Source organism: Ruegeria sp. BI11 (assembly GCF_056538005.1).
Window position 1 is genome coordinate 1 of the sequence record NZ_JBQFSM010000019.1, and the last position, 44,358, is coordinate 44,358.

Below are 44,358 nucleotides of genomic sequence, written 5' to 3' on the forward strand. Positions count from 1 at the left end.
TCGGCTTGATGATCTTTTCCTGAATGCTTGTCATTGATCGACACTCCTAACTTGTGCTCCAGAAGAGCAGAAAGGTCAGATCAAGTCTCGTGCTTTACACTTCACATATCGCAGCCGTGGCTGGCTTAGCGTTTTCTGTCCGCGAATGTGTTCCAGCCGTTGTTTCCGCGCCCGTTCTTACGATATCCATTGCGATCGCTTTCTGGTTTGAACGTGGTTTTGATCGGGCCTCTTTCCTGTTCTTCCTTGATGTGTGCAAGGACAGCGCCGAGGCGCTTGTTCTCCGTGATTGCGGCATGCGTGACGCGCTGCTGGTACAGATCGAAGATGCTGCAGGGCAGGGCCACGCCTTTTGCGCGCACTTGGATCCGGCCATCTGCGAACTCGTAGGTATCGACGTATTTGCCTTCCAGGCGGCGCGAGAGATCATTGACCTTCAATCTGATGCGCTTGCGGTCGTACTTCAGCGTCAAGTCTCTGGTCACATAGCGCTTGTCGCGCAGACAGAAGACTTCGGCGAGGCGATCCGGTTCAATGTTCAAAGCGCGGTGTAGGTTGTCTGGCTTAGCCGGAGCTTTAGCGAACCCGGCATTTTCCGAGACAAGTCCAGCGCGCGACCGAATTGTATCATACCAGTCATATGTTTGTTGGGCTTGGGAACTCGAAAGACGGTGTGTTTGGCACTGTAGAAAGCGACGGGACGGCCATGCTTAAGCAGGTAGCGCTCCAAGGCTTCGAAGTAGCTGAACGTGCTTTCAGAAGCCACAAACCGCAACTCCATCAACGTGCTGGTAGCGTCATCAATGAAGACGAGCAGGGTGCAGGGGTCGCTTCGACCCTCGAACCATCGGTGATCCGAACCATCAATCTGGATCAACTCGCCATAGCATTCACGGCGTAGACACGGCTGATGGAAAGTCCGTCGCTGTTTGCGCGACAGCCAAATCCCGACTTCGACCATCCATTTGCGCAATGTCTCGCGTGAGACCTAGAACCTGTGATGTTCAACCAATTTCTCAGCGGCCAAAGTCGGCCCGAAATCCGCATAGCCTTCTTTGATCAACGCCAAGGCATAGTCGCGCTTTGCCTTGTGAATCCGGTTGTTCGGAGGTTTGCCGCGCGCCTTGTGCCGGATCGCTGTTGCTCCATCCACGCGGTATCGCTTCAACAGCCAAAACACCTGGTGCCGCGTCAGATCCAGGAGGTTCGCCGCATTGTCGACTGTCAATCGGCCATCATCGACCTGCGCCAACACCTCTACGCGGTTCAACTCGCGCTCGCTCATCATCACCCAACCCATGTCCGCTCGTCCTCAATGATTTTTGAGGGCAGAGTGACATTCCTGAATTGCTCATGGGTGACATTTTAGCTTTGCGGCTACATGAGATTTAGACTGTAAGAGAAATTATGGTAATTTTTATAGCGTTTTGGCTTCAAGCTGCCGCCACACCCCTGAACCAACCACCAGATTCTGATTTACCTAAGTGGCAGGCAGGGTGGTTCGGTCAGTATCTCGCTCATCTACGACGACTTCTTCAACAATCCTGCCAAACAATGACTGTAGTTGTTTCGACGTCTGGAAGTCTGCTTCGTCGCTAAAGTCCATCCAGATTGTCCGGTTCGCAGGTTGGCCACTGGCATCCAATAACTGCACGCTCATCGAGAGATGACCGGTGGGAGCTTCAATTAATTCCGTCTTAAATCTGTCAGCCATGGTAATTCTCTGCTTTCGCAGACTCATCTCTAGCTGAAGGTTCACGATGGAATACACCCCAAAGTGGACAAGGGTACCGACTGAGACAGATTGGGGATTGAGCGCTACGTCATATCACTCCGAGGCCTGCTTCCCTTTCCGCTCACTAAGGCCAATCAGGCTGCCAATGATGTTGAGTTTGTTTTGCTCGGCCGCGCGCACCATCCCGGTCAGGTACTTTCCGGGACTTATGACAGGCAGTCCAGGGCGATCCCTGTTGGCGTCGAGGATCAACATACACATCGTCGTTTTTTCTTCGCCCATCAACCGAACAGCTTCATCCCAGAGGGAAGGACGAATACCAAGCTCCGGAAGCATATTTTGAGCGGCGACTACAAAATCATGATCCTCCAATGAACCGTTCCGATGACGGCGGATATCCAGGTACATCTGCATGTCCTCAGATGCCAAATCATAAAGCCGCTCGGGCCCTAATTTTTTGATAAATTCGGACTTGTGCGCATCGCTGCCGGCCGCATCATCTTTTTCTAAGCAATTCACGCCACCGTCAGGTGGTGTGTCAGAATTTTTTGGTTCTGCCTGCTTGCAGGCAGGCGATATAGAGATGCTGGCATTACATTTTACATTATTAGATCTTATGGTTGTATCTTGTATATAGGACCGCTCGTTTTCGACTGGTTGACCGTGCGTTTCTTCATACTTTCTTAGTAAGTCCAACGCCTCTCTACAGAGGTTATCCGCATCCGTTTCGTGGAGTGAAAGAGCTTGCAAGGACATGCTGTGTAGTCGGTCCGCGCGAGGCCAGCCTGAGGCTGCCTCGGACAGCCGCGCCACGTCCTCGTGCTCGGGCCCAAGCAAGTGGGACAGTTCCGCGATTACGGAGTTAAGATGGCGTTTGTGTGTGGACCGCAAGCCACGTAGGCGCGCCGCGGACTTGTCCTGTTCGTCCAGAAAGGCTTCGATCTGCCTGAACTCTTCCAGGCGTTCTATGGCGGGCGTAAAGAATATCCCGCGATCCTGCCAACCTGAGCGCCGGCCATTGCCCATGGTACGTTTTTCAATCAGCCCAGCTGTGACCAACTCATTCAGGTGAGCCCTGATGCGGCTGTCGGTGCAATCCGCGCGTTTCGCGAGTTCTGTCTGCGCTGCGTAGCAAATCGGTTCAGCGCCAGGTTTGACCCAATCAGAGGGGCGGGTGATTTCAAACATCTCTTCAAGAGTGCGCAATGCTGCCTTACCAGGAGGGCAGGGGAGGTGTGCTGCGACGCGTTTGATTAGTCGAAAAAAGCCGTCTCGTGTGATACCTGAGAGTACCGGCGGTTCAAAATCCCGTGGTCGGGAGTAGGCGGCCTGATGCGCCCGTTTATTAGCTGTCATGCTCTGCGTCCTCGTTCGATTTTGTCGTTGAGCGAGGCGGCGTTACGGGCAAAAATTTCCTGTTCGCACGAATGCGTTTTTTTCTTGCCTGCGATGTCAGGGAGTTCTACAAATGTAGTCGATGTGAGATCGACTTTTGGGAAGTTGGCGCTTCCTAGATTTGTTTGTAGAGCCCCCTCGTTAGGCCGCCGCCTTGCGGGGGTTCTTTAATTCTGGCGGTGACATTTCTCCTTCGATGTTCATTGATTTTGTTGGCTGGTGCCCGCAAGCGCATTCTTTGGACTGCGCCTTAGCGGTCTGTGAGCGCGGTGCTGAAGCCGTCGACGTAGGCCAGATCCCGTACCAGTTGAGGCGGGAATCCGGCCGAACATTGCGACGGCAACGGAAGGCAGTTGGTTGGACGTGTTTAAATTCAGTATCGGACAACTTCGTACCCGTGGTTGCCCTCATAGTCGTTCCACTCGACGCCAACGCCTCGGTAGAAGACGGATGGTTCGCAAGAAGCCCGTCGCGGAATTCCCACCCAGCTGGGAACTGCGCCCAGGGATGCTTCCTCCCATTTAAAATCGCCCTGCGTGCCATACGTGCCGAGTTGAATATGGAAGCTGAGATAGCAATCGTCGTCCCGGCCACGTTTCTCATAGCTGTAGAACTGGACATCCCAGACGCGGACCGACCTGACAAAATCAAATGCAGAGGTTGAAATATCTACATCTGCCTGCTGTGCGAGGATGATGCGATCGGCAATGTGCTGTGCGTCGGAAGCCGATTGAACCGGAAGGGCAGGGGGCGCGAATGGCTGTGCTGCAGCTACTTTCCAGATCCGATCCGTCAGAGTTTCGGGGACATCATAGCTCACGCCCAACGGGCAGCGCCAGATTTGAAGGGGCGGCTCCACAGGGTAGGGGGTGATCCGTCTAATGAACTCGGCCTTTGCTGCCGTGCACTCAGCAGACGATGGCCAACCACCTGCCAAACACAGCAGGATCGCGCAATCTATGGGGTATCCAGAAGATTGAGCCTGAGCGCCGAAACTTATCACCTGTGTCCCGGTGAGGGCGAGTGATGCCAGTATTAGCTTGATGCTGTTTCTCATGTATTTCAGCGACTTATAATGGTCGAATTTCGAATCTCTCTTACCGTTCTCCATATTCACTCCCCAGTTTCCAGCTTCAATCCAGACGTGCATGCGAAAAAGAACGCGTTGCGACACCTACGGAACCTAGTGATGCCGCGCACATCTGGTTCTCAGATCTGCAGATGATAGAAATTTGTCGATTGCGTCGTCCTGAACGACCGGTCCTACACCCTCCCACTTTATCACGTTTGATACCTAACATAGCATTTAGTAGTTGACATGGTATTAGATAGGAGGCATGACTCGCAATGTGTTTATTTTAAAGAACCATGTCATAAGCCCCGTAGCCATTCGTAGCGGTTGGGGCCGATCATGCAGAGAGATGAAGAAAGACCGGTGTTTCTGCTGAGAGACTTACCGAAATGGGTGAAGGATGGTGGTGAGATTCACATTAGGTGTCTTGAAACACCCACTCGAATTGGGCCGAACTTATCTGGATTGTGGCGGATCTATGCTGTCGCCGATGGCAGAGTGGAACGCGTTCTCTGTGCCGTCAATTCGGTTGCACCTAGGGATTTCCGAACATTCGCTGTGTTGTATAAGCTTGCGTACAATGTTGGTTTCAAGCGCTTTGAGATCCCCATGCGAAAAGGGGATCAAGTCTGCTTCAAGCGAGCGGACTTTTTGCCAGAAATACTTGAAGGCGCAGGATCCAAAAAGAATAACTCTGACTAGTTTTCACGCTCAGGGACAGCAGGACACATCAGACAATCTAACAGTCATAGGAACTGGCAATCAGCCAGTCCTGGCGGCTCAAATTTACACTCACGGCGCCGGGTGCGAGGTAGGGGAGGCGTCCCCCTGTCTTCCTTATCCCGCACATCTGTTGGTTGCGCTGCTTGGGTTTCGGAAAGCGGGGCGGGCAGCATGAACAAGCTCGTCTTCATAGGGCTGGCGGCAGCTGTAATGTTGGCCTACGACCTAAGCAGTAGGTTTTTTGCCAACAATCTGCACGTCCCAGCATCAGAGGTGGAGATCGTTGATGGCGACACGATTGATCATGGTGATGACAGTTACCGGCTGGTCGGCTTCGACACTCCGGAAACATACCGGGCCAAATGTGACGCGGAGCGTGCATTGGGCCTCAAAGCCAAAAACAGGCTCGAACAAATCGTAAACGCGGCTGGCGGGATCGATCTGGCAAAGCAGAATTACCACGACAAGCATGGCCGTCTTTTGGCTATCGGATACGCGGATGGTCAGGATGTCGGTGACATTCTGATATCCGAGGGACTGGCACGATCCTATGAGGGAGGCAAGCGCCAGCCCTGGTGTGATTGATCCAAGATGAACAGTGAAATGAACCGGGAGAGAACGAGACGTTAAGACCAAAGCACTCTGCTCAACAGAGGCTCAAAAATCCGAAAAAAACCACTCACCGGGAAACCGGCCCTGACGCTCCGTGTCTGCAAACTCAAAGCATCAGGGCCCCATTCCCGTAAAAACGAGGAACACGACGTGACTAGCATGACTCACGCGCCGTTGAAAACGGCTTTCGTCGCGGCACTTGCTGCCATCGGCGCTGGTTTGCCCATTGCAGCCAGCGCATTCCAGATCCCTGACGGCGCAGTGACCGATTTGTCGGGCAACCCAAACCTCGGGGCGTCGCTGACGATCACAGATGGGATCGACCCGGTTGCTACTTTTGCCGGACCCAGCTCATACAACGGCACATCTGATATTTCTGTGGCCCTGACATTTGATGAAGATGTCACCGGATTGGACACATCCGACCTGGCAGCGACCAATGCCAGCATTGTCAGCGTGACCGGCAGCGGGACAGATTACACCGTGACAGTCGCACCGAACGGTTCGGGCGATATTGATGTGGTTCTTGCGGCGCAGGCCGCAACGGACGCTGCAGGCAACGGCAACGCCCAAACATCTCTGTCAGCCGACACCGGGACCACCATTGTTGATGGCATTGGACCGGTCGCAACCTTCAATGCACCTGCGAGCTACACCGGCACTGATGACATCACCGTTGGTCTGACCTTCGATGAGGATGTGACCGGGCTCGATGTTAGCGATCTGGTTCCGACCAACGCATCTGTTGCAAGCGTGAGCGGCAGCGGAACCGACTACGCCGTTATCCTGACACCGAACGGTTCGGGCGGCATTGATTTGCTGCTGTCCGCAAATGCCGTCACGGATGCAGCTGGCAACGGCAATGCCGAAACCTCGATCTCGTCCAGCCTGGGCACCGTCATTGCGGACGCAATCGGTCCAATGGCGACACTCGATGCACCGTCTGAATACACCGACACCTCGGCGTTGACGGTCACCGTGACCTTCGATGAAGGCGTGAATGGCTTCGGAAACAGTGCGGATGACGTTGCAGTGACCAACGGGACCTGGACGCTGGTTGGTGGCTCTGATAGCGACAGCACCTATCAGATCGAAGTTGCACCTGACGGTTCCGGAGCATTGGGCTTCCGAATTCCTGAGCGAGCAGGAGCGGCACTGGCGGCGAACTGACCGCATGCGTGACGCTCATCGGCCCGGAGACTTGCTCCGGGCCGATCCCCTCTCAGAATTCTCAGGACCCAGATTATGTCTTTCTTTGCTATCAAAAGGGTGGCGCTCCCTGATCTGCGCCGAATTGCAATCGCGTCCGCTGTATTAGCGACGACGACGGTATTGCCTGATCCTGCGATGGCGTTTGAAACCATCTCGGACAGTGTAATCAATGGAGAACTGAACCCGACCCATTGGCCCAGTACCACGACAACGGTAACCACCACGTTCACTGCCGATGGCGAATGGTCAGATATTACAGTCGTGAATCTCTTCGAAGGTTTTTACCATCTCGAAAGCTGGTCGGCGGAAGTCATTAATGACCAGACAATCTTCACACTCATTGGAGACTGCTTCCGCGCAGGGTTGCTCGGATGCGATCGTGGTGAAACTGTTATTAACATTTTAGTTGAGGGAACGAGGGCGAACAGCATTGAGACTGAATTGCGCCTCCGAGGGGATTACGAAGTCGAACGCATTGGTGTGACGATTGACACTCCAGATGTCTTTAACGGTACCGACCCGATCGCTGTAAACATAACGTTCGATGAGCCTGTAACCGGTTTTGGATTGGATGATCTCGCATCGGATATATCAACCTTTTCAAACCTAAGCGGCAGCGGCGCAAATTACCAAATAGAATTATCGCCATCTGGCCAATCCGACAGTGTTGGGTTTAGGCTTATAGCGGATTCCGCGGCAAATGCGAACGGGCTGGGCGTTGAGGCTGACGTCTTTGCTGTGTTTCGGGGTCCATCGCCGACAGTAACCTTTAGCGCTGCACCGGCTGAATACACCGATACGTCACCAGTAACATTCAACGTAACGGCTTCAGAAACCTGGGATGATCTCGGCAATGTGCCGGCGGCTGTTCTTGAGGCGCAAGGTGTCTCGGATCTTCAGTTTGCGCAGGTCGATGAATTTACCTTTGCGGTCTCAGCGACGCCAATTGGGACCGGCCCGATGGCGCTCCTCATTCCGGATGGAGCTGCAGCCGATCTGGACGGAAACCCCACCAATCAGATCAGCGCGTCGATTGCCGACGCCAAACAACCGGTGGGCACACTCGTAGCACCAGCCGACTTTGCTGGAACATCGGTGGTTGAGATAACGGCCACTTTTGACGAGGCGATAATCCTGAACGATAGCAGCGCGGTTGTTCTTCAGAATGCGTCGCTGGACTCTATTGCCGCCAGCGGATCGGTCGTGACATTCGCGATCCTGCCGGATGGATCAGACGATGTGACAATTGCAATAGGTGAGGGGCTTGTAACCGACGCGGACGGCAACCTCTCAACCACCATCGCCGCACAGTCGATCACGGCGCCGCCCTCGGACCAGGAAGCGCCGGTCGCAACGATTTCGCCGGACAGCTACAGTTATACAGAGCCCTTCGAAGCAACAATCACGTTCAATGAATATCTCGATGACGCCCGCCCGCTTGTTTTGGCATCGCTGGCGGCAAACCACGCGCGTCTCTCCGGCCTGAGACGGATCAACAGCAAGCAGTTCAGCTTCATGGTCGCGCCGGACGGTATCAATGATGTGGTGATCACGTTGGCGGCAGACGCCGTTCGGGATCTGGCTGGCAACGGCAACGAACAGGCCGACCTCACCATCACCAACAGCGGGTATGTCGAAGAAACCGTTAAGGCCATCGCTGAGTTCATGGTTGGTCGCGGAACCCAAATGCTGGGCAATCGTCCGAACTACACAAGACTGGCGGCCTGTGACCGAGACCCGTCAGGTGGTTTCAATGTTGCCTCTGGTGACTCCGGGCTGAATGGCTCATTCGACGCCAGCCATTGTACACCGCTGACAGAACATTGGTCGGCATGGATCAATGTCGCAGGCAGCATCGCAGACTATAACGGCAACAGGCTTCGCTTCGGTGTCGGCCAGATCGGTATTCAGAACCGGACCAGAGAAAACCTGGTGCTCGGCATGATGGCGCAGTTGGACTATGCCCATCAGAAGAACGATGCGGCAGGGTCCGATGTTGAAGGCACAGGCTTCATGGTCGGCCCATATGCGGTCTGGCAGGTTCCGGAAACCAACAGCACTCTGGAAGTCGAAGCCAGCTGGGGCCGGTCCTACAATACGGTGAACCCCGTCGGGCTCTATTCCGATGACTTTGACACCACGCGGTTCCTTGTTGCCGGGACATACAGTGCCGATTTCGACGTGCAGAGCTGGCGGATCTCGCCCAGCATTGGCGCGCGCTACTACCGCGACAAGCAGGGCGCATATGTCGACACCGTTGGATACACGATCCCGGAACAGACCATAGCCATTGGTGAGGCGGAGTTTGCGGCCGAAGTCGGCCGGGAATGGTTGGCCAATAATGGCGCGTATATGGGGCTCAGCGCTAAGCTTGGCGGCATCTACATGTTCCAAATGCAAGCCAATGCGCTGGAGGATAACCCTGTTGTTGATCAGGGCTCGCTGCGGCCACGCCTCGATCTTGCGTTCACAGCGCGCCGGGGTCTTGGCTTCGTAACGCTTACGGGGTTCCACGATGGTTTGGGAACAGGCGGTTCCGGCGACTTCAAATCATATGGTGTCGGCGCTGAATTGGGCTGGGAGTTCTGACCATGCGTCGCGTCATCCCAACGCTCTGCCTGCTATGCTCGATGCACCTCTCACCGGCTTTGGCCGGTGACAGGGTGGAACAGGTGCAGGAGGTATTCAGCACCACGGAATTTGGTTCCGGTTTTGATATCCTGTCCTTCAAGGTCCGGATTGACGAACTGGTCGATCCTGACACCGACCGCAGCGTGATAATTGCAGAAATTGATGCGCTTGAGAAAAGCCTGTGGACCACTATTCCCGCAGATGCTGACGCGGATGCGCGTCTGCTTGCGCTGCGGCGATTTCTCTACCGGGCAGGGGACTGGAACGGCCAGCACGCCTTTGAATACGACACTGATGACCCATACGGACAGCAGGTCGAGAACAAACTCCTTTCGGACTATCTTGAGGACCGGACAGGCAATTGCGTGACCATGCCTGTCCTGTTTGCGGTCCTCGGCCAACGTATCGGATTGGATCTCGGGCTGGCGCTCGCACCGCGGCACGTCGTTGTAAAATACGAAAATGGGGCAGGGGACAGCCTCAATCTCGAAGCAACGTCGAGCGGCGGATCTCTCAGCGTTGACGACTATCGCGCCTATCTACCCATCAGCGGCACCGCTCTGGAACAGCAGGTCTATTTTCAGCGCCTCGATGAGCGCGAGATGGCCGCCTTGCTGGCGTCATCAGTGATTGAGAAATTGATGGCAGACGGGCAGTTCGCAGAGGCGATCCGTGTTGCAGACTTCCTGATCGAACAGCATCCGAAATTTGTCTGGGCGATGTCGGTCAAGGCTCTGGCAGTTCAGAAGCTCTGGACGCGCGATTTCGTAAATGTCTACGCGGTTCCCGAGGACATTCCTGCCGAAGACTGGCCGCGATTTTCTCAGCTTGTTGACGAGCACAAAAAGACACTGGACGCGGCAAAGGCTTTGGGCTGGCAGCCTGTTGATCTGCCTGATTACGGGGAGGTAGGCCAATGAAACCCGCCCTGATCCAAGCGCGCCATAATGACTGTTATGTTAAATATGACAGTAAAGCTGACCTAAATCGGGAGGCTTTTCTATGACTGCAGCGATTGAAATCACCCCACTTGAAACGGACTATAATTTCAACTGCCCGTCCTGTGCGGCCAGACTTGGCTGGGTGACGCCCGAGGGCGTGTTGAATTTCTCGACCGGCGCGAAACCCTGGGTCACCAGCGAGACCCACAGCATTCAGCAACAGTTGATTCATGATCGTGGGTTGTTTGCGGCCTACGATCCGGATCGGCACGGAACAACTATCATATACGAGCTGCTGGATGGTACCTGTCACCAGTGCGCGGACCAGGTTTACACCGCCATTGTTCCAATGCGGGAACGCGAGCCTCGTGGGCTATGTTCGCCGAAAAAGCCGCAGTTTTCCCGCGCTCTTTGGAAAGAGACTGGTGAGACCTGGCTTGTAATTACGCACAGTTCAGCCTTTGGGCCACGCCGAGAGCATATGTTCGGGCCGTTCACGCTCGATGCCAATAACGACCGACTTCAACCACGCAACAGTTTCCGGGGGCTGTGGCTCGCCGTAACCAAAGACCCTTTGGTTTGGTGGAACGAATTCATTGCGCAGCGGTGGGCAGAACTTTGGGCCGTCACGGTCAAGCCGCGCGTCAGCCGCGCTGGCGAAGGAGAGTGAAATGGTTCTTGGCGTCCCTGCTCACATGATCCCGCCCAAACAGCCCAGCGACGAAGAGCGCTTTGCAACCGTTTTCCATCCGCTTTGGTCGTCTGCAGATGACTATTACCTTCTTCAGGCAAAAAAGAAGGGTAAGGACTTCGTCCACATTGCCGGGGAATTGGAACGGTCACGGATTGCGGTCGAGCAGCGCTATCATCGGTTGCGCCGGATCAATGGGATCGAAGAACTCCTTGAGCAATACGGTCTCACCGATATGCGCTATTTTCTCGATGGCAGCGGCCTCTCTTCTGAAACCGAGACAGAAGAGAAACCGCGCCTCCACGACAGGAGGCCAAGCCCTTGAGTCTCCATCTGTGGAACAAAACGGTTAAGGCTGATACCGAAATCGGTCAAGTCGCGAAGGCACAAGCCTGGTTCAACGGCAATCGCGCCGATTGTCAGCCCGGCGTTGCAATGCTTTTACTCTCCCTACTGGTCTTCGGTGGCCGGGCGCATGCCCAGGTCATCGAATACGAGCCTGATGGCAGCGTGTTCCTGAATGGCGCACGCGCAGAAATCGTTGACGGCGTAGTTCAACCGCTCCGGATGCGCGAATACGAGCTGGACGACCAGACCAAACGCAGAAGGTCAAAGCGCAGGACAAGATCAAGATTGCGGGCAAGGCACCGCGGCCGCGCAATCCGTCCGGTGGCTGGTCGCAGAAACGGATCATCAAGGAAATCCACGCCGCAGCGGATCGCCATGACATACCGGCAGAGCTGTTCATGGCACTGGTCTGGCAGGAAAGCCGGTACCGCGCTGACGCCCTTTCACCGAAAGGTGCAATGGGGTTCGCTCAGCTCATGCCGGGAACCGCCAAAGACCTGGGCGTAAACCCCAAGAACCCAGCAGAAAACCTCGACGGTGGCGCGCGCTACCTGGCGACGCAATACCGCGAGTTTGGAAGCTGGAAACTGGCGCTCGCCGCCTACAACGCCGGTCCTCATCGCGTCGTTGAATATGGCGGCATCCCCCCCTTCACCGAAACCCGCAACTACGTGCGGACTATCCTCAGCAAAGTGAGCACAGACCTATGAAACGATCCCATTTTCAACAGCAAGTCGCCTTTTTCGCAGTGGCCCTGATCTTCGTTAGCGCGGCCCCCGCCTCTGCCGGTTGGCTGAACGATGCCATTGGTGATTTTATCCGCGAGACGCTGGAAGACTCTAAGAATGTTGGCGTGACCATTGCCGCAATTGGCTTCATCTGGGGCCTTCTGACTTACATCTTTGGCTGGGGTTCGCTCAAGATGCCGATTGCCGCCGTTCTGATTGGCGCGGTCATCGGCCTCTCTGACACCTTCATCGGAACCTGATTGATGGCGCGCAGCAACACGGTCTTTAAAGGGCTGAGCCGCCCCGCAGAATGGGGCGGTCTGCCCGTGATCTATCTGCTGGTGATTTCGGGTTTGATCTTGCTGGCGTTCTTCCTGTTTGGACTGACGCCGGCAATCATTGCGGGGTTCGCTTTCTATACCGGGCTGCGCCTCTTTTACGAATGGGAACCGGCATTCTTCCGCATCCTGTTCGTGACCCGTTCCATGACACCACGCACCAAGAACCGCCAACATCACGGGGGAGATTACTACAGTGCCTAAACCTGCCGCTCAGGATATGTGGACCATCGCGCGCTCATTGCTTGAACCGAGCTGGCGCAAGGATGAAATGCACCTGTTTCAGATGTTGCCCTATGGCTATGTCGTGGACGATGAGGTGATTTCCACTCGCAACGGCGGTTTGATCGGCGCTGCAGAAATCACCGGAATCAACGCAAGCACGTTGGACGACGACGAGTTCGAATTTCTGGCCCAACGCTTCGAGGGGGTGTTGCGGAACACACCAAATGAGTTCGCCTTTTACGTTCATCGGCTGACTGTTCCGTCCGAGACCGGTCACGTCGTTACGGACCCATCCGGATTTGCCGGTGCTGTAGCAGAAGCCATGCATTCGGCCTCGCTCAATGCAGAGCTGAAAGAACGCAGGATCGTCATCAGTGCCATTCTGCAGAAGCGTCAGGATGAACGGGCCAAGCAAATTCTCGGCATTTCGTCGGACACGATTGACGAGGAACGCAGCGAATTGATTGAACAGCTCGACGGCTTTTTCAAGACGCTGGCCGGCACGCTGGGTGAGGGCCGGGTGCGCCGACTGAAGCTTAGTGAAGGGCGATGGTTAGGCTATTATGGGATGCTGCTGAACGGGCGGTACCAGCCGATCATTCACACCAACATTGCAGAACCCATTGCCTTCAACATGCCGCAAGAGGATGTGTTGTTCCGGGGCAAGACCGGCAAGCTGGTGACTGGAGATGACCAGGAGCGCTCTATTCGCGTCTTTTCTCTGAAGAACTACCCAGACACCTCCTTTCCAGGCGTCTTCGACGGTCTGGATCTGCCGGTCGATATTGTGATTTCTCAATCCTTCCTGCCGATCAGCCGTGCGCAGGCGCAGGAAATGGAGCGGCGTAAGTCGGGGCAGATGCGCTCGGCTGGGGACAAGGCGCAATCACTGCAGGACGATTTGACCATTCTGGCGGACGGCATCGCCTCCGGCACAGTATCCATCGGCAAACACCACCTTTCGATCTGTGTGTTCGGAACCGAGGAAGTTCTTAGACTTGCCGAAAAACGCATTATCAGTGAACTCCAAATCAAGGGCGGCACGGTAAAGCGTGAAGCGATGTCGGCGCGGGCCGTATACTTCGCGCAGCACCCCGGCAATTTCGCGTTCCGTCCTCGTGAAGAACTGATCACCGACCAGAACTTTGCGGACATGGTTGCGTTCCATATGCGGCCAACAGGAACTCCAGCAAAGAAATTGCCCTGGCCGGGCCCGCTGGCAACCTTCCCCACCACGCAAGGCGACAGGTATGATCTGTCGTTGCACTCGCAAAAAACCAGCGATGATCCGGAAAACCTGCCCCCCGGTCACACCATTGTTCTGGCCCCCAATGGGTCAGGCAAAACCGTGATTGCGATGCTGCTGGCGACGTGCGCTGTTGCACAGGGCGCGCGGATCATCGCGTTTGACAAAGACCGGGCGATGGAAGCCCCGATGCGGGCGCTTGGGGCGCAGTATACCCGCGTCAGGGTTGGCGAGCCCACCGGCATGAACCCGTTTCAAACGGAAACGGATGAAGCCGGGCAAAGCTGGCTGGCGAATTGGGTTGTTGCTCTTTTGAGCCACGACGAAAAGCTGACAACAGAGCAAAAAGACGAAATCAACCGGGCGTGCCAAGCCAACGCCGCCCTGCCACCGGCGCTGCAGAACTTTGATTCATTGACGGAACGATTCAAAGCCTTTGCTGACGGCAAGAACCTGTTCAGACGGGCAAGCGAATGGTCCGGCAATGGGCGGTTGTCCTGGATGTTCGGAGAAGGAGGTACAGATCCGTTTGCCTCTGGCGACCGGCATCTGGTGTTCGATATCTCCGAGGTTTTGAATGATGAATTGGTCCGGCTAGCATGGATCAGCTACGTCATGCGCCAGATCGAACGCCGCTGCGCTGAAAGAGTGCCAACAGTCTTTGTCGTTGATGAAGCCTGGGTGATCGCCGGCAACGAATACGGCGCGAAAATCCTCGAAAACGCATTTACCACGTATCGAAAACTCGACGTCATGATGATGATGATGACGCAAAACCCCGATCACTTCCTGTCATCACCCGCCAGCAAGTCGATCCTGGCAAACACCAGCACTCAACTCCTGTTTCCCTCAAAGAAAGGAAACGAGGATGACTACCGGGCAATCGGCTTAAACGACTCTGAACTGGCCGCTCTGAGAGCGCATGCGGACCACCGCATGATGTTGATGAAGAAAGAAAACGACAGCGTTTGGCTCGATGTCGATATCGGCGCGCTCGGCCCCCTTCTTCGTGTTCTGAGCGGATCAGACGGCAAATCATTCCCTGATCCCGAATGGCGTCAAAACCCCAACTTCTGGAAGGAAATTCAATGAAACTTCGTCTTGCGCTCGCCCTCATCACTCTCGCCGTCATTGCAGGCTGCACCGGTACCTATTCCGGATATCGCAGCAAGTGCGCCTGCGACTTTCAGAAGATGGAACCTGTAAACCTGGAGTTTGTCTGATGCTGTGTTTCAAAGCCACGCGTTATGCCCTTGCCGCAAGTATTGCCCTAGCTCTGCCCGTCTCTGCGATCGCGCAGGGTGTTCCCACAGTCGACGCGGCGCAGATTACGCAGGATGCGACCAACTCCGCCCGTGAGATCGGAGAAATGGTTCGCCAGTATGAACAGCTGCTGGAGCAATATGAAATGCTCGAACAGCAACGGGCTCTGCTGGAAAACTCTTTCAAGGCGATCTCCGGTCTGACGGATCTTGATGACATTAACAGCCGCAGTTTTTTGAAATTGGCGACGGCGGCCGACACGTTGGGTTATGCGCTGGACTCGACAGAGGACAGCATCACCGGCCTGCCTGATGTCGCCGCGCAGGCAATGGAACGTCGATCCATCAGCCTTGGTCTCAACGGTGGCATCCTGTCGGAGTTTAATGGCTCGAACGTGCAAGCGCGTCGCATCCTGTCAGAGCGGGGTGGCGCAGGGTTGATGGCATCGGCTCTGGGCGAGAACGGATACGACATGGCCGGCCAGCTCTCTGAGGATGCGGAAGACCTGCGCAGCCAGGTCGGCCAGCAGGAAGAGCTCAAGGAAGCAATCGACTACAACACGGCGGTTCTTCTGAAACTGCTTCAGGTCGAAATAGAAATCCTGCGTGTGACCTCAGCCAATGCCCTGGCCTCGGGTTCCGGCCTTGCAGCTGACGCCGCGGATCACGCGATAACCGTCAACTATGCCCGAGGAGAATAATGATGAAAAAAGCTTTGGAATTGGAGCGGCACTTTTGTTGCTGGGGAATGTGGCGTCTGCGGATTTGGTTTGGATACCGCAGCCAGAGGTAAACTGGACTTTTGGACAATACGGGACCTGTCTTGGGGGGTGGGCCATAGTCGACTATCAGGATCCAGCCTATAGCTACGCCAAAGACCAACTTGACGAACACCGCAAAAGCGATCGCCGAGAATGGGACCACAATTATTGGGGCGATGCGATCTTAAATGAGCAGGTTTTGCATGCCACCGAAACAGCGCTTGAACAATGCAAGCTTCGGGCGGCAGGCGAAGATTACAGCTCCGAATGCCCGCTTGGTTCGTTGTCAGTGGAAGAAGCAACTCAAAAAGTTGGAGCCGATAACCCGGAGTTTTGGCAGCAAGACTATCAATTCCTGAAAGATCTGAAGGCTGAGCAAAAGGATCAGTTTAACGCCCTCAAACCTCTTCTTGAGGAGGCTTGCGGAAAATGATTCAGGGTTTTGTTGCTCAGATTGACGCCGCTCTGAATGGCTTTTCGCGCACCATCTTTAACAATCTGGCAAGCGACCTCGCTGCCGGCCTCTGGATGATCGCGGCGCTTATCTTTGTTGTCATGATGATCAACGCAGTTTTGCAAATAAAAGAAATCGGGCTGACGGCATATATTGGATGGTACATCCGCATTGCGATCATCATCGCCATGGCCAGCAGCTGGAGTTACTTCGAGCCAATATATGCGGGTGTTAATGGTCTCGGAGACAGTATCTCAGCCGCGATAAACGGCGGTGACAGTGTTTGGTCATCGCTTGATGAATTAGTCCTGAAATGTTTCACGCTCGCGAAAGAAGCCGGTGAAAACACGTGGAGCGGCGTGAGTTTAACGGGTGTCGTTCTTTGGGCTATTGGAGGAATTATTGCGGCTTTTGGAACGGGCATGGCTCTGATCGCCAAGGGTGGTCTTGCCTTGGCCCTGGGACTTGCACCTGTGTTTATTTCAACGCTGATCAGTTCCGGGACCGGGCAAATTTTTGCATCCTGGGCAAAGACGGTCATAGGTCTGCTTTTGATCACCGTGGTTCTCGCGGGCATGATGGCTCTCATTTCCTCGCTGTTCATCGACATTCTTTCAAAAACAAACAACGCCGGCAGCATGCAGCAAACTGGTCAATTCCTTGCGGTCTGCATCATCTCAATTGTCATGCTGACGCAGATCCCGTCTCTTGCCAGCGGCATGTCCGGTGCGATTGTTTCAGCAGCGTCCGGTCTTGCGGTCGCGAGCGGTATGGCGGGTGCCGCGAAAAACGCACTTAGCGCTGCGGGCAAGGGCGCAGGCAAGGCTGTAGCCGCAGGCAAAACAGGCGCAGCGATGGCTTCGGCAGCGCGCAGCGGCACAGGCATTCGAGACAGCGCAGCGCGTGCCATGCAAGCCCGTCGGGATATCGCCCACAGATCACGAAACCAAAGTGGCGCAGCGCGTCAGGGACGCGCCGCCGACAATTACCGGCGGGCGATCCAAGCGGCTCGCGCCAAAGCTTCAGATAACGAGGGATAGAGCAAATGTCACATGTGACAGATCACGAGAAAGAGCTTTTTCTGAGCGCGCGACGCGATGCCTTCAGATGGCAGATGTTCGGGGCGGTCGGTTTGGCAATAGGGGTCGCGTCCATGATCGGCTGGGCGTTGATCCTGCCGTTAAAGGAAATCCGTGCAGTACCTTTCTCCATTGATCCGGACACAAAATTGCCGGTGCTTCTGACCGAGAAGGTTGAAAAGCTGGAGCCATCAGAGGCGATGGCATTCCGTGAAGTGGCAAACTATGTCCGCGACCGGGAAACCTATGACGTTCAGGACAACAACGAACGCCTCAAATCGGTTTTGCGCCGTTCCGACGAGCTGGCGGAATCCTCCTATCGGGATCTGTGGGATGGATCGAACGAAAACCATCCCGACGAAATCTATACCCCAAGAACCAAGGTGCAGACCAATGTTCTGGGTGTGACGCCCGTGAACGCCGACACGGTTCAGGTCGATATTCGCAAGTCACTGATCGTGCCAAACCAACCAACAGCTTCCGCTCGCTATGTCGTCACAGTGACCTATGGGTTTGAAGAAAAAATCGTGACGTCGATGGATGAGCTGCTGGAAAACCCGTTCGGCTTCGTCGTCACCAACTACCGCGTAGACGCCATGGGAGACATCTGATGCTGCGTATCCTTCAGACACTTACGACTGCCACCGCCGCCGCTTTAGCCTTTACTTCACCAGTGCTGGCAGAAATCACACCCACACCAGACGGGGCCAAAGCCGACCATCGGGTAACGCATTTCCATTATGCTGAGAACCAGGTGTACCGCATTCCCGTTGGCGAACGCCTGATCACCTATGTTCATTTCCCGCAGGGTGAAACGGTGCGCAGTATCGGTGCCGGCGACACAGAAAGTTTTCAGATTACCCGCCTGCAGGAAGGGCGTGTAATCGCGTTCAAACCGGAAATCCTCAACTCGGATTCAAACCTGACGGTTCTGACCAACCGTGGCACATACAATTTCTACCTGGTGCCGGCCACAACCGAGGCGGAGCGCAAAAGCGTCCCATTCCGTGTGACATTCTACGCGGATCAAAGGCATACCAACGGCGAACCGGCGCACAGTCGTGGCAAGGTTGCACGCAGCGAGCCCAAGCCCACGGGCCGCTTTGTAAACCAGAACTACTCCAGATCGGGCAAAGCGGATTTCGCGCCAACGGCCGTCTGGGATGATGGGGTTCACACCTACATGCAGATCCCGCAAGATGCGGAGCTTCCCGGAATTTTCCGCGTTCTGCCTGATGGGCGCGAGCTGATGGTGAACACCACAGTGAAAGAGCGCGGGGTAATCCAGGTGCAGGGTCTCTCCGATCTGTGGACGCTGCGCATCGAGGACACCTCGATCTGTGTCCGGAATGACGGTGACGAGTTCAAGCAAGCCAGTGTATCAGGACAAAGCCCCAAGCCGATCACTGCCCATGACAGCATTCCAGCATCGGCGGGCAAGAAATGAACCGTGAAAGCAGCATTGCAGCGCGCGTGGCAGCTGAACAGCCGACATTGCGAACCCGGAAGAAATTCGACGGTAAGAAACTCGGCGTGATCGCTATAGCCAGTGCGGTGTTCATTGGCTTTGCGTGGTTTGTACTGAGCGATGACACTAACGAAACGCGCGCGGGGGTCCGTGTTGATGCTCTGCGACCAAGCGGCGGTGACCGGTACGGCTTGTTGACCGCGCGGGGTCCGGAGGTCGATGAACCACAACCCGAAGCGCTGCCTGAGACAATCGCCGTTGCAGCGCCTGTTGCAGCGCCAGTGCAGGTAGATTCTGATGGGCTGAAACAAGCCCTGAGAACGATCGAACAGCAAAACGGTCGGATCTCCGATCTGCAAGACGAGCTGACCGAGGCCAGGGTGTCTCTGTCTGAAAAGGACAACGAAATCGCGGTCATCAATCTGAACAATGAACGCCTGCAGGTCAGATACGATGAGCGCGAGAAGAAGTTTCAGTCGGAACTAACCCAAGCCGTTGCGGACGCCGAAGCCCGGGTGCTTGCCAGTATGAGCCACCTGCAGACGCAGGGCTTGACCGAAGATGAACGGCGCAGGCTCGAAGAACTCAAGAAGATGCGCCAGCGGCAAAACCAATCCGACGGCATTGTTTTCGATGAAAACCCATACCGCAGAAATTGAGAAGAGACAGAGATATGAACACTTTCGTAGAACGCACTTTTGGTGCCCTTGATCGCCGATGGTTGGCCCGATCATATCTGATTGGGGCGCTCTTTTTGGGCATTTGCGTTGCCCTTGTTGTAGCCATGGAACCAAACCCGAACGTGGGTAGCGGCGAACAATTGGCGATTAAGGCTATTATGCTGTCATTGCTTATCGTGAATACCTTGCTTTTCCCGTTTGCAAAGTTGGTTTGGAATAGCAGCAGAGACTTTGTTCTCGGTGACACCATATTGGTGAGCAACGCGATTTTTCTTCTCGGGGCAAAGCTGCTCGTAAACATGGTTTTATGGAATTTTGCATTTCTGATCGCCCCTGTTGGCATGGGCTATCTCTGGTTCAAAAACCGCTCCTGATTAACCACGAGACGTGAAGCCAAAGGAATGAACCCATGAACAGAACAGCACTCACCCTCGCCCTGATCGCGTTGGCTTCAAGCGCCGCATCGCAAGGCTCGGACGCGCCCGGTCAAAACTATCAGCCAATCAATAGCGGCTCCCAGCCGATCATTTTCCAGCCCTTCCCCACTGCCCCGCAGTCGGGTCAGTTCGAACCTGAGAATACGCGCCTGCCCGAAGAACAGCGCGGCTATCAGGAAAACCCAAACACGACATGGCAAAACAATCTGGTCGAAGAATATCCGCCCATCGTGGGTGCCTCGATTATTGATGATCCGTCCCGAACTTTGACACAAGGCACGGTCCTGACAGCTGTGTTCGGTGGGGCGGTAAGCTCAGAGCTGCCCGGCAGTGTCGTGGCAACCATCACGCGCGGCGTCTATTCGATGGACGGCACTCGACTGCTCTTGCCACGCGGATCGAAGCTCTATGGCGAATACCGTGCTGATACCAAGCTGGCACAAACGCGGATCATGATCGTTTGGAGCCGGGTTATCACACCGGATGGCCTGTCGGCGCAAATTGCTTCCGGTGGCACTGACGGCCAGGGCCGCGCAGGTGCGACCGGCCGGGTAGATACGCATTTTGGTGAACGCTTTGGTACGGCCGCTTTGCTGTCGGTTATCGGAATCGCGCCGGTCGCGCTGGTCTCGGACAACGAAAGCAACAATTCGGTACAAACGGATCTGGCAACGCAAGTTGGCTCGAACCTTCAGAACGCCACAGCAGCGGCCCTTGAGGATTATCTGCGGATCACACCAACCATCTACGTGGATCAGGGAAGTCGGATCAACGCCATCCTGCAGCGCGACGTTGTATTCGACACCTTCTGAGGCAACGCACTCCGAGTGGCTGCGGTGGCGGCCATTTTGACCCAACAACAAGGATAGCAATATGAGCGGGCGCAACGGCAACGGCCTTCTTGAATACTATACCGGCAAGATCGAGCATCTGTTGCACGACGAAAGCCTGAGCGAGATTTCCGTGAACCCGGATGGATCTGTCTGGGTTGAGGAGATGGGCACCACGCACATGACCAGGACGGACATTACTCTGACCAGAGACGATGTTGAGAATATCGGTCGCTGTGTGGCCGGATTCAGTGACGTAACATTCGGGGAAAACAAACCGATTGCGACGGCCAACGTGCCGACAGAACAGGGCAAGGCTCGGGTTCAGGTGGTCATACCGCCCGCGACAACCGGCGTGGGGTCCGTGGCGATCCGCCTGCTCCGCGTGAAATCCGTCAACCTGGGCGCATTCAGCTTCGCCGACAAAGAGGCTGCGTTGGCAGAAAGTAACGACCACAGCGCATTGGAAGAGGCACGAGCGGCGCTGGCAGCAGGCACGATGAGCTTTGAAGAGCTGGCCGACCTCGCGATGCAAAGAAAATGGAACGTGATCATTGCCGGCGGGACATCATCCGGCAAAACCACCGTCCTGAATGCGATACTGAAACGTGTCGATCCGTGCGAACGGATTGTGACGATTGAAGAAGTGGCGGAGCTGGACATCGAGCAGCCCAATGCCGTGGATCTGCTTGCCGATCGTTCGGAAGAAGACGGACCCCGATCACCGGTGAAGTTGCTGGAATCGGCGCTGCGTCTTCGGCCTGACCGGCTCGTCTGCGGTGAAATCAGGGGCGACGATGCGAACATGTTCCTGGAACTGGTGAACACGGGCCATGACGGTTCCGTCTGCACCATGCACGCCAACTCGCCTGTGGATGCTATCGGGCGGATGAGCAAAATGGTGCGGCGCGGATCTCCCACCGTCCAGAAATCCGAGGTGGTCGATGACATCAGAGCCACCATCCACATGATCGTTCACATGAAGAAAATCGGAGACGAACGGAAGGTCAGCGGCGTGATCTTCCCGCCTCTGATGGCTGCTGACCAACTGAATTGAAGGAGGTCTGACCAATGACAAGTTCTACTGATGCCATTCACCGCGTCCTGACCGAGAAAATCGAAGCGCAGGAGCAAAAAATAGAAGGGCTTCTAAAAGCTTTACAGGAGGCCAATGCAAAGCCGGCAAATCACGTTGTTAGGGAGCTGCGGGCTCGGGGAACAATCCTGCTTCATGTTGCGGGAGACTTCATTGGATATGCTTCTGACGTGGCCGATAGCTATCCAGCTGGAATGGGCGAGGATCTGGCGGCCATGACATTCGATCTCGGTACAGCGCCCCTTCCAGATGAAGTGCGCGATGCAATGAGAGACGCCTGTGACAATGGCCTATCAAAATGGTGAATGGCGGCGCGTCCTCCCCCTCTCGTCAATCCAACAACACCAGTAAAGGGACAGAAGATGAATGAGCGCGATCAACCAGGTTACATCCTGGGTATTGCCATCGGAGTTATGGTTATTGTTTGGGTCGCCCTGAAATACATTGCGGACGGAATTGGCGTGACTCCGGAAAGCTTTGGTAACTTTCTGGTATGGGCTCTCCTCCTGACAGTCTTTCTGTTTGGCGCTCTGCGTTTCTTTTTCGATGGGATGGCAGAGTTTATTGCAGGATATCTATTGGTCGTATTGGGCCTTGTAATGCGCATGTATAGGGAATCGCACCTTTCGGAGTGTTCTGATTTCCTCCAATCCTGCGAGACATCGTTTTTGCTGTCAGCCTGGCCAATGACGGTTACGTTGCTGGCAGGAACCGTCGTCTTTGGCATTGGTTTTTGGGTCCACATGCGGGGCTAAAAGGTACTCTCAGAAACCCTCGCCTCTTACATCCAATGAGGATTGAAATGACTGAGTTTCAGGATCTTCCAAGAAACACAAAAGTGATGGTGGCCGGTACAATCGGCTTTCTCGCCACGTCAGCCTGTGCCTACCTGTTGGTGGGTCTGTTCATCGAATATCTGACTGTCAGGCGTTTCGGAGATCTGGACGTTTGGACAATCCCGACGAAGTTCATGGCGCTGCCTACTGAGACGCAGCAAATCGTCGGTCTGGTCGCGGCTGTGGCGGTTGGCGTTCTGACATTCGCATTTGTGGCCGCTGCTCTACGTGGTCCCTCTACTAAATACGGGGATGCGGTCTTTGCGAAACCGCCTCAGCTCGTGCAGGAGGGGTATGCGTCGGAGCTGAAGCTGAAAGCGCCGTTGGATAGCGAAATCGTCTTTGCTAAATTTGGTGAGCCAAAGGAAAAAAACGCGACATTCTATAAGCCTGGTCCCGACGTTCAGAAGCCCCATGCGGTGTTCATAGCACCATCAGGTTCAGGTAAGACCAGCGGCTTTGTCATCCCCAATGTCCTGCGATTTAATGGCTCCTGCGTCGTCCTGGACATCAAAGGTGAGATTTTCCAAACCACAGGCGCGCGACGGACGGCCATGGGTGATGAGGTCTTTGTGTTTGACCCAGAGAACCCGGACAAGAGCCACAGCTACAACCCGCTTCGCCGTGCCGTTCGGGCAGAGAACCTGGACCGGCGATGGGAAGAAGTGATTCAGGTGGCGACCCAGTTGTTTGACACGCCCAGCTCGTCGGCACAGAGCTTCATGGGCAGCGTCGAAGGCATGTTCTGCGCGATGGCGATGTTGGCGATCAAGCGAGGCCGGCCGTATATTTCGGAAATCCTGCGCCTGGTCAAAACGACCCCGCAAAAAGACTATGAGAAGATGGCCAAGGAAGTTGGCTATGCGCGGGCTGCAGACGAGTTCCTGAATCTTGCCGGCGAAGAACCCAAGATCCTTCGGTCAACGATTTCGGTCATGAACAACTCCGGTCTGCAACTCTGGCGCAACCCGTCCGTAGCCCGCGCCACTCAGGGCAATGACATTAACTTTGAGGATCTGCGCCGGCGCCCCAGCTCGATCTATTTTTCGGTGCCGGGAAAAAAAGTCAAAGAGTTCGCAACACTCATTCGCCTGTTCTTCCTCGATCTGGTGAATACCATCGAAACCGACGAGCCCGGCGAAGACGAGCCGTTCAAGGTACTGCTGCTGCTCGATGAATTCCAGCGCCTTGGGCACCTTGAACGCGTTTTGGAAGCCTATGACACCATGCGATCGTTCGGGGGCCGGATTGTGGTGATTTCGCAGACTATTTCTCGCCTTCAGGACATTTACGGACATGAAGGCGTGCGGGCAATGCTGGCAAACGCCGGCACGCAGATGTTTGCGGCCTCCGAAGACCCGGAGGTGCGTGAACATGTGTCCAGATCCATCGGTGACAAAACTGTCATGAGCAAATCGAAGTCGCGGGCGCTCGGTAAAATGGAAATGGGCAGCGTATCAGAACGCGAAGAAGGTATTCGCTTGCTCCGGCCGGAACACGTGGGCCGCTTGCCTGACGATGTGATTGTGTTGCTCAGGGAAGGCAAGATGCCGGTGATTGCGAACAAGATCCGATACTTCGAAGATCCGTATTTCATGCAGTTCCTTGGCGGCGATACCCCGAATATCAAAGGGACACACCGTGATCTGACTGAAGTACAGGCTAGGGACACAGCTAAGGCGCTGGCTGAAGCAAAACCGGCCCCTGCCCCGGAGAAAGAAGTTTCAGAGTCCGACCAGGAGCTGAAGGCGGCTTTCGACGCTCAGCGCGCGGTCGCCAAACGAAAGAGCAAGTCCGCAGAAGAAATGGCAGCGGAGAAAATGAAACGGGTCAAAACTGACACGTCAGCGGAAGCCTATCGATAGGTCAAAAAATTATCTGTGGCGTGCTTCTCGAAGGCCCAATGTTTCCAAGAAAGGTGCAGATTGATGGAGAGTTACAATGCTTGATGATGGGTCCGTATCCGGCTTACCTGTACTGCGGCCGCTGGCCTGCGTGTTCTGTGGTGAGGTGTAGGATGAAGTTTTTTATTGCCTGTCCAAGCCGCCGGGGGTTGATACATTATCGAACAACCTTGACCATGCAAACTGTGCTCGGGACGCTCGTCAACCAGGGTCACAGCTGTTTTTCCAATATATTGGCTGGTGCTGATATCGTAGAAGCTAGAAATCATTTGGCAACGCAATTTCTGGAATCGAACTGCGATGTTTTGATTGGTATTGACGATGACGTTAGCGTGACGGTTGATGTTGCTCTGAAGCTGGTAAACGCAAACGTCGATTACATCGGCGTTTGTATTCCCCCTCGCAATATAAGCCTCGCAAAGTTCTCCGAGGGTATCCGCAGGGGGTTGTCGGACCGCGATGCGCAACTACGTGCGGCACCATTGATTGACGGTGATGGTCTGGGCATCGGAATTTCCAAGGTCGAGCAGGTGGGGACAGGTTTCTTCGTGCTCAGGCGCGCGGTCGTTGAAAGGTTAGCGGCCTCGGAGTCGGTGATCAGAAGGACAAATCACATGCCAGGAAGCTCTGTTACCTCTTACGGCTTCTATGATGCCGTGATTGACGACCAAGGCCTTCGACATCCCGAGGATTACAGTTTCTGCCGACGGGTGAGGGCCGCAGGATTTGCCATTCGCGCTTACAAAGGACCGGGTGTCACCCATTCCGGCGATATGAGCTTCTCAAGCTGAGTTTTTACTATGGGTTTGCAATTTGTCCCGCCGCGTAATGAACTCACTCTGGATATACCCTATATAGGTGTGATCAGAGATAGAAGTGGAACAATTAGTACAATGGGGCCGGATGAGTATTTGAAGAGTATCTTGGGCCGTGAGCAAGTCAATCATGGTTTGTTGTCCCCAGTCTATCGCGTGGCGACTACCCTATCTCCTATGCTGTATCGTTGGGGAAACGGGTATCTACTCAACATCGAGCCGAGTGGATCTATCGCAAAAGGAACTGGCAATCGGGCTGGCACGGATATTGATCTGTTGCTTTCGCTTTCGAGCACTACTCCAGATAGTTTGGGGCGAATCCACAGTTCGCTGGGGAACTGTTTGCGAGAACATGGTTATCATTTTCGCGAACAGAACGTGTCTCTCGGCATTGTAGTCGATGGCTATCAAGTTGATCTTGTTCCAGGGAAACGCCAGAGCCAATACGGCAGCGATCATAGTCTCTACCGCCGAAAGGCCAATACTTGGACAAAAACCAATATTAAAACGCACGTTAACAGGGTGCGTGACAGCGGTAGAACCCAGGAAATTCGAGTGCTGAAATTGTGGCGTGATCAAAAGAGATTAGAGTTTCCGTCCATCTACCTAGAACTTGCCACACTTCATGCTCTGCATGGAAAACCGCTGGGTAAGCTATCCGACAATGTAGTACATGCGCTACGCTTTTTCCGCGATAGGCTCACCACAATCAGAATTATCGATCCAGCTAATACCAACAACGTGATTTCGGATGATTTATCGGCCGCTGAAAAACAGTCTGTAGCAACAGCGGCAACTCAGGCTCTGTCCGGTCAGTGGTCAGGAGTCGTGACATGAGCGAGTGGTCTCTTACCCAACTGTTTGCCAGCTTGCACAGCCGGATCGAAACGGAGCTAAATGTTGCGCGTCAAGCATTGAATCACCCGGGCACTAAAGGTGATACGTCTGAAGCAATCTGGATCGGCTTACTAGAAACGTATCTTCCCAGTCGATACCGGGTCTGCAGTGCTCATGTGGTGGACAGCGAAGGCACGTTTAGTGATCAAATTGACGTTGTAATTTTTGATCGACAGTATTCGCCGTTTGTCTTTGATTTCTTGGGAGCCAAAGTGGTCCCAGCAGAGAGCATCTACGCTGTATTTGAAGCGAAACAGACGGTAAACGCGGCCAACATTGACTACGCGCGAAAAAAACTAGCCAGTGTCCGCCGCCTCCATCGCACAAGCATTCCAGTTCCTACTGCGAATGGTACTGCCCAACCTGTTCTTCCCAAACACATCATCGGTGGCCTTATTGGTCTCGCGAGCGGCTGGAACCCGCCACTTGGCGAACCACTCCAAGCTCAGCTTGATTTGGATGTCAGCGCGGCCAGCCGGCTCGACCTAGGATGTGTTGCCGCACATGGCATCTTTGAGTTCGACGAAACCACATCAAGAAACATCCGCACTAACTCAAGTCGTGCGACGACCAAGTTTCTATTCGAACTAATCGCGCGCTTACAAACTCTCGGCACAGTACCAATGATGGACATACGAGCCTATAGCGCTTGGATTGATTGAGCTGCAAAGCCCGATAGCTGAAACTTTTTTGACCGAGAGGATTTGGTATATTTGTGACAGCAGAAGAGGTTAGAAGGGATGACAGCAGCCCGCAGACTGTTATTGTCTCGTTCGTTCATGATCCCAAGGCGGCATAATTGATGCAGAACTTAATCTCGCCGGATACTTTTGATTTTTTCGCTAAGTATCTTCTGTCAGGATTTATTATCATCTCAGTGAGGTCGAGGTTTGTTGTTGCTGAGAGACCAAAACCTACTGAAACTGTCCTAGAAGCTGTTATCTTCAGCCTTATCAATCAGCTACTCTTCGGAATCGCGCTGCCAGTCATTTTTTGGGTGTTTGGCTTTTTGCCCATTAGCCTCGGGGCAAAAGCACCGTTCTATATCGAAATTCTTATTCTTCCGACACTTATTGGCGTTTTTGCCGGTTGGAATCTCTCTAAGGGTTGGAACCATGCTTTGTTGCGCAGGCTCTCAATGCCAATTGAACACCCAATTCGAAGAGCCTATGACTACGCGTTCACTCACCAAAGATCTCCAGGGTTCGTAATCATCTCGTTTGAAGATGGCGCGGAAGTTTACGGCTACTATGGAGAAAACTCGCTGGCTGCGAATGACACTAATCGTAGCGACATTTATCTTGAGCGCCTATATGATGTCGATAAAGAAGGGCAATGGCAGGAAAAAGAAGTTGGCCGGTCAGCCCTAGTCAATCTGAGTGGTGTTCGCTCAATAGAGTTTTTAGATGGCGCGGAGTCCTAAAATGTCAAAGAGTGTAAAAAGAACTGTGCTTTCAGAAGGGTACAAGCCACGTCCAAGCACAACTGTGCAAAACGGCTACAAACCAACATCTGGGGGTGGCGCGTCTCAAAGCACTTCTCGACCCACACCACCTAAAACGACGTCATCTGTCGCCAAACCTAAGTAAATCGGCTGGGTCAATCGTTTCTTGGCTTAACTGCCTGCACGCGCAGCCCGCGGAGCTGAACCGCTGGCGCCGCATTCCCCAAAGGTCTACAGGCTATGCCCATCATCCTCGTGAGTGTGCGTCACCTGTTCGCGAGTATGGGCAATCTCCTGCACCACGGCGGCGATCTTGCTGGATGAGACCTGGTGCAACTTACCAACAACCGCCTCGGCCCGCTCGTAGCTGTCCGGAACGCCTTGGCTGTTGAAATGAGCAGCAGCCGCGGAAATGTCCGCGTCCCTCCACGTCGCGGTTGTGCCGATCGACACACCGTCGTGGTCGTTGTAGCGCGCCAGGAACTTGTTGCCGTCCAGACCAAAGCTGTTGGCGGTTGTCACAATGTCATCGCGCACAGCCAGCCATTTTTCGGCCTCTGTCGGGCCCAGGTTATCCAGCTCGGCCGCATTCATGGTTGTGGTGTAGCTGCCGTCAGCAACGGTGTATGCCTGCAGGTCGGCGTCGTAGGGGCGCAGTTCGGCAACATCGCCCTTCAGCTCGCCGATCTGCACATCCATAGCGGCGCGCAGGTGCGGATCTTCGACCTCGCGGGCAAGCGCTTCCATGTTCTCGATGGATTTCACGATGTCTTTGGTCTGTTCTTCGTAATGCTCGAATCCGGTCTGCCCCAATGCAGATTGCATGTATTGCACATAGCGATCACCGGGCGACTGGTAGTCATCCGAACCCTGGAAATCCTTGTCGCCGGTCAGATCCGCAAGTGACGAGTAGTAAGGGAGATGCAGATCATATTCCTGCGCCTCGGTCATGTGCTGAGAAACCAGAACACGCATATCGGCCAAATCAGCCGGCACCCCCGTCCTCTCAGCGGTTTCAAGTTCGATCTTAAATTCATTGATCAGGTCAGCTTGGCCAATATGTTCGTCAACGCGGCGGCTGGCCTGCTCCTCGATGTCAGCCATTCGGCCACCGATGGCAGCATCGTCATATCCCATCTGTCGATACTCTTTCGTGATGACGTCAACCTGCTCTGAAACGCGGTCCTCATGGTCACCAAACCGGTTAAATTTAGAATAAGGTGCGAAATGTTCGACTTCGTTCAAAAGGTACTCGGTGCGCGAAACCATGTTGCTTCTCCTTGTGTGAGTTGGTGGCAACTCGTGGCCTGATTTGCCGATTACGTTGGTGCACACATTAGGTAGATCGAGAAATTCCTTAGATGCTGTGCCCATCATCGTCACCGCGCCCCTGCAGGAGCGGGTGCGTCGCGTGAGCATGGACGTCTGAGAGTTCTTCAGAGATTGCGATGATCCTGGTGGATGCGAGCTGGTGCAAATCGTCAACAACGGCCTCAGCCCGGTCGTAGCTGTCGGACAATCCTTGAGCCTGGAAGTGGGCCACCGCAGTCGAAATATCGTCGCTGCGCCATCTCATTGTTGTTCCCAAAGTGACGTTGTGATGGTCGCCAAAACGAGCAATGAAAGCCTCACCATCCAAGCCGTAGCTGGTGGCAGTCTCTGTAATGTCCTTGCGGATCTCTGCCCATTCAGCAGCTTGCGGGTAATCCAGAGTGTCCATTTCTGCGGTGTCCATCAGGGTCGAGTAACGCTTGTCCTCGATGATGAAGGCTTGCAGGTTAGGATCGTTGGGCCGCATATTCGCGACGTCGCCTTTCAACTCGCCTATCTGAATATCCATTGAGACGCGCAGATTGGGGTCTTCGACCTCGCGCGCCAACCCTTCCATTCTCTCGATGGACTGCAGGATATCAGAGGACTTCTTCGACCAGCCGTCATTAGCATCCTCGTCCAGCGTGTCGCGCATATATGCATCATAGCGTTGGGCTGGTGCGGAGTAGTTTTCCGACGCCTGATAGTCCTTGTATTCGACAATATCAGCCAGGGCAGAAAGCGTCCCGCCGCTCTGCGGATTGTGCTGGTGGTCGTCAATGTGCTGTATCACGCGGGCCCTCAGATCAGGGCTGATTGTTTCCGCATCACCGCCTAATGTGACATGCTCGCGAAGCTTTCGCATCAGCTCGGGAGACTTGTAATCCGGCTCGCCCGGCTCTCCATAGTCGTCAAAATGGTCGGCCTGATCTAACAGATGTTCCATCTTCGAAACCATTGGTTCGTCTCCCTCCACAAGTTGAATGGCAAATTCTTCGATCTGTTCTTTGACCGCCTCAGCGCGCTCATCAAAGAGATCGGACATTCTTGCGATGGATAATGTCATCACATCGGCGGCATTCTCGCGGGCGGTCACTTCAACTTCCGGAGTGTTTTCGACTACCGACATTCCGGCTTGAGCCTTCCACGTGTCGGTCTCCACTTCTTGCCGTAAGCCGCGCTCAAGACGCGTGGTTGCGGTCAGCTCAATCCCGTATTGATCGGCCACTTCAGCATGGATCGAACGTAAGACGTCGATGTTCATTTCGCTGGTCATACCCATCTTCAACCATTGACCATTTTCGACGCCCCGGCAGTTCACTACGAGGTGCAAATGAGGGTTGTTGGTATCCTGATGAAAGACCGTCAGGTAGTCCCACGTATCGCCAAAATCACCGCTGCCGAACACGCGGTCAGCGAACTCCAAAGCTGATTGGTGAGCCGCGTCCGGATAGGTGCCTTCCGGGAAGGACACGATCATGTGGCGGGTGTAACCAAAATTCGTTTTGCCAGTGAATTCGTCGGCCCAGCTTTCGATCAGATCACTCACCTGATCGGCATCGAGGGAGGTCACGCCATTGTCCCGAATGTCCAGAACGCCCTCTGCCCGGTGGGTTAGATAATTGATCTGGCGGCGAAGCTCTTTGGCGTTTTTCACACCGCCCTTTTGAACGTGCTTCACGACAGCCTCGGGCTTCCCATACACGGCCCCAAGTCGACTTTTGACTGACGAGGCACGTGACACCAAGAACTTGAAGCGCTTCGCCGCTTGCAACTGTGCGTTGATCCGCTTTGAAAGATCAATGCCCTTGTCGGCCTCACGAAATGCCAGTTCGAAGAGCTGGGATGCTGTCAGATCAAGTGCCGCAGAAGTCATGTATCGGGCTCCCAGTGATCTTCTTTCATGATCCGTCGAATGGCGGATTCCGGTTCCCTGTTCCGGCGTGCAGCGCTAATCATCGCCTTCAGGTCCTGACGGTGCTGGATGATCGCACGATGGAGATTTTCAACATCGCGGCGGTCGTCATCCGTCCAAACCACGGTCCCGCGCTTGGCCGACTTCGCGAGTTGGTTGAGGTTGGTGTATCCGCCCTGGACCTGACGCAGATGCTTTTGCCAGAGATCCACAACTGCCGGGTCAGGGTCGAGATAGCCGATCAACCGATAGACAAGACGCAAGATAACCTGGTTCCGACTTTTGGCCCCGAGAGATTTCACGGCAACCTCCAATCGGGTGATTGCGTCAGTGGGCAATCGGACGGAGAACACGTCGGTATCGGCAGTTTTGCTCATAGTCTACAAATAGCTCAGCGTATTTTGTAACACAACCACCTAATCTTGTCAGAATCTCCTAGAGTAGACCGATGCGATTTGAGAAATCCTCATTTTCTCCAATCGTGATCGGAGTAATTCTGCTCTAGGAGGCTATGTCCACGCCGGGAAAAGGGTTCCGTCCCTTTTCCTTCCAGCAGGCGTGGGTGCCGGAGGACTGGCGCAGGGGCGCTCGCACTTATTTGCGAGTGACCCGAACAGCGCCCGTCACATTCCGGCACGTTAAAGTTCATTATGGCAATTGCCGCGCGCCTCAGCGCGCTCAATTCCCCGCCGCCAGGGCGGCGGGTGCCGAACGGTTGGAACCAGCGCTGCCGGTCAGGATAGCGCGCCAACTGTTCGGGCCGACTCTCGGCCACGGATGACGCCAGACTGACGGGCCGGACCGGCGCGGGACCGATCGAGGTCCCCACTTCCGACCTGCAGGCTGCAGGTCGGTGCTTTTTGTCCGGAGCGGATAATCCAAACCGCGCGCCCTAACCTTCAGGGTGGCTCTGTGCGGCACCGTGAGGTACATGCTGCGAATGCAGCAGTCGCGTTTTGGCAGCGGCAAACAAAGGCCACCACTGGAGGTTGTGCATTGTGAGGGCATGGGATTACCCGTTTGATCTGGTGCGGATCAAATGTGAGACCTGTGGACGGTACGGCCAGTACCCGAAAGAGCGGTTCATTGAACTGGTCGGCGCAAGCACACCGCTTCCCGACGCGCTCAAGATCATTGCCAAATCCTGCCCCCGCGAAAAGCACGGGCTGACCCTGCACAATCGGTGCGGCGCAGGTTATCCGGATCTCGCTCGAACCGTGGATGATGGGAAAAAGGAGCGTCGCTGATCAATGCTGATACCGTGATCCCGACGCGATGCGGAGACGCAGAAAAGCGGCTCCGAAGACCTTCAGAACCACGGCTGTGATTGCAGCGATGGCGCCAACCAAGCCAGTTGAAACCGCTATCGGGTACCAACGGCCTTCAGCATTAAGCTTGAAGGTTTCTGCAGCCAGCTTCGCAGTCAGCGCATTGAGATTTGCAATCTCAGCGCGCATCTTGTCGTCTGCAAGTCTGATTTCAGCTTCGGTCATGTCGCTCGTGCTCATGATGATCTCCTTTTGAATATAGGTTGAAAACCGTCTGGAAGCAAAGCGAACTCGCCCGCCCTGCACGGTCGCGGGCATTTGGACACGCCGAGTCAAGGACCGCCGTAGGCGGCGTGCGAGCGGCGCGGAACGCGACGCGAAGTCCTTTACCGGTGTGGTAGAATGACAAGACCGTGTGGGGGTGGGCCGTCCGGCCCTGGCCCGCGCTGGCGCGGGCCAGGTTAACAGCCGGACACGAAACTCAACGGATGGACCAGGTGCCGCACGGCTATGTTGTGCCGGCCGCCGCAGCGGCCGTCTAAGCGAAGCGCCCGTCGTGCAGCCGCCTAGGGGCGCAGGCCCCTGGGTGGCAAGGGACACCAAAACCAACCGTCGCACGCCTCGGTGTCGCCGTTTGGGAAACAATGAACTCTATCGCCCCTGTCCCTCGTGTCGCTGATTTCGGGCTTCGCCCGGCTTAGTGCTGCCAGTTGTCCCGGCCGTATTTCCGGCCGAGGATGGTAATGCGGTCCTGTCCATCGATGGGCACGCATTGGTGGATCAACTCACCAAACGGATTGACGCCATAGACAGAAACCTCGTCGTCACCAAATCCATAGATCACGAATTTCCAAGGCCCCCTGCCCTGCTCGCGGGTTTGAAAATACCCGTCGAGATTCCGGCACTCCCAAGCGCCTGCCCACCAGCTCGCGCCGTAGGTGCCTTTCTCGGTCGGGGCCATCGGTATCAAATCAAGTTGCTGCATGATCTTCTCCATCGAACAAATGGCGGGGGCCGCTAAAGCGGCCTCCCGGCTTTGCAGGGTTTCAGTGAGTGGTGGCTTCGGGTTGATACGGTTCGAACTGGTCGGAACCCGAATAGTCGGAATAGGTGACAAACGCCTCACGCAGCGCGGCCAGAGGATTGTTGGCAAAATCATCCTCGCGCTGATCGTCGTGCGGGATGCGTTCCCAAATGTCCTCATGAATGGCGGTCGTCAGATCCTCGGCCAACTCAATGAAGTCAGTCACCGGCACAAGTCGGCCGTCGCGGCGAGGAAACTGCCCAAAGGCAACATCACCGGCCAGAAAACCCTTTCCGGTTTCGATGGCGATCTGGCGGGCGATCCTGACAATCTCGCGGGCGTCCCATGCGTCATGGATAGCTGTTGCCAAAAACTCGGGCTCGTCTTTGCCGCCTTCGTTTTTGCGACCATAAATGGTCCAGAACTCGACCTCTCCGGCCTCGCACTGAACGGCGCATTCTTCGCCAGCATCATAGCGGCATGGCATGATTTCAAACCATTCGTACCCATCCAGCGTGTCACCAATTGGCAGGTTGTTGAATCGGTTGTGCGCGGGTGTGTTGGCGATTTTTGTTTGCATGGTCTCGGCTCCAAATTCGGTGGAAGGCGCGGCCCGGATCGAGCCGCGCGATGTTTCTCAGGCTGCGAGGCTTACGCCCTTCAGCTCGGCCATCTTTTCGGTGAGAGACCAGATTGCCCGGTTCAGGTGCTTGTTCTGGTCGATCCCGGCAACGGCGCGGGTGCGCTGGCGACGGGTGCGGCCGTTGCCATCTTTGACGCGGCCCTGCAGCCCGCCCTTGATGACGTTCTCCTGCAGGACATTGCCAACGGTCCAAAGATCGGACAGGCGGTCGGCGTTGCGGCGGGTTTTCAGCAGGGCATCGGCCTGAACCGGCGCGGTCTTGCCGTTCTCTTTGAGAGCGTCAGGAAAGCGCAGTTCGTGCACCACTTCCGCGAACACTTTGCGCTCGGCGGCGTCCAGCGCGATCCCCTTGAAGGTTTCGACCCGCTCGGCCACCTTTGGCGCATCTTCCAGAACGGTGTACGCCCCTTCGATCACTTCATGAATGGCATTACCGGAATGACGAACTTTCACCTCGTTGAAACTGTCACCGACCATCAGGCCGTTGGCGCAGACGAACCGAAAAAACCCCGGCACCATTTGATAAGACGATGTTCCGTCATTGGCGTTGACCAAGATGATTTCAAAGGCTTCGCCTTCGGCATTGGTGATCGAGCGGTGACGCAGGCGCATCATGTGCTTGGTAAACTCGGCCTTGCCGGGTGTACGGGTGTTGGCCTGTTGGGCAAAGAACGGGTCAAAGCCTTCCTTGCGCAACCCGGTCAGAACGTCGATTGTCGGAACCGCAACAAAGCGATCAGACCGGCTTTCGTGGGCTTCGGTTGCGAAGATCGAGGGCACGGCTTTGCGCAATTGATCGTCGGTCAGGGCCTCACCAGTGACCAGACCACCGCAAGACATTCCGCGCATGTAACGATTAAAGCTCATAGTATTTCTCCGAATCTAGGGGGGATGGGCGCCCGACGTTGCGGGCGCACTCACTGAAACTGCAGGGGTTACGCGCCGTAGAGGGCTTCTGCGGCGTCACGGGTGGCCTGTTCGCCTTCCGCAACGAGGTCTGCCGCATCCGTTTCCGCGAGTTCGGGAATGTGCATCAGGTTGGCGCAGTCATTGCGAAATGCCTGCAATGAACCCGGAAAAGCCGAAAGGCCGAATGTGCGGGCCGTTGAACTGACCAACACGGCCAATTCGGCAATATATGCCTCGTAGATCATGCCCACGCGCACCTTTGCGCTTTCCGTTTTGAAAGCGGCGTTGGCATTTCTCAGGGAAGTGGAAGCTTTAACCCGGCTCCAATAGCTCGGGTCGTTCGGGTTTTGAATGTCATTAGCCATGTTTGGCCCTTCTCTTTCGTGGCGATGCGGTTGCCGATGTGTCCCGGCTATCCGCTATGGGCGCGGCCTTCTGATCTGTTAGCTGAAAGACCCCGTGTCTTTCGGCTGGCAGAGCAGGGAGGGCAAAGCCCTGCCTGTGGCCTGAGGCGGGACTGTCACGGGGTCGGAGCGGCAAAAAAATGGGAGGGAACCGCGCGCAAGGCGCGTGGGAGGAACCGGTTTTTTTGACGAGGAGACGACGCGCCATGCGCGGCGCTTGCCCCTTGACCGGCCCGACGCAGGATGCGGGCGGATCGGGATGATGGGGCCGGCCCCCGGCCGGGCACAGCAGCCCCACTATTGGACAATGCCAGGGTTGGGGTGAGCGCGCGTCAGCGCGTTGATCCCCTGCCCTGTCCAATAATCAATGCGAGCCGCGCGCCCCGCGCGGATCTCCCCGGACTATTGCAAAAGCGGGCGTTACCCTTTGGGCCGAAACAAGCATGTCCTGGCGACCATTTGGCCGCGGTTAAGCTGGCTCGGGACGAGACAGATTCACCGCAGCAGGCCGAAGGGAGAAAGGGCGTGATTGGTTCGGGTCGGAGGCCGGTGTGCCGGCATCCGACTAGCACGCGGTCACGCGCCCCAAGGGCGCGGGATTTGCCACATCACTTTAATCCCCTGTCGCATACTTCAACAAACCCTCTTTCAACGTGCTCAATTCAATCAAGGTAACGGTCTGCTCTAGGGTTCGATTTTTAAGATTAATCAGTTCACTGATCTTCTGCTGAACGGTTTCCAGGTCTGAATACTTGTAGTGTGTTATCAGCTCGACGGTGGTGTGGGCTGAAACGGATTTCGTCGTCATTCGATTTCGCCTTTCAAAGCTAGGAGCTTTGAAAGTTTGTTCGTTTTTGAAATCGGGAAATCAGAGTTGGAAGGCTGCAACCGCCATGGCGCGATCGTTGGGATAGAAAAGATCAGGTCTGCTGGGATGTGATGCAGGAACCTGCGCGCCATGGCGATTACGGTTGTAAGTCCTCAGGAGGGGACTGATACTTTGGTAGTTTCGTCCAAGTTGTGGATCAATCTCAGATTTTAGGAAGGAACATGGTTGTGACGAACCGTGTTCAACTTGCGACGATTGGAACCCGAGCGACCAACGAGAGCGCCGTTTTTGGCGCTCATGTTGTCCGGCTCGGAGCCGGAGCAATGGAAAGGGCGACTTGCGCCGCCCTGCCCTTCCCTCAGTTCTGATCGTCGTCGTCATTCCGTTTCGGGAAAGCAACCATTTCGACGCCGGGAAACATATCGTGTTTGACCTGGATCGAGGTGATGTTGCCGTGATCGTCGGTGTTTACAAAGGCGACACCGCAGCGGTTCCAGAAGTTCTTGCCATCTTTTTCACCGGTTTTGACGTTCAGTTTCAGAGTTTGAGTTGCCATTGGTTGATCCTCGCTTTTGAGTGTTTCGATGAACATGGGAGAAGCGGGCATAAAGGGGTTGTCAGCAGGTAATTTGTTCCGCGAGGAATGCGCAGAAGGCGCAGGGGAAATTACCTGTTGAAGTGGAGCGCCCGGAACGGGGGCTGCGCGGCTACCACGACTGCCCGATTATGTTCATCAGAGAAGAAACACGTCAGCGAGGATCTTCACTGGCAACGGGTTTGAGGCTGTCAGACCGAGTGAAAGGCAAGATCTTCTGGGGCCGAAGCGCGCGGAACGCTTGAACAGTGTGAAACCGCAATACGCGGCGACATCGCCTCGATCCGACACAGGCGCAGTGTGCAGATCCGCGAGCTGGTCGCTTTCCCGAAATGGGATGACCTGCGGAACAAAGATTAAGGGCGCATTGTCGGTGCAAGTCGCCCTTTCCTGTCGGCGGAGGTGGAGGGCCGGATTTTCAAAGCAATGCTCAATCTCCGAGCATGACTGTTTGCCACGTCTGAATAACACGGCCAGGGCGACGAACAGGAACGCGGCCAATGTCTTCAGCTCGTGGGTTCCAGACTTCGACGTGCATGTATTCACGGCCATCCTTATGACATGCAAACGGAGGGATATCGAGCGGCCAGTCGTGGCCGACGATCTCAACGAGATCGGAGGCGAGATAGGTCACTCGGCGGCGGCAAAGGTTACACCGCAGGGTCAAGACCTGGTGCGACTGAGCCGCGTCCTTCATGGTGCGAAACGGTTTACCGGGATGCGCGCGTATGGGTGGATTCGAAGCAGGCATAGTAAGAACAAATAAAGAACACGCACAACCTTGTCCAAACCGAACTGCGCGCATAGCCTGTCTGAATGTGTAACCTCTATTCGAATACGACCACGCAAGAAGCCATGCGGCAATTGTTCGACGTGCCTGCCGCGCGTGATGAGCTGGGCAACGCATCGGCACAACCGGCAATCTTTCCAGATGGGCAATCGGTGATCGTGACCGCTGACGTTACGGGTGACAGATCGTTGCGTTTCGCCCGATGGGGTTGGAACAAGGCAAAATTCGGCTGGGTGACCAATGTGCGCAACCTGAGTGGTTGGCCGTGGAAACACGTGATCGAGGACAGGTCGCAACGATGCCTTGTGCCCGCATCTTCGTTTTCGGAATACCACCCGACAGAAAAGATCCTCGGAACAACCGGAAAGCCGATCAAAGCGGCGAGCTGGTTTCGCATGAAAGGTGAAACAGCGAGGCCACCGTTTGCGTTTGCTGGCTTCATGCGCCGCTGGGATTGGGAAAAAGACGGTCTGCGCAAGAAGTCCGACGATGCGCTTCGTGACGGGGGGCAACGGATCTCGGCTATGGCCTTCCTGACAACCGAGCCGAACACCATTGTTGCGCCGATCCATCCCAAAGCCATGCCAGTTATTCTCAGCACAGCCGAAGAGTTTGAGACCTGGTTGCATGGCTCACCGGAAGAGGCCGCAAGGCTGCAGAGGCCGTTACCTGACGATCTGCTGGAACTGGCATTTACTGGTGAGAAATCGGACGCGGCCGAGTGACAATGAAAGATGTCGTTCGGCCCTGGCCCGTGCTCTGCACGGATCAGGTTAACAGCCGAACTCACCACCCGATCCGGTTGGGCTCTAGTGCTCAACTAACAATCTCGGAAATGCGGGACTTTTGAGACATTCCGTAAGCAATTACCTACACAGAAAGTGGTCAGTTGACCCGCCTTTCATCTGACCGATTTAGTTTGGTGGGGAGTCTAGGATTCGAACCTAGGTGGGTTGCCCCAACGGATTTACAGTCCGCCGCATTTGACCGCTCTGCCAACTCCCCTGAGTTGGTGCCTTGGGGAAATTCGCCACTGATGAGCACTATTTTAGGTGCCGCTCTAGAAGCATAGCTACCAAGGCAAGGAATGGGTCTGGTGGTGTGTGTGGAGTTTGAAACTATCGACCAGCGCCCATTATTCGGACGCTTCCGCGTCCGTTAGATATAATAGGCCAGTGTTTGGTTCATCAGTTTCATAGCGGCCAACTAGCACGGTAATTTGCATAAAACAACAGGTTAAATCATGCGCTCGCGGTGTCTTAGTATTCTGGTAAAGAGGGCTCGAAGCAGTCGTCGGAGGACGAGCTAATCTCTCGAAGCATCAGCGGTCACACTTGATATTCGTGCACATAAGAAAAGACCCGCCGAAGCGGGCCAAGTTCTCTCGCCACGAGAGGAATTTTGATCAATTAGCTGGGGCTCATGTCAGGGCATGAATTGTGAAGGAAATAACGCTTACCGCAAAGCTCAACCCAAAAACGTAAACAACCAAGCGCCGCCCGGAGCGCCACGTCCAAGCTATAGATGTTTCAAGGTTCTTTTTTTGATCGTCGGGCGTGCCCTCGAACATGATCCAGACACAGATTGCAGCAACAGCAAAACCTGCGAATACGAAATATTCCAAAACAAACTCCTTTCAGATCAACGATTGCGCACCCGATCGACAACGCCGTCATAGGTGATCGCGGTAATCCGGTCCTCAGTGCGGCGGGTCATCTCGATCCCGTCACCGGTCATTGTTGTCTCAGCGTGTTCGGTCCATTTGAAAATGCTGCCGTCCGCTTCGACATGGGTTTCATCTTCGGCGGCACGACGTTTGACAGAACCATCATGGTGAACCTCAATGATTGTGCCGTCTGCCATTCGGACGGTCACAGAATGATCATCAACCGCAACCCCTTGCCACCAAATTTCAGCATCGCGGCGCACAACGATCCGATTGGGGTGTAGCTTGATTTGCACATCCTGGGTTTCCTCTGGGTCAGCTGCTTTGACCACAACCAGCGCCTCTTGCTCGGCGGGGGCACCATGAATTGACGCGCTGCCGTTCTTTGGCGGCCAAAACTTCGGTTCATCGCGTTGGCGCTTGTTCTGATCCTTGTGGAACGCAATATACATCTGCGCGGACTTCCAGACGCGGCGTGCCGCGTCACCAACTTTTACAGGTGTGGTTGCTGTCGTCATGCCATATCCGTTTTGGCGAAATCATCGCCCTTATAGATGAGTTTAAGGCGATAAGCCTTCGCGCAGGCATAGGCGAAACAATCGCCAAAATTCAGGTCTGCTGGATGACCCACCGCCTTGCCGTATTCTGCGGCGGCGCGGATCGCAGCGTCGCCGATGCTGCTGGTAATGTGAATGTCGCGCACCGAAAGTTCGTCCAATAACTGGCTTACCGCCGCTGTACTGTCGGTCAGCAACTCCGGGCTTGGCTTTTTGTGCTTGCCAGATCGCGCCCGTGCAAAGGAAACACTCGCCTCGAAGCGCGCCAAAGGAGATGTGAACAACTGATCTGTGACCGCCTCGATGCGGCGAACAAGGTCCTCATATCCCGGCTCTCGCAACAAAATGGCAACGATGGCAGAAGCATCAATGTACATCACATGCCCTCATACATTTCGTCGGTGTATTTCTTCATGTCAAAATCCGGGTCCGGCACGCCAATCGCGTCGGCGCGTTCCAAGAGCGGCTGCAACCTTTCCAAGAGGGGCTTTCGATTGTTCTCAGCGTCAAGCTGTGCTTGTAAAGCTTTGCGAACTGCGTCAGTTTTGGTTTTGGCTCCCGTTGCAATCATGACCTTTTCGGCCAGAACATCGACAGCATCGTCTCGAATATAGAGCGGCATATGCATATCCTCCTGTTGCCTATATGTATATCCTAAGATGGATATTCAAGCAATTCAAAAACGAATATTCAGGTGTCTTTTTCACCGCTTTTAACGGCTTTCCAGTTGTCACCCTGCGGGATCACATCGGCCTCACGTTTCAACACAGCCGCACGGTTGTTGAGTGCAACAATAATCGGCGTTGACGGATGCGCGGCCCGGTTGCCCCGCGTCGGCCTGCAAAGGTATGAGGGGCCGTATTTTAACAGGTACAGAGCGGTTTCGATGGCCTCGATGTCGGTCTCCGCATAGATCATAGTCAAGGGCATGATCCCGCTATGGGTCGTCAGGTCCCGGTTGCGCTTCTCCGACGAACGCCGCCGGTCAAGCTTCATCGCCGCAAGACACCACTCGGTGACGCTGCTCCACGTGACCGTCGTGCCCGGTGTTCTGTAGATAGATCGTGTCATGTTCTTGTTCCCCAGCCAGGGGACAGGGCGCTTGCGCGCCCTGCCCTGCTTTCCTCAGCCCATGCCCTCGGGCAACCACGTGTCGATCCGCTTGAGCGCAGTCGTGCTCAGTTTCATGGCGTCGCGGGTTTCGGGGTCGTTGAACAGTGCGTCCAGCTTCTTGCGCTTCTCGCCAACCCTCAGCGCTTCAAAGCTGACGGCTTGCGGCTGCGATTTTTTCAAACCCAGAACGGTGTTCCAAATCTCGTTGAGATAGGGACCGGCAATACGGCTGAAAAAATTATCGAATGTCGGGGTCCAGACCGTGCGAATATCGGTTTTGACCTCCTTGTCGATCAAGGCTTTCAACGCCTTGTCGCCGCCGCTCAACAGGCCCGCCAGATGCCGGATCAACTCCGCCTGAACATGGTCATCACCTTTCTTGCGAAATGCGCGGAACTCCTTTGCGTAGTCACGGTCAAAGGCGTCACCGCTCCATTCGGTCGGGGTTGTCAGACGGTCATCCAGAGCATAGCCGTTGGCCTCGGTAGTGGGCCAGTTTGGTACGGTGTTCTCACTCAGGCCGATGGGGTTGCTGTACTTTGTGCCGCCCGAAACCTGAAACGCCAGCAAGGCAAGGATCAGATCAGGGTTATTGACCGCAGCATGTTGGCGCGCACCTGTCACGACGCGGGCCAGATCGTCGGCCAAAGCCTGAGACATGCGAGGCTTTGCCGAGGTCTCCGCTTTCATCGGGGCTTTGTGTTTCGATGCCTCCAAAACACCGGCCTCAATCGCGGCCTCTTTGTCCTCGGGCTTCACAAGTCCTTCGGTCACACACAACCCACCTGCATGGGTGACATTAAGAACAACCCCGGCGCAGTCTTTCTGCACATCCGAATATGCCCCATCCACGATGGCTTGAAGGTCTGAGAGTTCCTTTTGCCCCGGTTCGTCCAGAACCTCACCATTGGCAAGTTCGGCCAGTTCGTCATAGCGCTCGCTCTGTTCCTCGGTCAAAACGCCTTGCTCAGCATAGATACGGGCACATTTCATCTGGTCGATATCCCAGCCGCCGAAATGGGTATCGTTGACCACTTCGGCCCATTTCCAACCGTTCTCTTGCCGGATGGTGCGCGCAGTTTGCGCCAGCTTATCGGCAAAGCACTGGTCAAGGATTGTCTCGTCGTCCAGCAAGGTCTTTTCCGCGAACAGGTCAGCAGAAACACGGCCTCCGGCTTCCTTGTAGGCATCCAGACCGACAAACCGCGCCCGCCGATCCGTCGCGCTCACGGCGTCGGGTTTCAGCATGTTCTTAATCTGATGTTCGGACAGGTTGCCTTTGCGGGCCTGTTCCAAAACTTGCAACAGCAGCGTTTCGTCACTGGCAAGGGTAAAGGCTTTGGCTTCCCCAAGACTGATTTCCTTGGCTTCCAATGCGTCCAGAACAGGGGCAGGCAAGTTCGCCAATGCCAGACGTTTATAAACATGGGCCTCGGTCACTGCAAAGGCGCGGGCGATCCCGTAAACGGGTGCCCCAGCCTTCTCCATCTTGCCATAGGCGCGGATTTCTTCGGCAGGTGACAGGTTCTTGCGGTTGATATTCTCCGCATTCGCCCACGTTTCGGCGGTTTCAACATCGGGGGCCAGCATGACCAGCGGGTTCGCAAGTTCCGGGTGCGTCGTGGCAAGGTTCGGATGTTTCTCGGCCAGATGTTGCAACGCGCGCAGGCGACGCCCACCGGCTACGATTTCTGCGCCGCCATTGTCGTCGGCAATACCGGCAATGCTCTGGATCAGGCCAGCGGTCCAGATGGACTCGGCCAGTTCAATAACCTCGGCCTCCGGCACATTCTGGCGCGGGTTAAGCGGCGATAGGATCAGTTTGGCCAGCGGGAACCGGGCTGATGTGGCGATGATTTTTTCGTGCTTGCTCATAGGGCAAATCCTTGTTTCGTGGCAAAGTTGTGTGTTATGGGTGCCCCAGCCCTGTTGGGCTGAGACGAGGCCGCTTAAACGGCTGCGTTTTGGATCAGGAAGCGGCGTCCGATGTCGAAGTCATCGCCCTTCCTGATTAGCGCCCACGCTTCCGCGATACGCTGCTGCAAGATTTCATTGCTCATATTCTCACCTCCTTTCGTGCGCAGGTTGCGCGTTGGTCGTTTCAGAACCGGACTATTCGTCCACGCTGAAAACGACCGCTCCATCCTCGACCGTGTAGGGAACGGCCTTGGACAAAAGCTTTTCGATGGCGGTGCCGGGGATGGTCGGGAACGATTTGCACATAGCGTCAAACAGCTTGGGGCGATCATCAGCAAATGCGTAGCCGCTGATAAACCAAGCGATGACGTTTGGTGCGTACACCAATTCCGACGAGGAAATGCGATAAGTAACCATGAATGGTCTCTCTCTTTCGTGGCGATGCGGTTGCCGATGTGTCCCGGCTATCCGCTAATGGGCGCGGCCTTCTGATCTGTTAGCTGAAAGACCCCGTGTCTTTCGGCTGGCAGAGCAGGAAGGGCAAAGCCCTGCCTGTGGCCTGGGGCGGGACTGTCACGGGGTCGGAGCGGCAAAAAAATGGGAGGGAACCGCGCGCACGGCGCGTGGGAGGAACCGGGTTTTTTGACGTGGAGACGACGCGCCATGCGCGGCGCTTGCCCCTTGACCGGCCCGACACAGGATGCGGGCGGATCGGGATGATGGGGCCGGCCCCCGGCCGGGCTCAGCAGCCCCACTATTGGACAATGCCAGGGTTGGGGTGAGCGCGCGTCAGCGCGTCGATCCCCTGCCCTGTCCAATAATCAATGCGAGCCGCGCGCCCCGCGCGGATCTCCCCGGACTATTGCAAAAGCGGGCGTTACCCTTTGGGCCGAAACAAGCATGTCCCGGCGACCATTTGGCCGCGGTTAAGCTGGCTCGGGACGAGACAGATTCACCGCAGCAGGCCGAAGGGAGAAAGGGCGTGATTGGTTCGGGTCGGAGGCCGGTGCAGCTGGCGTCCGACTAGCACGCGGTCACGCGCCCATAGGCGCGGGATTTGTCCAACATACAATGTCAGCGAAGCGGACTTTTCTGCCGATCGGTTGCCAACTAAGATTGCACAAGCAATCTAAGCTAAGGTCATCGAATGTATCAAAAAGCTGAGCTGGTTTTGGAAATAAACAAGCTGCACAAGTTAATGTACTCATCCGCAACCGAGAATGAGATCGACGATCAAGTGTCTAAGATGTCGAAAAATATTCTCGATCCTGAATGGATGGACTATGTGTTTCACTCCGACGAATTTACCAATCCTGACGGCAGCTTCAAATCTAAGGCATTAGCAGAAAAGATAATTTCATATAGACCAATTTTTCTTTGAGAATTCGTGCACTTTGGGCTCAAACCAGTCATCTGACGGTTTCAGTAGGTCATCGGGTCGGTTCAGACGGTATGAAGGCCTGCTATGCGGAGATACTGTTGAAAAAGTCTGTTGATTGGTTGCTGTTGTCCTGATTCACTTGTTTTGAGAGTGGGAGGGCGCGGCGATGATGGGAC

General features: G+C 55.2%; 48 protein-coding genes, 1 tRNA gene and 1 pseudogene. 29 read left to right on the forward strand and 21 right to left on the reverse strand.

The window, feature by feature from the left end; all coding sequences use genetic code 11:
- Positions 1-125 precede the first annotated feature (125 nt).
- From ACR0DT_RS23485 to ACR0DT_RS23500, 4 genes and pseudogenes are all read right to left on the reverse strand, one after another.
- Positions 126-1,300 (reverse strand): annotated as a pseudogene (locus ACR0DT_RS23485) (ISNCY family transposase).
- 180 nt (positions 1,301-1,480) lie between these two features.
- Positions 1,481-1,714, reverse strand: coding sequence for a hypothetical protein (locus tag ACR0DT_RS23490; protein ID WP_480713091.1), 234 nt, complete (start codon positions 1,712-1,714; stop codon positions 1,481-1,483).
- A gap of 114 nt (positions 1,715-1,828) precedes the next feature.
- Positions 1,829-3,091 carry a replication initiation protein RepC gene (gene repC / locus ACR0DT_RS23495; RefSeq protein WP_480713092.1) on the reverse strand — a complete coding sequence of 421 codons (1,263 nt, stop codon included), beginning with the start codon at positions 3,089-3,091 and terminating at the stop codon, positions 1,829-1,831.
- Positions 3,092-3,503: 412 nt separating this feature from the next.
- Positions 3,504-4,241 (reverse strand): hypothetical protein, encoded by a 738-nt coding sequence (locus ACR0DT_RS23500; protein WP_480713093.1) that lies wholly within the window; start codon positions 4,239-4,241, stop codon positions 3,504-3,506.
- Positions 4,242-5,096: 855 nt separating this feature from the next.
- On the opposite strand from ACR0DT_RS23500, the gene ACR0DT_RS23505 reads away from it, so the two are divergent.
- The 27 genes from ACR0DT_RS23505 (at position 5,097) to ACR0DT_RS23635 (ending at position 27,839) form a co-directional block, all read left to right on the forward strand.
- Entirely contained in the window at positions 5,097-5,510 is a 414-nt protein-coding gene (locus tag ACR0DT_RS23505; protein WP_480713094.1) for a thermonuclease family protein, read from the forward strand.
- A gap of 186 nt (positions 5,511-5,696) precedes the next feature.
- The gene (locus tag ACR0DT_RS23510; protein WP_480713137.1) at positions 5,697-6,707 is read left to right on the forward strand and encodes an Ig-like domain-containing protein; all 1,011 of its coding nucleotides are present in this window, start codon (positions 5,697-5,699) and stop codon (positions 6,705-6,707) included.
- A 75-nt stretch (positions 6,708-6,782) separates the two neighbouring features.
- Positions 6,783-9,338, forward strand: a complete 2,556-nt coding sequence (locus tag ACR0DT_RS23515; protein WP_480713095.1) for an autotransporter outer membrane beta-barrel domain-containing protein — start codon at positions 6,783-6,785, stop codon at positions 9,336-9,338.
- Positions 9,339-9,340: 2 nt separating this feature from the next.
- Positions 9,341-10,300, forward strand: coding sequence for a transglutaminase family protein (locus ACR0DT_RS23520; protein WP_480713096.1), 960 nt, complete (start codon positions 9,341-9,343; stop codon positions 10,298-10,300).
- 82 nt (positions 10,301-10,382) lie between these two features.
- The gene (locus tag ACR0DT_RS23525) at positions 10,383-10,991 is read left to right on the forward strand and encodes a hypothetical protein (RefSeq protein WP_480713097.1); all 609 of its coding nucleotides are present in this window, start codon (positions 10,383-10,385) and stop codon (positions 10,989-10,991) included.
- A 1-nt stretch (position 10,992) separates the two neighbouring features.
- Complete coding sequence (locus ACR0DT_RS23530; protein ID WP_480713098.1) at positions 10,993-11,337, forward strand: hypothetical protein; 345 nt, start codon at positions 10,993-10,995, stop codon at positions 11,335-11,337.
- A 376-nt stretch (positions 11,338-11,713) separates the two neighbouring features.
- Positions 11,714-12,070 (forward strand): lytic transglycosylase domain-containing protein, encoded by a 357-nt coding sequence (locus ACR0DT_RS23535; RefSeq protein WP_480713138.1) that lies wholly within the window; start codon positions 11,714-11,716, stop codon positions 12,068-12,070.
- Positions 12,067-12,348 carry a hypothetical protein gene (locus ACR0DT_RS23540; RefSeq protein ID WP_480713099.1) on the forward strand — a complete coding sequence of 94 codons (282 nt, stop codon included), beginning with the start codon at positions 12,067-12,069 and terminating at the stop codon, positions 12,346-12,348. Before ACR0DT_RS23535 ends, ACR0DT_RS23540 begins: the two co-directional genes overlap by 4 nt.
- A 3-nt stretch (positions 12,349-12,351) precedes the next feature.
- Positions 12,352-12,630 (forward strand): VirB3 family type IV secretion system protein, encoded by a 279-nt coding sequence (locus ACR0DT_RS23545; RefSeq protein ID WP_480713100.1) that lies wholly within the window; start codon positions 12,352-12,354, stop codon positions 12,628-12,630.
- Positions 12,623-14,989 carry a VirB4 family type IV secretion/conjugal transfer ATPase gene (locus ACR0DT_RS23550; RefSeq protein ID WP_480713101.1) on the forward strand — a complete coding sequence of 789 codons (2,367 nt, stop codon included), beginning with the start codon at positions 12,623-12,625 and terminating at the stop codon, positions 14,987-14,989. Before ACR0DT_RS23545 ends, ACR0DT_RS23550 begins: the two co-directional genes overlap by 8 nt.
- A complete protein-coding gene (locus ACR0DT_RS23555) occupies positions 14,986-15,120 on the forward strand; it encodes a hypothetical protein (RefSeq protein ID WP_480713102.1) in 135 nt (44 codons plus the stop codon). Before ACR0DT_RS23550 ends, ACR0DT_RS23555 begins: the two co-directional genes overlap by 4 nt.
- Entirely contained in the window at positions 15,120-15,860 is a 741-nt protein-coding gene (locus ACR0DT_RS23560) for a type IV secretion system protein (protein WP_480713103.1), read from the forward strand. Before ACR0DT_RS23555 ends, ACR0DT_RS23560 begins: the two co-directional genes overlap by 1 nt.
- Entirely contained in the window at positions 15,844-16,353 is a 510-nt protein-coding gene (locus ACR0DT_RS23565; protein ID WP_480713104.1) for a hypothetical protein, read from the forward strand. Before ACR0DT_RS23560 ends, ACR0DT_RS23565 begins: the two co-directional genes overlap by 17 nt.
- A complete protein-coding gene (locus ACR0DT_RS23570) occupies positions 16,350-17,414 on the forward strand; it encodes a type IV secretion system protein (protein ID WP_480713105.1) in 1,065 nt (354 codons plus the stop codon). The genes ACR0DT_RS23565 and ACR0DT_RS23570 overlap by 4 nt, the downstream gene beginning before the upstream one ends.
- A gap of 5 nt (positions 17,415-17,419) precedes the next feature.
- Entirely contained in the window at positions 17,420-18,064 is a 645-nt protein-coding gene (locus tag ACR0DT_RS23575; RefSeq protein ID WP_480713106.1) for a VirB8 family type IV secretion system protein, read from the forward strand.
- A complete protein-coding gene (locus tag ACR0DT_RS23580) occupies positions 18,064-18,900 on the forward strand; it encodes a TrbG/VirB9 family P-type conjugative transfer protein (RefSeq protein WP_480713107.1) in 837 nt (278 codons plus the stop codon). Before ACR0DT_RS23575 ends, ACR0DT_RS23580 begins: the two co-directional genes overlap by 1 nt.
- On the forward strand, positions 18,897-19,580 hold the full coding sequence (locus ACR0DT_RS23585) for a hypothetical protein (RefSeq protein ID WP_480713108.1): 684 nt from the start codon (positions 18,897-18,899) through the stop codon (positions 19,578-19,580). The genes ACR0DT_RS23580 and ACR0DT_RS23585 overlap by 4 nt, the downstream gene beginning before the upstream one ends.
- Before the next feature lie 14 nt (positions 19,581-19,594).
- Positions 19,595-19,975, forward strand: coding sequence for a hypothetical protein (locus ACR0DT_RS23590; RefSeq protein WP_480713109.1), 381 nt, complete (start codon positions 19,595-19,597; stop codon positions 19,973-19,975).
- A gap of 35 nt (positions 19,976-20,010) precedes the next feature.
- Entirely contained in the window at positions 20,011-20,850 is an 840-nt protein-coding gene (locus ACR0DT_RS23595; protein ID WP_480713110.1) for a TraB/TrbI/VirB10 family type IV secretion system protein, read from the forward strand.
- Positions 20,851-20,911: 61 nt separating this feature from the next.
- On the forward strand, positions 20,912-21,925 hold the full coding sequence (locus ACR0DT_RS23600) for an ATPase, T2SS/T4P/T4SS family (RefSeq protein ID WP_480713111.1): 1,014 nt from the start codon (positions 20,912-20,914) through the stop codon (positions 21,923-21,925).
- 14 nt (positions 21,926-21,939) lie between these two features.
- On the forward strand, positions 21,940-22,269 hold the full coding sequence (locus tag ACR0DT_RS23605) for a hypothetical protein (RefSeq protein WP_480713112.1): 330 nt from the start codon (positions 21,940-21,942) through the stop codon (positions 22,267-22,269).
- Between the two features lie 57 nt (positions 22,270-22,326).
- Positions 22,327-22,719 (forward strand): hypothetical protein, encoded by a 393-nt coding sequence (locus ACR0DT_RS23610; RefSeq protein ID WP_480713113.1) that lies wholly within the window; start codon positions 22,327-22,329, stop codon positions 22,717-22,719.
- A gap of 293 nt (positions 22,720-23,012) precedes the next feature.
- Positions 23,013-24,665, forward strand: coding sequence for a type IV secretory system conjugative DNA transfer family protein (locus ACR0DT_RS23615; protein WP_480713114.1), 1,653 nt, complete (start codon positions 23,013-23,015; stop codon positions 24,663-24,665).
- A gap of 152 nt (positions 24,666-24,817) precedes the next feature.
- Complete coding sequence (locus ACR0DT_RS23620) at positions 24,818-25,495, forward strand: hypothetical protein (protein WP_480713115.1); 678 nt, start codon at positions 24,818-24,820, stop codon at positions 25,493-25,495.
- Between the two features lie 9 nt (positions 25,496-25,504).
- Positions 25,505-26,356: a nucleotidyltransferase family protein gene (locus ACR0DT_RS23625; RefSeq protein ID WP_480713116.1), complete on the forward strand. Its 852-nt coding sequence runs from the start codon at positions 25,505-25,507 to the stop codon at positions 26,354-26,356.
- Positions 26,353-27,078, forward strand: a complete 726-nt coding sequence (locus ACR0DT_RS23630; protein ID WP_480713117.1) for a DUF6602 domain-containing protein — start codon at positions 26,353-26,355, stop codon at positions 27,076-27,078. The genes ACR0DT_RS23625 and ACR0DT_RS23630 overlap by 4 nt, the downstream gene beginning before the upstream one ends.
- Positions 27,079-27,218: 140 nt before the next feature.
- Positions 27,219-27,839: a DUF6338 family protein gene (locus ACR0DT_RS23635; RefSeq protein ID WP_480713118.1), complete on the forward strand. Its 621-nt coding sequence runs from the start codon at positions 27,219-27,221 to the stop codon at positions 27,837-27,839.
- Positions 27,840-28,091: 252 nt separating this feature from the next.
- Here the strand turns inward: ACR0DT_RS23635 and ACR0DT_RS23640 are convergent, their stop codons facing one another.
- The 3 genes from ACR0DT_RS23640 to ACR0DT_RS23650 all read right to left on the reverse strand — a co-directional run bounded on the left by ACR0DT_RS23640 (position 28,092) and on the right by ACR0DT_RS23650 (position 31,388).
- Positions 28,092-29,129 (reverse strand): hypothetical protein, encoded by a 1,038-nt coding sequence (locus ACR0DT_RS23640; protein ID WP_480713119.1) that lies wholly within the window; start codon positions 29,127-29,129, stop codon positions 28,092-28,094.
- Positions 29,130-29,217: 88 nt separating this feature from the next.
- The gene (locus tag ACR0DT_RS23645) at positions 29,218-31,047 is read right to left on the reverse strand and encodes a relaxase/mobilization nuclease domain-containing protein (RefSeq protein WP_480713120.1); all 1,830 of its coding nucleotides are present in this window, start codon (positions 31,045-31,047) and stop codon (positions 29,218-29,220) included.
- Positions 31,044-31,388: a hypothetical protein gene (locus tag ACR0DT_RS23650; RefSeq protein WP_480713121.1), complete on the reverse strand. Its 345-nt coding sequence runs from the start codon at positions 31,386-31,388 to the stop codon at positions 31,044-31,046. The genes ACR0DT_RS23645 and ACR0DT_RS23650 overlap by 4 nt, the downstream gene beginning before the upstream one ends.
- Positions 31,389-32,084: 696 nt before the next feature.
- On the opposite strand from ACR0DT_RS23650, the gene ACR0DT_RS23655 reads away from it, so the two are divergent.
- On the forward strand, positions 32,085-32,333 hold the full coding sequence (locus tag ACR0DT_RS23655; RefSeq protein ID WP_480713122.1) for a hypothetical protein: 249 nt from the start codon (positions 32,085-32,087) through the stop codon (positions 32,331-32,333).
- On the opposite strand, the gene ACR0DT_RS23660 is transcribed toward ACR0DT_RS23655, so the two are convergent.
- The 7 genes from ACR0DT_RS23660 to ACR0DT_RS23690 all read right to left on the reverse strand — a co-directional run bounded on the left by ACR0DT_RS23660 (position 32,334) and on the right by ACR0DT_RS23690 (position 36,719).
- Positions 32,334-32,594 (reverse strand): hypothetical protein, encoded by a 261-nt coding sequence (locus ACR0DT_RS23660; RefSeq protein WP_480713123.1) that lies wholly within the window; start codon positions 32,592-32,594, stop codon positions 32,334-32,336.
- A gap of 457 nt (positions 32,595-33,051) precedes the next feature.
- Positions 33,052-33,339: a hypothetical protein gene (locus ACR0DT_RS23665; RefSeq protein WP_480713124.1), complete on the reverse strand. Its 288-nt coding sequence runs from the start codon at positions 33,337-33,339 to the stop codon at positions 33,052-33,054.
- A 61-nt stretch (positions 33,340-33,400) separates the two neighbouring features.
- Positions 33,401-33,958, reverse strand: a complete 558-nt coding sequence (locus ACR0DT_RS23670; protein WP_480713125.1) for a hypothetical protein — start codon at positions 33,956-33,958, stop codon at positions 33,401-33,403.
- 57 nt (positions 33,959-34,015) lie between these two features.
- A complete protein-coding gene (locus tag ACR0DT_RS23675) occupies positions 34,016-34,888 on the reverse strand; it encodes a DUF932 domain-containing protein (RefSeq protein WP_480713126.1) in 873 nt (290 codons plus the stop codon).
- A gap of 68 nt (positions 34,889-34,956) precedes the next feature.
- Positions 34,957-35,295, reverse strand: coding sequence for a hypothetical protein (locus ACR0DT_RS23680; RefSeq protein ID WP_480713127.1), 339 nt, complete (start codon positions 35,293-35,295; stop codon positions 34,957-34,959).
- A gap of 652 nt (positions 35,296-35,947) precedes the next feature.
- A complete protein-coding gene (locus ACR0DT_RS23685; protein WP_480713128.1) occupies positions 35,948-36,142 on the reverse strand; it encodes a hypothetical protein in 195 nt (64 codons plus the stop codon).
- A 379-nt stretch (positions 36,143-36,521) separates the two neighbouring features.
- Positions 36,522-36,719 carry a hypothetical protein gene (locus ACR0DT_RS23690; protein WP_480713129.1) on the reverse strand — a complete coding sequence of 66 codons (198 nt, stop codon included), beginning with the start codon at positions 36,717-36,719 and terminating at the stop codon, positions 36,522-36,524.
- A gap of 855 nt (positions 36,720-37,574) precedes the next feature.
- On the opposite strand from ACR0DT_RS23690, the gene ACR0DT_RS23695 reads away from it, so the two are divergent.
- Positions 37,575-38,273 (forward strand): SOS response-associated peptidase, encoded by a 699-nt coding sequence (locus ACR0DT_RS23695; RefSeq protein WP_480713130.1) that lies wholly within the window; start codon positions 37,575-37,577, stop codon positions 38,271-38,273.
- Between the two features lie 195 nt (positions 38,274-38,468).
- Here ACR0DT_RS23695 and ACR0DT_RS23700 read toward each other — a convergent pair.
- The 7 genes from ACR0DT_RS23700 to ACR0DT_RS23730 form a co-directional block, all read right to left on the reverse strand.
- Positions 38,469-38,553 (reverse strand) — tRNA-Tyr (locus ACR0DT_RS23700).
- 636 nt (positions 38,554-39,189) lie between these two features.
- On the reverse strand, positions 39,190-39,732 hold the full coding sequence (locus ACR0DT_RS23705; RefSeq protein WP_480713131.1) for a hypothetical protein: 543 nt from the start codon (positions 39,730-39,732) through the stop codon (positions 39,190-39,192).
- Positions 39,729-40,148 carry a type II toxin-antitoxin system VapC family toxin gene (locus ACR0DT_RS23710; protein WP_480713132.1) on the reverse strand — a complete coding sequence of 140 codons (420 nt, stop codon included), beginning with the start codon at positions 40,146-40,148 and terminating at the stop codon, positions 39,729-39,731. Before ACR0DT_RS23710 ends, ACR0DT_RS23705 begins: the two co-directional genes overlap by 4 nt.
- On the reverse strand, positions 40,148-40,393 hold the full coding sequence (locus tag ACR0DT_RS23715; RefSeq protein ID WP_480713133.1) for a type II toxin-antitoxin system VapB family antitoxin: 246 nt from the start codon (positions 40,391-40,393) through the stop codon (positions 40,148-40,150). The genes ACR0DT_RS23710 and ACR0DT_RS23715 overlap by 1 nt, the downstream gene beginning before the upstream one ends.
- 68 nt (positions 40,394-40,461) lie before the next feature.
- Entirely contained in the window at positions 40,462-40,842 is a 381-nt protein-coding gene (locus ACR0DT_RS23720; RefSeq protein WP_480713134.1) for a hypothetical protein, read from the reverse strand.
- A 54-nt stretch (positions 40,843-40,896) separates the two neighbouring features.
- Entirely contained in the window at positions 40,897-42,759 is a 1,863-nt protein-coding gene (locus ACR0DT_RS23725) for a ParB/RepB/Spo0J family partition protein (protein WP_480713135.1), read from the reverse strand.
- 237 nt (positions 42,760-42,996) lie between these two features.
- A complete protein-coding gene (locus ACR0DT_RS23730; RefSeq protein ID WP_480713136.1) occupies positions 42,997-43,218 on the reverse strand; it encodes a hypothetical protein in 222 nt (73 codons plus the stop codon).
- Between the last annotated feature and the right edge of the window lie 1,140 nt (positions 43,219-44,358).

Coding starts and splice junctions, on each gene's coding strand:
- ACR0DT_RS23490 (WP_480713091.1), bottom strand. CDS start 1,714: ATGGCTGACAGATTTAAGACGGAATTAATTGAAGCTCCCACCGGTCAT.
- repC (WP_480713092.1), bottom strand. CDS start 3,091: ATGACAGCTAATAAACGGGCGCATCAGGCCGCCTACTCCCGACCACGG.
- ACR0DT_RS23500 (WP_480713093.1), bottom strand. CDS start 4,241: ATGGAGAACGGTAAGAGAGATTCGAAATTCGACCATTATAAGTCGCTG.
- ACR0DT_RS23505 (WP_480713094.1), top strand. CDS start 5,097: ATGAACAAGCTCGTCTTCATAGGGCTGGCGGCAGCTGTAATGTTGGCC.
- ACR0DT_RS23510 (WP_480713137.1), top strand. CDS start 5,697: ATGACTCACGCGCCGTTGAAAACGGCTTTCGTCGCGGCACTTGCTGCC.
- ACR0DT_RS23515 (WP_480713095.1), top strand. CDS start 6,783: ATGTCTTTCTTTGCTATCAAAAGGGTGGCGCTCCCTGATCTGCGCCGA.
- ACR0DT_RS23520 (WP_480713096.1), top strand. CDS start 9,341: ATGCGTCGCGTCATCCCAACGCTCTGCCTGCTATGCTCGATGCACCTC.
- ACR0DT_RS23525 (WP_480713097.1), top strand. CDS start 10,383: ATGACTGCAGCGATTGAAATCACCCCACTTGAAACGGACTATAATTTC.
- ACR0DT_RS23530 (WP_480713098.1), top strand. CDS start 10,993: ATGGTTCTTGGCGTCCCTGCTCACATGATCCCGCCCAAACAGCCCAGC.
- ACR0DT_RS23540 (WP_480713099.1), top strand. CDS start 12,067: ATGAAACGATCCCATTTTCAACAGCAAGTCGCCTTTTTCGCAGTGGCC.
- ACR0DT_RS23545 (WP_480713100.1), top strand. CDS start 12,352: ATGGCGCGCAGCAACACGGTCTTTAAAGGGCTGAGCCGCCCCGCAGAA.
- ACR0DT_RS23555 (WP_480713102.1), top strand. CDS start 14,986: ATGAAACTTCGTCTTGCGCTCGCCCTCATCACTCTCGCCGTCATTGCA.
- ACR0DT_RS23560 (WP_480713103.1), top strand. CDS start 15,120: ATGCTGTGTTTCAAAGCCACGCGTTATGCCCTTGCCGCAAGTATTGCC.
- ACR0DT_RS23565 (WP_480713104.1), top strand. CDS start 15,844: ATGCCCGAGGAGAATAATGATGAAAAAAGCTTTGGAATTGGAGCGGCA.
- ACR0DT_RS23570 (WP_480713105.1), top strand. CDS start 16,350: ATGATTCAGGGTTTTGTTGCTCAGATTGACGCCGCTCTGAATGGCTTT.
- ACR0DT_RS23575 (WP_480713106.1), top strand. CDS start 17,420: ATGTCACATGTGACAGATCACGAGAAAGAGCTTTTTCTGAGCGCGCGA.
- ACR0DT_RS23580 (WP_480713107.1), top strand. CDS start 18,064: ATGCTGCGTATCCTTCAGACACTTACGACTGCCACCGCCGCCGCTTTA.
- ACR0DT_RS23585 (WP_480713108.1), top strand. CDS start 18,897: ATGAACCGTGAAAGCAGCATTGCAGCGCGCGTGGCAGCTGAACAGCCG.
- ACR0DT_RS23590 (WP_480713109.1), top strand. CDS start 19,595: ATGAACACTTTCGTAGAACGCACTTTTGGTGCCCTTGATCGCCGATGG.
- ACR0DT_RS23595 (WP_480713110.1), top strand. CDS start 20,011: ATGAACAGAACAGCACTCACCCTCGCCCTGATCGCGTTGGCTTCAAGC.
- ACR0DT_RS23600 (WP_480713111.1), top strand. CDS start 20,912: ATGAGCGGGCGCAACGGCAACGGCCTTCTTGAATACTATACCGGCAAG.
- ACR0DT_RS23605 (WP_480713112.1), top strand. CDS start 21,940: ATGACAAGTTCTACTGATGCCATTCACCGCGTCCTGACCGAGAAAATC.
- ACR0DT_RS23610 (WP_480713113.1), top strand. CDS start 22,327: ATGAATGAGCGCGATCAACCAGGTTACATCCTGGGTATTGCCATCGGA.
- ACR0DT_RS23620 (WP_480713115.1), top strand. CDS start 24,818: ATGAAGTTTTTTATTGCCTGTCCAAGCCGCCGGGGGTTGATACATTAT.
- ACR0DT_RS23625 (WP_480713116.1), top strand. CDS start 25,505: ATGGGTTTGCAATTTGTCCCGCCGCGTAATGAACTCACTCTGGATATA.
- ACR0DT_RS23630 (WP_480713117.1), top strand. CDS start 26,353: ATGAGCGAGTGGTCTCTTACCCAACTGTTTGCCAGCTTGCACAGCCGG.
- ACR0DT_RS23635 (WP_480713118.1), top strand. CDS start 27,219: ATGCAGAACTTAATCTCGCCGGATACTTTTGATTTTTTCGCTAAGTAT.
- ACR0DT_RS23640 (WP_480713119.1), bottom strand. CDS start 29,129: ATGGTTTCGCGCACCGAGTACCTTTTGAACGAAGTCGAACATTTCGCA.
- ACR0DT_RS23645 (WP_480713120.1), bottom strand. CDS start 31,047: ATGACTTCTGCGGCACTTGATCTGACAGCATCCCAGCTCTTCGAACTG.
- ACR0DT_RS23660 (WP_480713123.1), bottom strand. CDS start 32,594: ATGAGCACGAGCGACATGACCGAAGCTGAAATCAGACTTGCAGACGAC.
- ACR0DT_RS23665 (WP_480713124.1), bottom strand. CDS start 33,339: ATGCAGCAACTTGATTTGATACCGATGGCCCCGACCGAGAAAGGCACC.
- ACR0DT_RS23670 (WP_480713125.1), bottom strand. CDS start 33,958: ATGCAAACAAAAATCGCCAACACACCCGCGCACAACCGATTCAACAAC.
- ACR0DT_RS23675 (WP_480713126.1), bottom strand. CDS start 34,888: ATGAGCTTTAATCGTTACATGCGCGGAATGTCTTGCGGTGGTCTGGTC.
- ACR0DT_RS23680 (WP_480713127.1), bottom strand. CDS start 35,295: ATGGCTAATGACATTCAAAACCCGAACGACCCGAGCTATTGGAGCCGG.
- ACR0DT_RS23685 (WP_480713128.1), bottom strand. CDS start 36,142: ATGACGACGAAATCCGTTTCAGCCCACACCACCGTCGAGCTGATAACA.
- ACR0DT_RS23690 (WP_480713129.1), bottom strand. CDS start 36,719: ATGGCAACTCAAACTCTGAAACTGAACGTCAAAACCGGTGAAAAAGAT.
- ACR0DT_RS23695 (WP_480713130.1), top strand. CDS start 37,575: ATGTGTAACCTCTATTCGAATACGACCACGCAAGAAGCCATGCGGCAA.
- ACR0DT_RS23705 (WP_480713131.1), bottom strand. CDS start 39,732: ATGACGACAGCAACCACACCTGTAAAAGTTGGTGACGCGGCACGCCGC.
- ACR0DT_RS23710 (WP_480713132.1), bottom strand. CDS start 40,148: ATGTACATTGATGCTTCTGCCATCGTTGCCATTTTGTTGCGAGAGCCG.
- ACR0DT_RS23715 (WP_480713133.1), bottom strand. CDS start 40,393: ATGCCGCTCTATATTCGAGACGATGCTGTCGATGTTCTGGCCGAAAAG.
- ACR0DT_RS23720 (WP_480713134.1), bottom strand. CDS start 40,842: ATGACACGATCTATCTACAGAACACCGGGCACGACGGTCACGTGGAGC.
- ACR0DT_RS23725 (WP_480713135.1), bottom strand. CDS start 42,759: ATGAGCAAGCACGAAAAAATCATCGCCACATCAGCCCGGTTCCCGCTG.
- ACR0DT_RS23730 (WP_480713136.1), bottom strand. CDS start 43,218: ATGGTTACTTATCGCATTTCCTCGTCGGAATTGGTGTACGCACCAAAC.